Genomic DNA, 57671 nt, shown 5'->3' on the forward strand with positions numbered 1-57671 from the left:
TAACGTGTTGGGAATGGTTAATAATCAAAATATAGAATGCGATTGCTAAAGCATATGAAGAATAAAGAGAACAGTTTAATCCAACCATCTTCTTACGTAAATCACTTTTTTCGATGAATTCCTTCATCCCTTTATCTTCTTTTAGCATCGTATCTAATGAAATATTATATAAATTACTTAATTGAATTAGACTCTTGATGTCTGGATAACTGTTTTCATTTTCCCAGCTTGAAATAGTTTGACGAGAAACATTCAGTTTTTTTGCGACATCGTCTTGAGTTAATTCTTTAATTTTACGTTGTTGTTTTAAACGATCACCAAATTGCATGATTCATCGCTCCTTTTGTTTAATGAATGCTTTAATTATATGAAAAAAGGTTCAAAATTGGTAGATAAGTTTCTTAGCATTGTTGATATATCAACGAAAAAGGCCATCCAAATGGGATAGCCTTTTTTGTTTTATTTGTGAATAGCGTTTGTGGTCATCTTGATCATGGATGCAATTTGCTTTTCACTATTCCAATTTTGAGGATGGAATTTGTATTCTTGAAGCATTGAAACTAATAGTTGACCGCTAATGATTCTAAACAATTCTTCACCTGACACATCGTTTCTGACGTCGTCATCGTTTTGCATTAATGTTTCTGCTTTTTTAATAATGAATGATAACTTAGGAAGCATAATATCTTCAATTTTATCTCTCAAGTCATTATCAATTAGTAACTGATTAAACATGATTTCGATGATTTCATGGTTATCTTCAATAAACTTAAAACGGTCACGAATAATGTATTCAATCATTTGATCCAGTTTAAAAGTTTCTTGATCAACTGCCTTTATAAATTGTTCACTCAATGATGGAGCAAGTTCGTTCACAATGGGGGTAACTAAAGTATCAAGTAATTCTTTTTTGTTTTTAAAGTGTTTAAAGACGGTTGCTTCACTTAATCCACACTCTTTAGCAATGGATGAAGTAGAAGTTGATTGGTAGCCGTTTTCAGCGAATAATTTAATCGCTGATTTTAGTACCTGACGTTTGCCGTTAGGCATTTTGCTATTTTCGACCCAATCATTAAAACTAGTGTAAGTTGTTTCTTCCATTGGTTAAACCTTTCTGTAGCGTTTTAATCCAATAATATTAATGGTTGTTAAAACGACGATGAATAAAATAATTACCATTAAGTCTATACTAATTCCACTGAATGTAAAGCCACGCATCATGACATTACTAATTGCTTCTGAAGCGTATTTGATAGGGAATATAAATGATAGTACTTTAGCCCAAGTATCTAGAGAGTCCAAAGGAATTAGTCCAGAGAAGAAGATTTGAGGAATAACTACGACGGGGATGAATTGCATTAATTGGAATTCTGACTTAACAAAAGTAGAAAGCAATAATCCGGCAGCAATTGCCACAATTGATAGTAGGAAAGTCGTTAATAGAATTAACCAAATTGATCCAACAACTTCGATATTTAAAATGTTAATAGTGAATAATACGATTAATACAGTTTGGATAACTGCCATCGCACCGTAACTTAATGTGTAACCAAAGATGATTTCAGATCTTTTAACCGGGGTAGCTAAAAGACGGTCCAAAGTACCGGTAGTACGTTCTTTCAATAGTGCCATTCCAGAAGTTAGGAAGACAAAGAAGAATACAAAGAATGCCATTAGTGTTGGCATCATCTTGTCAAAGAAGTTAGTGTTGCTACTAACGTATCTGTATTCATTGGCGAATTGAACTTTTGGTTGCTTCATTTGAGCGGGCATAACTTTTTCGGCAACGCTTGATAGATTTTTGATGGTAGTTTGAGTAAGCGCAGTTTGTAGTGCGGCCTTAGTCATACTGGTCTTGGATGCATCAATGTTGGCATGCACCATAGTGTATTTATTGTCTTTGTATACAATGAATGAATCAATTTTATTTTCTTTTAAAGCGTTATTTGCGTCTTTTTCATTATTATATTTTTTGATGTCAATGTTTTTAACGTGCTTTAAATTAGATTCAACTTGTTGAGAAATATTGATAGTACCAATATTAACATCGGTATTACTGTAACTCTTGAAAATGTAAGACATTAGTGACATCACAATAATAGGTACGATAAAAATCATTGCTAATGTTTTCTTGTCTCTGAAAATTTCTTTTAAGATTCTGCTAGCAATTGATAAAGTTTTCATTACATATCACCTTCAGCTTTCATAAATACATTTTCAATACTATCTACTTGGTATTGAGTTTTTAGAATTGCGGGAGTGTCATCCGCAATAATATTTCCATCAATTAATAGAACAACACGATCGGTTAATTCAGCTTCATCCATAACATGAGTAGTTACTAGAATTGAACAACCATTATCGCGTAATTTGCCTAATTCAACCCAAATTTGTTTTCTTAATGCTGGATCAATTCCAACAGTAGGTTCGTCTAGAATTAGTAATTGAGGACTACCTAGAAATGCAATCGCAAGTGATAATCTTCGTTTCATTCCACCTGAGAAGTTTTCAATCTTCTTATCTAAATGTTGAGTTAAATCTACGATTTCAGAGACACGTTCAATTTCTGATGCAATTGAATCTTTGTTAATTTCTCTCATCTTAGCGAAAAAAGTAAGATTTTCTCTAGCTGTTAGTGAGGAATATAATGCGTCAGATTGAGCCATGTAGCCCATTTTATTTAAGACTTTTCGGTTAGGCATGTGAGTGTTAAATACTTCTGAATTACCACTATCAGCTTTTTCCATACCAAGAGTTAATTTAATGATGGTTGATTTACCCGCACCGGATGGTCCAATTAGACCAACGATTTGACCGGTATTAACTTCAAACGATACATCATTTAAAACAACTTGTTTACCATATTTTTTCTTTAAATTATTAATTGAAATGATTTTATTAGTCATGATAAATTCTCCTTTTTAAATGGTGAGTGAGTACTAACTTACCTAACGGAGATTATTATAAAAGATGAATTTCAAAAATGCAAATAAAAAATGAAAAAATTTTTTGATGTTAAAAAAGCCGTTTCCTGAATGGAAAAGGCTAGTCTTAATTCTAATATATTTAAAAAATATGATATGATTATTTTAACAACACAAAGGAGTTCGTCATGAAAATTGATCAATTACTACAATTGTTTATCGCGCACCAAAATGAATGGGTGTCTGGCAATCAATTGGCTGAATCATTGGATATTAGTAGAACCATGATTTGGAAATTAATTAAACAATTAAAAGAACAAGGTCATCAAATTGAAAGTAAAACTAATTCAGGATACAAATATATTGGTAACGATGAATTGAATGAGCAATTAATCCAAGATGGTTTGGATACTGAATATGATGTCATTGTCAAAAAAGAAATCACATCGACCAATTCATTTGCGAAACAATTGAATGATCAAAATCATGATGACAAGCGTCATTTAATTATCGCTGAAAAACAAACTCAAGGATATGGGCGTCGCGGCCGTAGTTTTTACTCGCCTGAAAAGTCAGGATTATACATGAGTATGCTAGTGCCGTTTCATGATGCCAAGAACTTAAATCCTGGTTTGTTAACTACCATGACTGCGGTAGTGGTTGCGAAAGCACTGAAGAAAATGTATCCGGAAATAGATTTTTACGTTAAGTGGATTAACGATATCTATGTAAATAGTAAAAAAGTCGTTGGAATTTTGACTGAATTAGTAATGGATGCCGAATTAATGCAACCATCTGCGATTGTTGTGGGAGTCGGAATTAGTTTAAACATTCAAGATATTCCAGACGAATTGAAAGATAAGGTTGGTTCAATTAGTGATAAAAAAATTAATAAGAACCAATTAGTCGATTTAATTGTGAATGGATTTGAAGCAGAATTTCCGCATTATTTGGAAGCTAACTTCATTGAAGAGTATCAAAAGATATCATTCTTGAATGGTAAGAAGGTTAGCGTCGATGTAATTAATGATACGGTTGAAGGCATTGTCACCGGAATTGATAAACAAGGGCACTTATTACTAGATGTTGATGGAAAAGAAGTAACCATTAATAATGGTGAAGTGGTGAAGGTTAATTTTTAAAGAATCATCTTTTGAGATGATTCTTTTTTATTGCTTGACTTAGAGTTAACTATAACTAGTATGGTAGAAAAGAAGTTAGTAGAAAGGACTTATTATTAAGCAATATAGCATTGGCGAATTTGCCGAAAAGGTTGGTTTAACCACTTATACCCTTAGATATTATGAAAAACAAAATTTGATTGTCGCTAAAAGAGATGAAAATGATCGTCGTTATTATGATGACCAAGATGTGAAATGGATTGGATTCATTTTGCATTTGAAAGGGACAGGGATGCTGATGAGTGAAATTCAAGATTATGTTGCACTACGTACAATTGGTGATTCAACGATTGAAGATCGTAAAGACTTACTACAGCAAGTTAAGAAACGTAGTTTATCCGAAATTGAAGAACGAAAAGCGCACTTACAAATTTTGTCGCATAAAATCAATTGGTATGATGGCAAACTAGACCATCAAGTTGACGAAAGCTTCCAAGAATATTTAAAACGATTCGAGTAGGAGGCAATAAAATGAATGAAGAAGTAAAGAACGGAATTATTTTTGAACGTGGCGATAAGAATGATGCTTACGCCCAATTTTTCACTGGTCAAAGTTATTTAAACGGCTTAATTAGTCCTGAAAAAGAAGTCAATGTTGGTGTTGACAACGTGACTTTTGAACCGGGATGTCGTAATAATTGGCACATCCACCATGATGGCTATCAATTACTATTGGTAACTGGTGGCGTTGGTTTGTACCAAGAAGAAGGTCAACCAGCACGAGAATTACATCCAGGTGATGTAGTTGTTACGCACGATGGTGTCAAACATTGGCACGGTGCCACACAAGATAGTTGGTTCTCACACGTGGCGATTACAGCAGGGACTCCAGAATGGTTAGAAGCGGTTGATGATGATCAATACAGTCAAGCCAATGCTTCAGCAAAGCGTGATTAAGATGAAAAAACAAACCGCGGGAAGAGATAACTTAGGTTCATTTGCGCCTAAGTTCGCAGAAATCAATGACGATGTTTTATTCGGTGAAGTTTGGAGTCGTGAAAAAGAACTTTCACCCAAGAGTCGTAGTATGATTACGATTAGTAGTTTAATTGCGTCTGGTAACTTCACCCAATTAGAAGCGCATTTAAAGATTGGTAAATAAAATGGGATTACCAAAGAAAAAATCGCTGAAATAATTACTCATTTATCCTTTTACGTCGGCTGGCCTAAAGCATGGTCAGCGTTTGATATTGCGAAAAAGGTATATCAATAAAAAAGAGAATTCAGAATACTGAATTCTCTTTTTTATATGATTAATAATAAGCCTTCAAATAAGAACATCAATATTATTAAAACAATCCAGCCGATAACCTCATTTTTGGGATCTACAAACCATCTATATAATATTATGATAGAAATTACCAATATAATCGCAAAGAAGATATTTACGCCACCGATTAGCATGTTGTTCATGTTGATGGCTGAAAAATATGGTTTTAAGATAAATACAAAAAGCGCTGTGATGGCTAAAGCATAGATGATGTCAAAAAAGATGACGATTTTTAAAGATTTAATCAAAATATGATGCCTCCCGCTACTTCATAATATAACTATAGTATACATCAATAAATTAACTAAAAAAGCCACTACATAGTGGCTTTTTTAGTCTTTAAAATACAAATCTCGGTGCAACATGCAACGAGGGTTAAATTGAGCAAAACAATAAGGACATGTCGATTGACGATATTCTTGATAAGTTAATTGATGTTCACATTTTCCACACATTACAGGAAGCGTCTTATGCACGCTGATGGGCATAAATCGATGATCGGTAATTAGATTATGACATTGATAACAAGCATAGTATTGATGGCATTGATCACATTGCATTGCTGCAACATCGTTATGTTTACGGTAATGGACACAACGACCGCTGTTATCAACTTGAATTCCGTATATCATATTTTCCTCCTAGATTAGTTACTCTATTTGACATTTTAGTTAACAATATGTATTATATCAAATTGTTAACCTCATAAAAATAATTAGTTAACAATAAAGGGGATACATATGAAAAGTAGAGACATTACAGAAGTTGCCTTAATGACAGCTTTAATTATTGCGTTAGCATTTATTCCAGCAATTCCAATCGGAATTATTCCAGTACCAATTGTGCTACAAAACTTTGGGATTATGCTAGCTGGTTTATTATTAGGTGCTAAAAAGGGAACCATTTCAGTATTACTATTAATGATTTTAGTTGCTGTCGGATTACCTGTCTTAACTGGTTTCCGTGGTGGACTAGTAATCTTTGCCGGACCTACCGGTGGTTACCTATTATCATGGCTATTAATGCCAAGCTTGATGGCGTTCTTTAGAAAATTATTGAGTCGTTTCTTTTATCCAAACCGTTTCACTAATTTATTCATCACCACTTTGATTGCAAGTGTTGTGATTGCCTATGCAATTGCTATTGTCTTCATTTCATTCCAAAGTCACATTGGTTTAGATAAGTCATTCTTAGCTAATTGCTTATTCATTCCAGGGGATGTTTTAAAAGCAGTCGTGGCCGCTTTAGTAGCAACTCGTTTACTACCAATTTTGAACAAAAAATAAACAGTTTAGTTCTCATTCATAACAGATACGTATATAATGGTGGCAAATACATGAGGAGATGATCAGATGGATACATCTAAGATTATTAATCCAATGCTGGGATGGAAGTTACGTCCAGTTGTTGAAGCCACTAAAGGAGCTAAGGACATTGATGACATTAAGTTTAACTACATGTTAATGCCTAAGCCTGATACACCAGAACATGTTGCTGAATGGAAACGTGTTTTAGCTGAATATGAGAATAGATAAAAGCAGTGAGCCGAAGACTTACTGCTTTTTTATTAATACCCAATCGCCTTTTTTTGAACGAATTTACGATGATATTCAAATTTGGCATTTGTTAATGATGTTCTCTTTTTATTCCAAGGATCGTTAAAGTAAATGTGATTATTATCAAAACCAGTCATGGTAACGGCATGGTTAGGGAAGTTATCGATGTCTCCTACGTATACCACAATCGGGTGACCAGTTTTTTGAAGGTATTTCTTTAGGAATTGAGTGGATTTACCAGTAAATAACTTGCTAGAACCTAGGTGTTTCTTAACTAATTTCATCAATGCAGGTGGGAAGATGTACCAACCTGATTTTTTAAACGGATCGCCGACAAATCCATTATTTGGATTTTTGCTTTTTGGCATTTCTTTCGCCAAATCGGTTTTCTTTAAGTTGCTCTTGTTTTGATAATTAATCATCATTGTTACGGCAGTAATTTCACAACCAGTAGGTAGTTGTGGTAATTGACCGATTAGTGGGACATGATTAATCTTATATGCGGATGAATCTAGGGCGGATGTCTTAATCCAGCCTAAGTCCTTAGTTTTATAAAAAACGTGTGCGTATGTTCCTGCCTTAGTAGTGGCAAATGCATGAACAGATACCCACTTATTTAGATAAGGTTTAGTGTTCGCAAAACTTTTCACGTTATCAGCGGAAGTGTTGTATGGACCATTTTTATATCTGTTGACTGTTTTTTTAATCTTAGTAGAATAACTAACGCTTTGTGTTGAAGTTACTTGATAGTAGTTATTGTTATCAACGTTTGGCTGCGTGTTAGTAGAGTTATTAGAATTATTATCGCCGGTAGTTTGTGAATTAGTTTGGTTTGAAGAACTACTATTATCCCCCGGTATATATGTATTGTTGGTAAAACTATTTGGTATTGTTGGTGTTGCAGATGGGTTAGATGCATCTGCTTTGGCTGCTTTTACATTAGTCATCGCAATTAAAAACGCCATGCTAATGAAAAACAAAATCATTTTGTAAACTGATTTTTTCATTAATGTTTCCCCCAGAGTAATTGATAATATTAATTATAGTCTAATAATTGCATCAAATTTGTTAAGAATTCTTAATGGATATTAAGGAATCTTAAGAGAAATTAGACACATTATAGGAGTAATATAATATTGTGATAACTACTAGGGGGGACTTACTATGCTAAGACTAAATAAAATTTGGTTGGCGGTTTTGGTAGTTGCATCATTTGGAACGGTTTCACTACTACATAATGTTGATGCATCTGCACATGTTTACCAAAATCCCAAACAATATTATCAAATTTCTGATAAACAAATTGAACCGGTTGGTAAGGTCGGTTATACAGTTAAAGTCGGTTACGAAGGAATCAAGACTTTAAAGATTATGCGTCGTTTAGGTATTAACATGGGACCAATTGGTACTGGTCACTATGAATACAACTATGCTACTAAACTAGCGGTGGAAAACTTCCAACGTAAGCACAATCTAAAAGTGACTGGTAACGTAGACGTTAAAACCTGGGTTAAACTAGGTTTCAAGAAGAGTGATTTCTATGACATCGATAAGTATGTTGCTCCATTAGGTGCTAAGATCACTCAAGGTAACAAAGCGCACATTGAAGCAGCCATTAAGGAAGCATACAAATACTTAGGTAACCCATACATTTATGGTGCATCTTCAAGTCCTAAGTATGGTAACGATTGTTCTGGTTTAGTGGTTCAAGCTCTATATGCCGGTGGAATTAATCCTGCACCAGTTAGTGCAATTCAACATGCACATCCTGGCAACGAATGGAACTCACGTCGCCTATGGGCTTCTAAGAAATTTAAGTTTGTTCCATTTAGCCAAAGAAAACGTGGAGATTTAATTTTCTACTACCAACCAGGTACTAAGACTATTTGGCACGTGGCATTATACTTAGGTCATGACAAGATGATTGAAAGTTGGCCACCACGTGTGCAAATCTCAAGCATCTACGCACGTTCAGTCCACACTGGATACGTTGCTAGACCTTGGGTTGCGAAATAAAAAATAAAAAAGCACCGCTTTCATATAGAAGTGATGCTTTTACATTATAAATTATCAAATTTTAAAAGTGGTGTTCATTTTGAGAAAAAATAAAAAAGTAAAGAATAAAACAAGCTTTTTAGCTAAATTGTTTTTCTTATCGGTCTTAATTAAACATATTTAGTTTTGATAAATTGAAACTAAATTATGGCAAATTGCCAATAAAGGAGATATTTATATGAAAACAAAGACTTTATTTAATACTGCCCTAACAACTGCATTAGTTGCGGGTGGATTGACTTTTGCGAATGCACAATACAATGCTCACGCTGAAGCTGCACCAAAGTACAATTCTGAAGTGGGCGTAGCGCACACGAGAGTGCATGTTAAGAGTAAATACCTATACACTTCATTATCTATGAAGCACAGAGTGCGTATCAACAACAAGAAAGTATACATCTACGAAAGCTACATTCACTTTACTAAAGGCAAGCACAGAGGTGTCTGGAAATATGTAAAGAGTGGCAAAGTACACGGTTGGGTAAAAGCTAGCCAAGTGAAGAAAGCCCCTGCTAAAGCAAAGGCAAGTAAGAAGATTTCTGGTTCAATTACGATCAAGATACCTTCTACTTCAAATGGTTCAGTTAAAAAATCAATCGCCAAAAAACCAGTAGTAAAGAAAACCACTGTTAAAAAGACTGTAGCTAAGAAATCTGTTAAGAAAACAACTACGAAAGCCAAGTCTACTACAAAGGACAAATACTACATTCCTAACGAAGCTAATGTAAGAGCTGAATTTAAGAAATTGTTAGACCCATATTTAGCACAATACAACAAGACATATGGAACTCCTAGCGATATGTCTAATTACAATGCTATTGTTGATAAGGGAGATGACGGACAAGATTACGGTGGAGAATACGTTGTAACATCTGGGAACGTTGTTCAATCCGATAAGGCAATGGCTAAAGAACTATTTAATGGACTTTTACACGGTACTCTTATGGATAACTTGAAAGACCCTAGCAGAACTAATGTAATTATCGACCACATTACTTTTGACGGCAAAATCAACCTAACTAATCCCGGTAAAACTCCATTAGGAATTGACGCTCGATTATACCTAACATGGTATTGGAACCCTAATATTGAGTCACCATATGTAGTTTGGACTCACTCCAATTCCAACACTAATGATGATGAATACGACGAATAACAATGACAAATAAAAAAAGGACGCTCACAATTGAGCGTCCTTTTTTTGTATCTTATTTAAATAGTTTTGCGAAGAAGTCTAAGATTGGGTTACTTGAGTATTTACTACCGGAACCTGTTTGAGCTAGTTGTGGTGTTGATGAACCAGAACCACCTGTCTTGTTGGTATTAGTGTTGTTGCTGTTACCACCAGAAGATTTTGATTTTGAGTTTCCGTTAGTTTGACCTTGACCGTTATTATTGTTAATTACGATCTTGTCAGTATCCTTTTTAGCTTTCTTTTCGCTAGGAGTTGGAGTCTTGATAGTAACGGTTTGGTCTTCAGAACTCATATCCTTGTGTTCAGTAATGACTGTACCGTCCGCTGTTTCAGCGGTTTCAAAGGCAGTCCACTTAAATTCACGGTTTGTAGGATCATTGGCACCATTAGCTAACTTGTCCAACCAACTTAGATCGGTACTTGTTTCGCTAGTATCCATGTGATCGTCTACGTTGTCGCTTCCCACAGAGTTATCGGCTTGACTTTCGTATCCGTTATCTCCGTTTCGGTTAGTTTCAACCGTGTTTGTATCGTTTGTATCAGTTTGTCCATTTGATGAAGAACTAGTATCAGAACTATCTGAAATTGAACCATTATTCATGTTTAGTAATTGGTTAGCGGTCTTAGTTGAGTGCGCTTGTTCAGTGGTGCTTGCGTTTTCACTAGGTAATCCGTTAGCTTGTAGTTGTTTTACCATGTACATAGCTTCGGGTTCTTCACGTCTAGTAGACATAAATACCTTAACTGTACCGTAAGCGGATTTAGGAGTAAATTTTATTCGTCAGTTAATATTACTTTTACTTAGGAGAAATAACTTAATCAATGGGTTACCATTGATGATTTGGCGATTTATCGCCAAATTAATAAAAATCTACACGTTGAAAACGTGTAGATTTTTATTTTTGAAATTGCCAAGTTTAATGTTATATCGTATAATCAACTGGCAGGTTAAAAGACCTGTTTGTTTATAATCTCTTTGAAAGACTTTTCTATTCTTTATTACACTTATAGATTATAGGCTTGGAGGACGAATGTCCTCCTTTTTTTATAAATTTAACGAAGAGGTCGAATATGAAACCAGTACTAATTATCATTCGTGGTAACCAATCCAGTGGTAAAACAACATTAGCTGCTAAACTCCAAGAACAACTTGGCATCAATAAAACATTATTAATTCAACCATCTGCAGATGATGACACTAAAACCATGATTAAGTTAGCAGAATATGGTCAAAAGCGTTTTGAATACGTCATCATTGAAGGCCAACTACCTAAAGATATTTATGCAGAATCAATTAAAAACGTTATTAAAATGTTTGGCAAACAAACTTTAGTTTATTATTTAAATCTAACGTTAGACCAAACGATTCAATTGGACCAACAAAGGGATGATTCGTATGGAAGAGAACGTTTAGTAGAACAATTTCAACCATATGATCAAATTGATGAATTAGAAAAACAAATTGATGAATTGGATATTAATGAAAAAATTAACCGAATAATTGAAGATATCAATAAATTACCATTATTTTAAGATGTTGATATGATGGCATTTAGCGAACAAATAATTAATTTCTTATTAAATTTTACATTATTTGGTTATAAACACTTGCTTATTTATACTAAATATTTTATATTATCACTTGTGTTTTTCTGAATCGTCATATATAATAAGAACAGTTGTTCGCATAAGGCGATCAGTTAACTCATATTTATTGATATTAGGGAGACCTCTCATCTCTCTAAAATTATCTCTTATCTCTCTCAAAAAAGACCGCTCTCTCTCAAGATGGTCTTTTTTTATTTTACATAAAATAAGTTTGAATCCTAACTGGTATAATGGTATTACCTGAAGATAAAGTTGGTGGAGGAATGGGCGCTTTCTACACGATTGTGACTTTTGGTCTACCAATTGGTTCGGCGATTGCCGGGGTGTTAGCAGCTGGATTATCAACGCTATCGGGTTGGTTTGCATTAATGTTAATGTCTGCTATCAGTATTGGGTATTTGGTGGTATTATCTATTAAGTATTCATCCAATGTGTAAAAGGAGTCATCAACAATGGAAACAAAAAAATTCGAGAAAAACATTTTGATTTATAGTGCAGCTGCCATTATTATTTTTGCTTTGATTACATGGGCGCTTACTGATAATCAATTTAACCTTGCGATATCAATAAGACCAATTAATTTTTACTATAAACTGGTACCGATTGCGTTTTTAATAATTTATTACACTGTTGCGTCACTTTTTAAAAGTAAAGCATTAAGCGTCATAGTGTACACAATTTACTTGTCAGTTTTTGGTTTTAATTTGTTCGCTCTTATTTTTAGCCTGATGTCAGCTAATTTCTTATTGGCGTTATTATATTTGATTTTGATTATTACGTTTTTTGTGGTCAATTTCTACTATATTATTAGTAATAACCAGATCATTAATGATAATGTTAATAATCATGAAGATTACTTGAAGAGTTGGCTACACAGTATTTACCAAAACGTGATTACGAATAAAGCATTGGTGATTTCAATTGTGGTGTACTACGTAATCAACAGTATCTTAAATAATCCAAAATAAAAAAGCACATCAGTGCTTTTTTATTTTTATCTATTAATAGGGTGACTAGCAACTAGTGCTTTAACTTGTTCGCGGGCGTCATTTAATAGGGGGTCATCACTAGGGTTATTTAATACTTTGACAATGATTTCAGCGACTTCTTCAGCGTCATTTTCATCGAAGTTACGACTGGTAATCGTAGGGGTTCCGATACGGATTCCTTCCATAATATCACCGTCTTCTAGTGGTAATAATTCTTTGTTAGTTGCAATCCCAACGCTGTAAAGTAATTCTGCTGCTTGATGACCAGTTAGACCGGTTTGGTTTAAATCTAAAGTCATTTCATGATTTTCGGTATCTCCAGAAACAACACGGATCTTGTCATCTTGGTTGAAGATGGCAGCCATGGCTTGGGCGTTCTTAATCACGTCAATTGCGTATTGATGGAATGATGGTTGAAGTGCTTCGCCTAGTGCTACCGCTTTAGCCGCAATAACGTGTTCTAAGGCACCACTTTGTGAGATCGGGAAAACGGCGTAATCTAGTTTTTCCGCGTATTTGGCTTTAGCTAGAATTAGTCCACCACGAGGGCCACGTAAAGTTTTGTGAGTGGTTGAAGTTACCACATCAGCAACTTCAACAGGGTTAGGATGGACTCCCGCAGCGACTAGACCAGCGATGTGGGCCATGTCGACCATTAGGATGGCACCAACTTCATCAGCGATTTTTCTAAATTCAGTCCAATCAATCACATGGCTGTATGCGGAAGCACCGGCGATGATTAACTTAGGTTGGACTTCTAAGGCGATTTCACGAATTTTAGCGAAGTCCAGTAATTCAGTTTCTGGATCCACACCGTAAAAATGTGATTCGTATAGTTGACCGGAAAAGTTATGTTTTTGACCGTGGGTAAAGTGACCACCAGCGTGTTCACTCATTGCTAAAATCTTGTCGCCGGGTTCTAGAAAAGCAGCGTAAACTGCTTGGTTAGCTTGGCTTCCTGAGTGGGGATGTACGTTGGCGTATTCAGCATTGAATAGTTTTTCGGCACGACGTTTTGCAATCTTATCAATTTCATCAATTGCTTCGTTTCCGGTATAGACACGCTTGTCTGGATAACCCACCGCATATTTATTGGTTAACACAGATCCTTGTGCAGCACAAACCGCTTGTGATGCGATGTTTTCTGAAGCGATTAATTCAATCACATTGTCTTGGCGTTCATGTTCTTGTTGAATGGCGTTAAAAATCTCTGGATCTTCTTTTGAAAAATCATACATAAATTAGATACTCCTTTAGTAATAAAAAACGCCCCTGTACTTTCGTACAAGGGCGTTTTAACACTGTTCCACCTTATTTTATATCAAGCTCACACTTGATACCTCTGGTTCTTAATGCGCATTAAGATTTCGATTTAATTGATATAGCTTGACTGCCTTCGTTCAAGAACTAGGTATCTCGTTGCACTGAATCAGATACTCGCTTAACTAGTTGATTTGAATTACTACTTTCAAGTTGCAATTAGAATAGCTTAAACTTTTTAGACTGTCAAACTATTTTTTGCATTAATCTGGAATTCTGTTTTGGAAACGGTGGTAAAAACTCCATGCAATGATGATGAAGAAGACGGGTCCGAATAGTGTCCAGAATGCAGTTTGGAAGTCATTTTGCAATATGGGTTGTAGAGTGGTAAAAATAATTGAAAAACTTAGTGCTAAAATTGTTACGATTGAAGTAATCCAAGTAGTCCACTTGTTCTTGTAGAAGACGAAATTATCACTAGTTTGGGTGATGTGCTTCTTAAAGACTGGGAATGCGACTACCAAGAATAGGTAAGGCACGGCCGTGGTCATGTTGTTCATGTCGGTTAAGATGGTGTAGAAAGTTTGGGCGCTTGATCCACCGAATGAAATACCAGCAATGATTAAGACAATGACGAAACATTGTGCCCAAAGAGCATTGGCAGGGACGTTGAAGCGGTTAATCTTAGTTAAACGATTTGGCCATAGTTCCTTTGGTGAACCTTCGATAAATGACTTGATTGGTGCATATGTTAGGAAAATAAATTCCCCAGCGTAACTTAGGAATCCAGTTAAACTAGTGATACGAGTTACCCATTGACCAACTATTAGTGATTGCGCAACGCTTAAGTGTAAGAAGTTGTGACCGAATACGTAACCTAAGTTAGTTAATAATGCAAAACGGACGTTACCTAAGTTAACGTTTGAACCGCTTAAAGTATGTAGCCAATTAGTACTAATTCCACATAGTAAAATACCAACTAAGTATCCAACAGTCATGATAACAGTTGCGATAACCACGGCACGTGGGAAAGTCTTCTTAGGGTTCTTAGTGTTGTCGGTAATACTACCTAATGTTTCCATACCAGCGTATGCGAAAATGGCATAAACTAGGAATGAAAAAACAGCGATTGGTGATTGGAATGCAGGGTTTGGTGAGTGAATTAATGCATGGGCAGTAACTGGTTCAGCAAAGTGACCATGGTTAGCTGCTAAAACAAAAATTGATAGTAAAATGAAAATTGCCATATCGAAAATTCCGATAAGTCCACTGAAGTAAGATAGGCTCGCGATTGACTTCATACCGTGGTTTGCTAACCAAGTTACGATTACAATCACGATAATACCTAAAATCCCAACAGTTGCGGTTGAATCCAGTGAACCGATGTGCCAGCTACCAGTAGTATCATGTCCTGAAATAGTAACGGCTAGTGGAATCCACATTGTAGTTAACATGAAAACTAAAGTGATGATCCATCCGGCTAACCAAGTAAAACTACCGATGAATGCCCACTTTTTACCGATACAATTTTCAAGCCAGGAATAAATTCCACCGTGAGCATCCTTGTATGATGAACCAAATTCAGCGAACATCATACTAGTAGGAATGAAGAATAGCACTGCTCCTAATACATACCAGAGAATACTTGAGTATCCCATTTGATAAAATGCTGTTTGCGAATTTGAAATTCCAAAAATGGTTGAAAAGATAATTAAAACCAATCCCATCGTTGAAATCTTCTTGTTGACTGAAACCTTATCCATAAAAATCATTCTCCTCTCAAAAGAAGAGTGCTAAGGTAAAGAAAAAGGCCACCAATTGATTTTTGTTATCAAAAGGGGGCCTACTCAATAAGAAAGGACTATTCAGCAGAATAGTCCTTTTAAAATTATTATCGTGTTAAATTTCTTTACGTATAATCTTAAAAGCACCCCGTGAATATCTCTATTCACGACAGTCCCTAGCTTATTCAACTAGGACCCAACAAGTTAGTTTTTTAGGAAACTAATTGTTTCGGCAAATGTCCCTTTAACTTAGTATCAACACCACCTAAATGGCTCTCCTAAGCTACTCTTAACATCTGCGCCTCTTCCTTAGATAAATTATTAAGTTATTTACACTTTAACGCTAAATAAAAAAATTGCAAACAAAAAATTATAGATTCATTAATTATTGTTGTGATTTTCCTGTTCACGACGGGAAATTTGTTCTCTCATTTGTTGGTTTTGAGCTTTTAGACGATTAACCATTTGTTCTGTTTGTTGCGTTTGTAAATCCATTTCACGACTTGCGCGTTTTCTTTCGTCGCGATCAAAATATAAACTAAATAGCCAAGCGACGAAAAGGCAGGTGAAGACAATTGCAAAGCCAATTCCGACAAGGACAAACATTAAAACAATTGCAAAAATGATTAAACCCATAACTAAAACCCCTTATATATGTATTATTAAAAAGTAATTATACACCTAATATAATTACTTTTTAATTAAATTATTTATGACGAGGATATTGGTGTTCAATTTCATAAACTACTTCGGGGTCGTCACCAGTACGCATATCTTGATTTAAGTCATCAATTGATTGCATTTCGTGATCTGATAATTCGAAGTCGAATAAGTCGCCATTTTCCAAGATTCGTTCAGGAGTGCTGGACTTTGGAATAATCGCGACACCGTTTTGTAGATGCCATTTTAATATGACTTGAGCGACTGACTTACCATGTGCTTTAGCGATCGCTTGAATTGTTTCATCGTGCAAAGTGGCTCCACGGCCCATAGGACTCCATGCTTGGGTCACGATTTGTTCTTCGTTATTGGCAGCCAACATTGATTTTTGACTTAGGTATGGATGAACTTCGATTTGGTTAACGGCTGGCATTTCAGTTGCTTGGGTCTTTAATAAATCCAAATGAGTTTGGTGATAATTACTTACCCCAATTGACTTCACTTTTCCTGCTTTTTTGGCATCTTCAAAGGCACGCCAAGTTTCAAAGAAGTGGCTACGGACAGGCCAGTGCACCAACAATAAATCAATGTAATCAGTTTGGAGATTAGCTAATGATTCATCAATCGCATCTAAAGTGGATTGATAACCTTGTTTTGGTTCTGGGATTTTAGTGGTGATAAATATTTCATTTCTGTTAATTTGTAGCTTTTTAATTGAATTTCCTAGTAGATGTTCATTATTATAGAATTGGGCAGTATCAAATAATCGATAACCAGCCTTAAACGCTGCATCAATGGCAGCGTCCATACTATCTTGATCAGCTAATTTGTAGGTTCCAAATCCTAAAATAGGTATTTGGTGACCGTCATTTAGTTTGATGGTATCTGAAATTGAGTTAGGCATATAAAAGGCCTCCTTTTTAGTTTAACCATCCTTATGATAGTTCATTAAAAGTCGATAAATCAAATTTTTTACATCTAAAAGGGGTGTTAATATTGCAATCTAAGATCGATAGCCAAAAGGGCTTAACCGAAGAACAAGCAAAACGTTTGTATAACCAAGGTTTGCATAATATTAAGCGTACTGGTTTTACTAAAACGATTCCGCAAATTTTGAAAACAAATACGTTCACTTTATTCAATTTAATTAACATCGTCTTAGCAGCGATGGTCTTTTATACTGGCGATTACAAGAACCTTTTGTTTTTAGTGATTGCGATTTCCAACACCGTCATTGGTAGTATTCAAGAAATCCGTTCGAAACTACAACTAGATAAGATGGCAATTTTATCTGAAGGTTTAATTCGCGTGGTTAGAGACGGTCATACTAAAGAGATAAAACCAGACCAAATTGTCCTAGGCGATGTCTTATTAATCGGTCACGGTGATCAAATTCCCATCGATGGAAAAGTTTTAACATCCGAATCACTTCAAGTTGATGAATCTCAAATTACGGGTGAAACTAATTCGATTGAAAAACAACACGGTGATTCAATTACATCCGGTAGCTTTGTTATTAGCGGAAGTGCCCGCATCGTGGCGACTGAAGTCGGTGATGAAACGTTTGTTAACCGAATGGAATCTGAAGTGACACGCACTTATAAAGATTCTGACAGTAAGATGTTAAAAACAATTAACAAGATTATTAAATGGCTTACCTTTGTGATCGTTCCATTGGGGGCATTACTACTAGTTACCAAATTAGCTCGTGGTGACGACATCAATAAAGCTTTGCTAGGAACGGTTGCGGCGATGATTGGAATGATTCCAGAAGGATTGGTTCTATTATCATCAGTCACTCTAGCTGTGTCGGCTGCTAAACTAGCTCGTCATAAGGTCTTAGTCAGAGCTCTACCAGCGATTGAAACTCTAGCCCGTGTTGATACGATTTGTTTGGATAAGACCGGAACTATTACTACTGGTAAGCTTCAATTTGAAAAAATCTTACCACTTCAAAATCATTCAGAAGCCGCATTAAAACAAACTCTGGGTCGCATCGTATACGCGTTTGAAGACGATAACGAAACTTCGACTTCGATTAAAAAGGCGATTGATGACCCTGAATTAACCTTAAGTAGTAAATTCCCATTCTCATCAGAAACAAAGTGGAGTGGAGTCGAAACTGACGATGGTAATTTTGTTATGGGAGCACCTCAATTTATTGTTCCTGAAATGGATGAATCAACCCAAAAGACAATCGATGAATATGCGAACCAAGGTTACCGTGTCTTAGCGTTAGTCCAAAGTCATCGTTCGTTGAAAGAACCATTGGATGATGTTGAATTATTAGGTTTAATTTTAATCAGTGATGAAATTCGCCCGGATGCAGCAACTACCCTTGATTACTTTAAGCAACAAGGTGTTGCTTTACGTGTAATTTCAGGGGATGATCCTAAAACGGTTAGTGCGATTGCGCAACGAGTGGGCTTAGATCACAGTGACCGCTTTGTTGACATGACAACTGTTGAATTTGATGCTGACTATCAAGAATTGGTGCAACGATACGTGGTCTTTGGTCGAGTAACGCCACAACAAAAGAAACGTTTGATTCGTGCTTACCAATTAAATGGTAATACCGTTGCCATGACAGGTGACGGGGTTAACGATATGTTAGCAATGAAACAAGCGAACTGTGGAATTGCGATGGCATCCGGTAGTGAAAGCACAAAGGGAATTGCGGATTTTGTAATGATTAATTCTAACTTTGCTGCGATGATTGATGTTTTAGCAGAAGGGCGTCGAGTTATCAATAACATCGGAAGTGTCGCTTCATTGTATTTAATTAAGACAATGTTCTCATTATCACTTTCGATTCTATTTATGTTTAGTATTCATAGTTATCCGTTCCAACCTATTCAATTGACACCAATCAATACCTTTATGGTGGGATTACCATCATTCCTATTAGCGTTAGCGCCTAACTATCAACGAGTAACTAACCAGTTTAGTTCCAAGATTTATAAAGTCGCATTACCAGCTGCGATTACTATCGTGGGATATGTGGTCTTGATTATTTACATTGGAAAAGCGTTCGACTTTAATTATATTCAACGAGCTACAATTAGTGTGTTGGTAACCGGATGCGTTTACTGGATTGCTTTGTTTAAAGCATCTCGTCCATTAAATAATGTTAAGATTTCAATTATCGCACCATCGATTGTTATCTTTGCGGCGATATTCTTATTCTTCCCTAAGGCGTTTTCATTAGTTGACGTCTTTACGATGCCAATTATTATTCCAGCATCAATTGTGGTGGTAACTGCTGTTCCAGTCTTTATCTTGATTTCTTCAATTGTTCACCGTGTGTTAGTTAAAATGAACCCAGAAAAATTTAGCGATGCTATTTAAGCTAGTTTTTTATACTAGTTGATGTGATATAATTACGTTAACGGGGTGATCGAATGAACAGCAAGTACACTAAATGGCAAAATCAAATGAAAGAAGTAACCCTCCCTAAGTGGGAAGAACTTCCTAAGTTTGATTTATACATGGATCAACTAGTGGCTGTCGTAAATGAAGCTATCGGACCATTAGGGATGGATACAGTCACTAAGTCAATGGTAAATAATTACGTAAAAAATAAGGCGACATTTGCGCCAGTAAAGAAAAAATATCAAACTGTCCATGTGGCAGATATTATTATTATCAGTTTATTAAAACCAGTTTTCTCAATTAAGGATATTCGACAAGGAATTGATGAAGTTACCAAACAACAATTTCCCAAGCAAGCCTACGATGAATTTATCGAAATGCTAGTGCAAAGATTGCACCATATTGCTGATGGCGAACAAGTCCAGCATGATGGGACTGATATCGAAAACTTATTGAGTGCTATTGCGGACACGATTGTGAACCGTTTGATTGCTAATGAAATTTTCGCTGATATGACACATGAATAATAAAAAAACGTCCTACAAGTTGTAGGGCGTTTTTTGTATCGAATTAAATCTAAATCAGCTAAAATAGAAATAAATCACAGGGGGATGTTTTGATGGAAACTTTAGAAGAATTACGTACATATGTGAAATCACAACTACAAGATGATACCACCGGACATGATTTTGCCCACATTGAACGAGTTGTGTCATTAGCTGAAACAATTGCGGAACAAACAGATGGTGTGAATGAAAAGATTGTCATTACCGCTGCATACTTACATGATGTGATTGATGATAAACTTGTTGACGATGTCGATAAGCAAAAAGCATCAGTCCAAACAAAACTAAAGAGTCTTGCTTACACTGATACTGAAATTGATGCGGTGATGGATATCATCACCCACATGTCATATAGTGCTAATTTGGTTCATCAATATGCTCTATCAATTGATGGTCAAATCGTCCAAGATGCGGATCGACTAGACGCAATTGGCGCCATCGGCGTCGCTCGCGCTATGTATTTTGGGGGTCACTTTGGCGATACCATTTATGACCCCGCTCAAACACCTCGCCAGAATATGGACAAAAGCGAATACCGTAAACATACAACGGTAATTAATCACTTTTATGAGAAGTTATTTAAATTGCCAAACTTAATGAATACAAATGCTGCGAAAAAAATCGCAACTAATCGTCAGAAGTTCATGCAGGAATTTGTTAATGAGTTTATAGACGAATGGCGAGGCATTCATTAATAGTTACGGATTATTTAACGATATCCACGAATTTTCCGTTAACTAATTTAACTAAATCGTTAGCGTCTAATTCAACGGAACGACCAACTTGGCCTGATGAGACTAAAATTTGACCCTGTCTTTGAGCTTCGTTGTCGATATAAATAGGGTAGTGGAATTTTTCATAAATTCCGATTGGTGTGTTTGCACCATGTACATAACCGGTGGTCTTTAAAAGATCCTTTAAAGGCACCATATTCACTTTTTTATTGCCAGATTCCTTGGCTAATTTCTTTTCATCTAAATGTTGATCCAATGGCACCACGCCGACGACAGGACCAGTCGTTTTACCTTCTAAAACTAAAGTCTTGTAGATGGTATGTTGATCTGTATCTGCTTCGACTTCTAATTGCGCCACGTTATTTTCGTCATGAGTGGCGAACTGGTGTTGGATATAAGAAATGTTATTTTTATCAAGAATTTGTTCCACTAATGTCTTGTGGACCTTTGCTTTCTTTTTGCCCATTTCAAAATCACCTCGGTATTCATTTTAGCATAGATTTTACAATGTTCTCATGGTAAGATATAATATATCAAAAATGGTATATATAAAAACAGATATATTATGAGGTGAACAAATGAATTGGTTATTAATATTAGTTACGTTTTTAGGAGTTAATTTAGATTTTTTCTTTATCTTACTTCTACTATTGAAGAAATATAATTTAAAGTCAGTAATGATGGGATATTTATTAGGACTATGGACTTTATTGATTTTAAGCTTTAGTGTCGGTCAAATCTTAGATCAATTCTTACCAGAATGGTTGTTAGGATTGTTAGGATTGCTTCCAATTTACATGGCATTAAAAGATGAGGATGAAGAAGCAAAAGAAGTTAATCATAAATCACCAGTCGTGATTACGTTAATTACTTACTTATCAGTCTGTGCTGGTTGTAACTTGTCGTTATTCTTACCAGTTTTATCAACTATTAGTGCTGTACAAATTATCGAAGTGATAGTTGTTTTGACTGTATTATCACTACTTATTATTTTATTCATTAAGGCGATTGGTAATATTCAATTAATTAACGACTTAATGGAAAAATACGGTGAAATTTTAACCAAGGTCGTGTATATTGGTGTCGGAATTTATGTATTATTCGATAGTGGATTGATTACACATGTGATTAGTTGGTTTTAGGAGATGATAAGATGGCAATGGCAAAACAAGAAGTAATAGCTGAAGTCGCAAAGATTTATAAAGTCTTAAGCAACGAAAGACGAATTCGGATTGTGACTTGTTTAATGGAAGCTTCAGAACCCATCAGTGTTAATTCAATTTGCGAACTAACCGATTTAGAACAACCGGTAGTTTCTAAGCAATTAAATTTATTGCATCAATATCAAATTGTTTGCAAAGAAAAACAAGGCAACAAGGTGTTGTATACCGTTGATGATCCACACATCGTGGAGATGATTGCGGACATGATTAATCACGTCAAACACGAGTTGGTGGGCAAGCCCCATCCAAAGAATCTTTTCTAGGGATGTATAACTACTTTTATAAATCTGTTATACTGATTTTTAGAAAAAATACACAAGGAGAATGCAATGGCTGATTTAGTTTACCGAAGAGTGCTGGCCGATTTAAAGCAAAAGATAATCGACAACCAGTTTGAAAATAAGCGCTTACCAGATGAGCGAACTTTAAGTGAATCATATAATGTAAGCCGTAGTTCGGTAAAACGAGCACTGAAAGAATTGGCTGATGATGGCATTATCTTTAAAAAACGTGGTTCCGGTACATTTATTAATCCTTTATATATGAAGAATAAAACCATTTTTCATTATGAAGGTTCTAACTTAGGGATTACTGACAGTATGAAAAGTCAGGGGAAAGTGCCTAAGATTAAGCTACTTAGTTTTAATGTCATTCCTGCTAGCAAAGAAATTCAACAAGATTTATTCTTAGCTGAAGGCGACTTCGTATATGAAATTCAACGTCTACGTTTGTTTGATGACAAACCATTTATGATTGAAACGGGTTATATTCCAATTAAGATTGCGCCGGAATTAACCAAAGAGATTGTAGAACAATCCATTTTCAATTACGTTGAAGATACAATTCACAAAAGTGTCACGCGATCATTTTTATCAATTTTGGCGAGTCCATCGAATGAACAAGACCAAAAATTATTAAATCTAAAACCAACTGAACCAGTTGGGGTAATGGAAGGGATTTTCTTCCTAGATGACGGGACTCCATTTGAGGTTTCCAACATGCGTTTACACTATCAATATTTACGTTACAACACGTTTGTGATGGTTTAAAAAATAATATCAAAAAAGTTATGAAAATCATTGGACTATTATGGAAAAATCGTTCATAATAATGTCGTTATGATAATGGTGAAATTACGATAATATAATTGGACCGTATCAATTTGTAAAAAGGTTGACTTTTTATGAAAAATCTTTATTATATTCATTGTAATTAAAATTATCGGGTGTAGTCTGATAATTTTTCCATTATTAATTTCAATAGTTTTTATTTTAAAAGGAGTGTTAATTAATGGCTCAAGATTTCGATTCCAAGCAATACTTGGAAGAATTAGATAAATACTGGCGTACTGCTAACTACTTATCAGTAGGTCAACTATATCTAAAAGATAACCCATTATTAAAGAGAGAATTAACATCAGAAGATGTTAAAGTTAAGCCTATCGGTCACTGGGGTACTATCGTATCTCAAAACTTTATTTACGCACATTTAAACCGTGCTATCAACAAGTATGACCTAAACATGTTCTACATTGAAGGTTCAGGTCACGGTGGCCAAGTTATGGTATCTAACTCATACATTGATGGTAGTTACTCAGACATTTACCCAAACATCTCACAAGATGAAAAGGGTATGGCTAAATTATTCAAACAATTCTCATTCCCTGGTGGAGTTGCATCACATGCTGCCCCTGAAACTCCAGGTTCAATTCATGAAGGTGGAGAATTAGGTTACTCACTAGCCCACGGTGTTGGTGCTATCTTCGATAACCCTGATGTAATTGCCGCTGTTGAAATTGGTGATGGTGAATTAGAAACTGGTCCTCTAGCTGCAAGTTGGTTCTCAGACAAGTTTATCAACCCAGTTACTGATGGTGCCGTTCTACCTATCATTAACTTAAACGGTTTCAAGATCTCAAACCCAACTATCATGTCACGTATGTCAGACCAAGAAATTACTGACTACTTCAAGGGTATGGGCTGGAAGGCTTACTTCGTTGAAAACGAAGCTGACTTCGATGATCACATGGCTTACCACGAAAAGATGGCTAAAGTTATGGACGAAGCTGTTGAAGAAATTCAAGAAATTCAAAAGAATGCACGTAACAACGAAACTGCTGAAACTGCTACAGAACCAGTTTGGCCAGTACTTGTTGTTAGAACTCCAAAGGGTTGGACTGGTCCTAAGTTTGACTTAGACGGTAACCCAATTGAAAACTCATTCCGTGCTCACCAAATCCCAGTTGATGTTTCATCAGACAAGATGGAACACGCTGACTTAATCGTTGACTGGTTGAAGTCATACAAACCAGAAGAACTATTCAACGATGATGGTACTATCAAGGAAGACATTAAAGCTCTAGCACCTAAGGGTGACAGAAGAATGTCAGTTAACCCTATTACTAACGGTGGTATCGATCCTAAGCCACTTATCTTACCAGACGTTAAAGAATTTGCTGTTGACGTTAAGGTTCCAGGTCAAACTGTAGCCCAAGATATGGCTGTATGGAGTAACTGGTTAGGTGCCGTTATGAAGGCTAACCCAACTAACTTCCGTGCCTTTGGTCCTGACGAATCAATGTCAAACCGTCTATTCGGTGTGTTTGCTGAAACTGACCGTCAATGGATGGAAGACATCATGGAACCAAACGATGAATACGTTGGCCACTCAGGTCGTTTAATCGATTCACAACTTTCAGAACACCAAGCTGAAGGTTGGTTAGAAGGTTACGTATTAACTGGTCGTCATGGTTTCTTCGCAACTTACGAATCATTCGGTCGTGTTGTTGACTCAATGTTAACTCAACACTTCAAGTGGTTACGCAAAGCTGCTGACCAACCATGGAGAAGAAAGTACCCATCATTGAACTTTGTTGATACTTCAACTGTATTCCAACAAGATCACAATGGTTACACTCACCAAGACCCAGGTATGCTAACTCACTTAGCTGAAAAGAAACCTGAATTCATTCGTGAATACCTACCAGCTGATGCTAACTCATTATTAGCTGTTGGTAACGTTGCTTTTGCTAGTGAAGAAAAGATCAACTTGATCATCACTTCAAAACACCCACGTCCACAATGGTTCTCAATTGAAGAAGCTACTAACCTTGTAAACAATGGTTTAGGCTACATCGACTGGGCATCAACTGACCAAGGTCAAGAACCTGACGTAGTTATTGCTGCTGCTGGTACTGAACCTACTTGGGAATCACTAGCTGCAATTTCATTACTACATGAAGAATTCCCAGAAATGAAGATCAGATTCATCAACGTTGTTGACTTCTTGAAACTACGTTCACCTAAGGTTGACCCTCGTGGTTTAACTGATGAAGAATTTGACCGTCTATTCACTACTGACAAACCAGTTGTATTTGCATTCCACGGTTTCGAAGGCCTAGTTAAGGATGTATTCTTCGATCGTCACAACCACAACGTTCACGTTCACGGTTACCGTGAAAACGGTGATATCACTACACCATTCGACATGCGTGTATTGAACCAACTAGATCGTTTCGACCTAGCTAAGGAAGTTGTTAATGACATTCCAGAATACTCTGTTAAGGGTGCTTCATTCGTACAACGTATGAACGACATGGTTGACAAGCACAATGCTTACATCCGTGAAGTTGGTACTGACTTACCAGAAGTAAATGCATGGGAATGGAAACCATTAAAGTAATTCGTTAAATCGACATTAACTTTAAAAACCATATGAAAAGAGTCGCATCTTATGATGCGGCTCTTTTTTTACATATATTGATTAAATTGATTAGGCAGTGGGGCGTTAATATCAATTGTGTCGAAATAAAATGGACGGACTAAATGTAATTGGGTGGAGTGTAGTAACATTTGTTGATTATTTAAATTTTGTCCATATAAAGGGTCGCCCACAATTGGGTGGTTAATTGATGCCAAATGGACCCTAAGTTGATGTGTTCGCCCAGTAAATAACTTTAATTGGACAATTGAGTGTTGCTCAGTGGTAGATAGGACCTGATAAGCAGTTTTAGCGGATAATGGATTAGCTCCATCAATTTTACGTTTGCGTTTGTCATCAGGGTCTAAACCAATTGAACTTTCGATAACGCCGTTTAATTGTTTGAACTGACCGTCAACTACGGCGGTATAAATGCGATTAATTACTTTGTCTTTAATCAGTCTAACCAAGATTGGAACTACTACCGGATTCTTACCGACGATTAAGGCGCCGGAAGTTTGTTGATCAAGACGATGAATCATATAAGCGTGTTGATTCTTTTGGTTTAAGTATTCCTCGCAGAAATTTAAGACGGTATTCACTTCTCCTGGTTGATTGGGGTGGGTCTTATATCCAGCTGGTTTATTGACCACTAAGATATCGTCATCTTCGTATAAAACGTCAATTGAATGGCTATCATCTGCGATGAGGTTTTGAACTGGTAGGGTGAAATCATCTTCAATAAAGGTTAAGTCAATTGCATCACTGTTATTTACTAATGAATTCATTGTGATGTATTTTTGGTTCACTAATACTCGTTTCTTACGACGCAGTGGGTAGATGAAGTGCTTAGGAATTAATAAGTATTTTTTTAAATATTCTTTAATGCTGATGGGTTCAGATAAGTCCTTAATTGGGACAAGATAGTGCCATTTTTGCATTTTTTAGCCTCTTTTGGTTAATTCTATTACTCAAATGGTTTAAGTTGTGATAAGGTGTAAATAGTAATTTTTATTCGGAGGTCACTATGGACAAGAAAATCATTACAAGCTGGAGTTTATTGTCACTTGCGATGTTTATTATTTGTGACGTATTAATGGGTGGTAATTCTTCTGATATCACCAAAACAGCCGTATTTGCGATTGTTTTATATTTAGTATTAATCATCGGGGGACTTAGAAATTTGCGTTTAGCGTACCATTTCTTGCTATTTATTGTGGGTATTTACACATTAACCATGATTAGAATCGTATTTATTTTTGCGACTGAACATAACAGTGGCGTTTCGATATTAACCTTTATTCTTGCAGTGTTAGGAATTATTGTCAACTTGTTGTGGTATCGAATTGCCGCTAAACAAATCAAAACTGACTATGTCCGAATCGTGAAAAAGAACGTAAAAAAATAAGATAGGTGTTAAATTAAATGGAAATAGATGCACAAAAATTTATTGAAGATGTTGAAAATGAAAAATTCGAAACATTCTCAACTGAAGTCACTTTAGCGAGTGTCAAAAAAGATCCGCAAAAAGCCTTTGCTGAAGCAATTGACTTTATGGATGAACAAATTAATAGTGGTCGACTAGCTTCTGCTTTAGTACAAGTAAAAGGTGAAGAAATTAGTTTTTACTTACAAAACGGCATCGTGAACTTACCATACCGTTACATCAAAAACATCTCAAAGATGATGAGCGATCAAGGTAATTGTCCACTAAATGTCTACATGTTAGTAGAATCACCAGATGTTAATCGTTCTAAATTAAGAATTGATGAATTATCAAGCCAAGATGATTTTGCGGTTAATGACGATATTAACGCCAAACTAGTTGAATGGGTGAACCAACAATTAGCTGCTGTTGACGAAAACCGTGCCATTGCTGATGAAGCCGAAAAGCAAACTGATAAAAAGAAACCGGCGAAGAAGACTGCAGCTAAGAAAACCACTAAAAAGACTACTAAGAAAAAATAGGCATCAGTAGGTAATTTGTGTTATACTACTGTTTGCGATGAGTCGAGGAGATCACGCAGCGAAAGCTGTCTTCACAAGATGTGATTAAGTGATATTTTCGGAGGGGACACATTATGCGAACGTAATTCGCGTGTCTGGTATTTCGGTGATGTGAACACCACTTACCCGTCTACTTAGTAGACGCCAAAAAGGACGTAACTTCATTGAAGTTACGTCCTTTTTTCTTTGGATTTATTTTACGAAGTATAATTGATCATCAATTAAATCGAAACGTTGGTGGTGTTGGTTTAGTTTTGTGACATCATCATTTTCGATAAACTCTGCATTGTCCCAGAATTGTTTTGAGTCGGTTGCGCCATATTTTTCACCAATTGTAATTAGGGTAATATCTTTACCAGATTCACGAATTGCTGATAATAAACGCCAATCAATATCGACGCCGTCTGGTGACCAGCACATGATGATATAGTCGATGTCGTCTTGATATTTTTCAAATGCTTCAATCGCATCTAGTGCTTCCACATCTGTTAAAAGATGTTTACCGGTTTCATTTTCCTTCGTCCAAGCTAAACTGTCGGTACAAATTACATCGGCACCGTTATCACGCAGTCCTTTTGAAATGTAACCATTCCCGGCCATTACTTCAAGCACTTTATGGCCATTTAAAAACTTAGCTAAGTCATTAACGAATGGTGCTGAAATGTATGCCCACATTCCGTATTCATCCTCTAAGTAGTCACGGAATTCACGGATATCCTTATCTAACTTAGGTAAATTATCTACGTATTCATTCCAAACTTGATCCCCCTTAGGATCGCCCATTGGATACTTGTTATTCACGAATGCGAAGATGGTATCTTGGATATCATCAGGTAGTAGTAATTCCGGTAAGTCTTGGGGTAATTGCTTTTGTTGCAATAATCTGTCAGCTTCTAAAATATTGTTTAGTAGGTACTTGATATCTGAAAAATCACTAAACACTTCATAGTAATGCTTGATGCGTTCTATGTATGAAGGCTGATGGGTGATTTTTTTATTTTTCTTCATTTTCTTGAGTAATTTCTTTTTATCCATAGGAATCTCCTTGTAACAATTAGTTCTTATTCTATTGGAAAAAGGGGATGAATGCAAAAGACATTGTTTTATGTAATAAGATATAACATAATATGGCGAAAATGAGTCTAAAATGAAATCGATCTAGAATTTATTCTGTACTTATTTCTTTTTAATGATATAATATGTAACATAATATAACATTAATGAAATGGGGTAGAGTAAATGGATTTAGCAAGTACCGGATTTGTATTTATTTCTAGCATTTTGGTTTTATTCATGACACCAGGTTTGGCGTTCTTCTATGGAGGATTAGTTTCTAAGAAAAACGTTGTTAACACTACCATGTCAGTGTTCATTATGACTGGATTAGCAGTTATTTTATGGGTTGCAGTTGGTTATAGTTTATCGTTTTCAGGTAACATCGGTGGGTTTATTGGGGATTTGGCAAATCCATTCATGCATGGAATTGATTTAAACTCATTAACTTCAACTAAGATTCCAGTAAGTATTTATTCAATTTTTGAAATGATGTTCGCTGTTATTACACCAGCACTTTTCGTCGGTGCAATTGTCGGAAGAATTCGTTTTAAATTCCTATTATGGTTCGTAATTCTATGGTCCATTATTATCTACTACCCAATGGTACATATGGTGTGGTCACCAAGTGGTATTTTGGCTTCATTAGGAACACTAGACTTTGCTGGTGGAACCGTTGTTCATATTAATGCCGGGGTGACTGCCTTAGTATTATCAATTTATTTAGGCAAACGTTTAGACTTTGGTAAAGAAACTAAACACTACAATCTTTCTTGGGTGCTTTTAGGAACTACAATTCTATGGATCGGTTGGTATGGTTTTAACGCTGGATCAGCACTAGGCGTTAACAATATCGCAATGCAAGCCACTATGACTTCAACTGTCGCTGCAGCTACTTCGATGATGGTTTGGATGTTATTAGACATGCACTTTGTTGGTAAACCACAATTAGGTGGTATCTGTACTGGTACTCTTTGTGGATTAGTTGGAATTACTCCTGCTGCTGGTTTCGTTACTATTACTGGTGCGTTTGCAATTGGAATTGTTGCGACGCTAGTAAGCTACTACTACTGCAATGTTTTAAAGAACAAGATTGGTGCTGACGATACCCTAGATGCATTCGGTTGTCACGGTGTTTCTGGAATGGTTGGTAGTATCATGACTGGTCTATTGGCTACTAAGTCAGTTAACAGTTCCGTTGTTGATAACGGTCTATTCTACGGTGGTGGTATGAAATTATTCACTACTCAAATCATTGCGACTCTAGTTACAATCATCTTTGTTTCAGTGGCATGTGCCGTAATTATTGTCTTATTAAAACTAGTAATGCCAATGCGTGTTACTAAGGATGAAGAAATCAAGGGTCTAGATATCGCTGAACATGGTGAAGCAGCCGATTACATGGTCTTCTATGGCGATACTGGTGTTGATCACTCTAAAGAAATCGAAGTTAATGCTGATGAATTCAAAGGGCAAATCAATCACTTGGACAATCCTAATTTACCTAAAGATTAAAAATTTTTAAGCAACGAAAAAAGTCCGATTTATCGGGCTTTTTTTATTACTGATTAAAAATAAATTAGAATTAAATTAAAAAATGTGTTGACTTTTATAATTTGTGGATTTAATATTTATATCAATCAAACAAATCATTTAAACAAAAAGATCGGGAGAGTAACTCCAGTTGATAGTTCAGAAAGTCTGCGGTTGATGTGAGCAGATCGAATTGACTGATGTGAAGATGGCCCGTTAATTGGCAGCGTCGATATTTATTAAACGCTGATGGGTTGGCAACCATTATTAATTGCACACGTTGATAGACGTTAGTGAGGGGTGTAGTGTAAACTGCATCTAAATTAGAATGGTACCGCGGAATCCGCTTCTAGCTTATAAGCTAGAAGCGGATTTTTTTGTTGATTTGATTAGAAGAAAGATAATTTTAAGGAGTGATTAATATGACACAAGTAGCAACCAAGACAATACATTTTGATATCGTAGGAAGTTTCCTACGCCCCAAAGAATTAAAAGAAGCACGCAGTGCATTTAATAAAAAAGAAATTGATCAAGCACAATTAACAGCAATTGAAAACAAGTTAATTCAAGATTTAGTTAAAAAAGAAATTCAACACGGTTTAAAAACCGTTACTGACGGAGAATTCCGTCGTAGTTACTGGCACCTAGATACATTCTGGGGATTCGATGGAATTAAACATACTCATCAAGAACATGGCTACATATTCCATGACATTGAAACTAGAAATGATTCAGCCCAAGTTGAAGGCAAAATTAAATTTAACCCTAACCACCCAGACTTATTAGCGTTCAAGTTCTTACAAGCACAAGTTGCTGATAATGAAGATGTAATTGCTAGACAAAGTATTCCATCACCAGCCCAATGTTACGCTGAACTAGTTCGTGGCCCTGAAAACATCGCTGCCTTAAAATCCGTTTACGGTGATGACTTAGATGCAGTTATCCATGACTTAGGATTAGCCTACCATGATTTAATCCTAGCTTTATACGAAGCCGGTTGTCGCGACGTCAAAATCGATGACTGTACTTGGGGGATGCTTTCAGATAAGGACTTCTGGAAACTAATGACTGATGATGTTGATGACTTACAAAGACTACAAGAAATTTACTTAGCCTTTAACAACGAAGCCATCAGAGATATCCCAGAAGACTTACGAATTAGCACTCACGTTTGCCGTGGTAACTATGCATCAAGTTGGGCCGCTCAAGGTGGTTACGACACAGTTGCTAAAGAATTATTTGGTAAGGAAAATGTGAATGCTTACTACCTAGAATTCGATGATGATCGTTCAGGAGACTTTGCTCCATTAGCTGAAGTGACTGAAGGAAAAGACGTCGTTTTAGGATTAGTTACTTCTAAGAAACCAGAACTAGAAGATCCAGCAGTATTAATCAAACGTGTGAATGAAGCAGCTCAATATGTTGATTTGAAACACTTATCATTAAGTACTCAATGTGGTTTTGCTTCAACCGAAGAAGGTAACCATTTAACTGAGGAACAACAATGGCAAAAGATTGAATTAGTCGTCAATACTGCTAAACAAATTTGGCATGACTAAAAATATTAATATCGATGAATAGAAGAGTAAATTAAGGTCATTTCAGAGAGCTATCGATGGTGAGAAGATAGTATGTAAATTAATTTATAAATGGTCTATGAGATATCAGCTATGTGAATGGCTGCGGAGTGATTAACGTTAACTAATTAATCGTAATTTATGCGATAAGCGGATAACTAATATAGTTATCAAACAAGGTGGTACCGCGCTCAGGCGTCCTGTTGAATCTATTCAATAGGACGTCTTTTTTATTAGGAGGTGACGAGATGGTCCAAACAAATATTATTACGTTAAAAGCAGTCAACAAAATCTTTTCTGAAGATGAAAATGCCAATCAAGTATTATCCGGGGTCAATTTAAAGATTCCAACCGGCAGTGTCTTTGGGATTATCGGTTATTCAGGAGCAGGGAAATCAACATTAATTCGTTGTATCAACGGATTAGAAACCCCAACTTCAGGGACCATTCATTATCAAGATACGGTGGTTAATCAATTGAATGAAAAGGAACTGATTAATCTACGTGGTCAAATCAGTATGATTTTCCAACAATTTAATTTAATGCCACAAAGAACTATCGCCCAAAACGTGGCATTACCAATTAAATACAAACATTTAGACAAGCAAGTCGTTAACGATAAGGTCGATAAATTGTTAGACCTAGTTGGTTTAAAGGATAAAAAGGATGATTATCCATCATCATTATCCGGTGGGCAAAAACAAAGAGTCGCAATCGCAAGAGCGCTAATCAATGATCCAAAAGTGTTACTTTGTGATGAAGCAACCAGTGCGCTAGACCCAGAAACCACTGATTCAATTTTATCTATTTTAAAAGAACTAAATACTAAGCTAAAAATCACAGTTGTGATTGTGACTCATGAAATGAAGGTTATCGAACAGGTTTGTGATCAAATTGCGGTTCTAGATAACGGAAAAATCGTTGAACAAGGGGATGTCTATGACGTCTTCGCGCATCCGAGTCAACCAATTACTAAGCGTTTCGTCGACACTACCACTAATCTAAAAATTGATAAGGCAATGTATGACGCATGGCGTCTACCAACTAACAGTTTATTGGTAAGAGTTACATACAATAATGAAAATACCATTGACCCGGTGATTTCAAATGTCGCTCGCAAGTTTAACGTTGATATCAGTATCTTATTAGCCGATATCAAACTAATTCAAAATAAATTAATTGGTGGTCTGATTATCTCAATTGAAGGATATGAAGATGACATCAAAAATGCATATGAAGATTTCATTCATAACGATGGAGTCTTAGTGGAGGTGATTGACGATGTTGAATAACTATTTTCCAAACGTAGCGCAAAATTGGCAAGCATTTACCCAATCAATTCAAGAAACGGTTGAGATGGTCATTCTTTCAGGATTAATCGCATTTATTGTCAGCATTTTTCTAGCTATTATTCTGATCATTACTAAACGTGGCGGCATTAAGGAAAACTTCATCTTCTTTAATATCTGCGATAAATTAATTAACCTTTTCAGAAGTATTCCATTCATCATTCTAATCGTTGCTTTGATTCCACTTACTACATTGATTTCAGGAACTGCGATTGGGGTGGCTGGAACCATTTTCCCACTAGTAGTTGGAATTACACCATTTTTCGCTCGCCAAATTGAATCGGCGTTAAATGATATTGATCCGGGTTTGATTGAAACCGGAAAAGCAATTGGTCTTACCAATTGGCAAATCGTTCGAGAGATTTACCTTCATGAAGGGATCGTCAGCATTACCCGCATGACCACCACTACAATCGTTAGTTTGATTGGCTTAACGGCAATCGTCGGCGTTGTCGGTGGAGGCGGTTTAGGAAACTTCGCCATCCAATATGGCTACCAACAAAACCAATTTGACGTCACATTAGCATGTATCATCGTTTTATTAATTCTAGTCACTATTGTGCAAATCATCGGCACATTGATTGCCGACATCTTAACCCGTTAAGGAGGGTCTTATTATGAGTAAACCAGTAAATAGTAAAAATAAAAAAGTGCGTATTCTGTCATTGGCAGTGGTCGCAGTATTAGTCATTATCGTCGGATTTTTCATCGCTTCAGGGAACAGTAAGAAAGAAAACACCGCAGATAAAAAAGTTGTTACCGTCGGGCTACTAGGTAGTACCGATGTTCCAATTTGGAAAGAAGTTAATAAAGAACTAGCAAGCAAACACATTTACGTTGACTTAAAAGTCTTCAGTGATGGTGAAGCACTAAATCAATCTACCAACAGTGGTCAAATTGATATTAACTCATTCCAACACTACGCATTCTTAAACCAAGAAATTGCTCAAAAGAAGTACAAACTAAAGGCAATTGGAAACACTTATATCCAACCTTTAAACATCTACTCTAAGAAAATTAAGAGTGTTAAAGATTTAAAGGAAGGCGACAAGATTGCGATTCCAAATAACCCAACTAATGCCGGTCGTGCTTTGAAGGTATTGGAAAAGGCAGGATTAATTAAGACTAATCCTGCCAAAGGCTACTCACCAACTTTAACTGACATTACTTCTAATCCTAAGAAGTTAAACATTATCGAAGTAGACCCAGCTGCCATCATCAAATTATTACCTGATTTCGCTGCTGGAATTACTAACTCAAACTACGTTCAAGCTAACCACTTAAACCCAGCTAAGGATGCAATTTATGCGATTGCTCCAGATGTAAATGATTCTTACAACCAACCATGGATTAACATCTTGGTAACTAAGAGTTCAGAAGCTGATAACGCCACTTACAAGGAGGTGGTAAAAGCGTACCATTCTAAAGCGGTTTACAACTTGATCAAGGACAAATATAAAGGTGTCGATGTCCCTGCATTTAAATAAAAAATAACAATCACGTTTTTGAAAGGAAGAATTTATTATGACAAAAGTAAAAACAAAAGTAGAAAGTTTCACACTAGACCACACTGCAGTTAAGGCTCCATATGTACGTTTAATCACCGAAGAAAAAGGTCCTAACGGCGATACTATCGCTAACTTCGATCTTCGTCTAGTTCAACCTAATGAAGAAGCAATCCCAACAGCCGGATTACATACCATTGAACATTTATTAGCTGGATTATTACGAGACCGTCTAGATGGTGTCATTGACTGTTCTCCATTTGGTTGCCGTACTGGTTTTCATTTAATTACTTGGGGTAATCCAGGAAATGAAAACGTAGCCCGTGCGCTAAAGGATTCACTTCGTGCTATCAGAGATGACATTGAATGGGAAGATGTTCAAGGAACTACTGCTGAAAGTTGTGGTAACTACCGTGACCATTCATTATTCTCAGCAAAAGAATGGTGCAAGACCATCTTGGACGAACAAATCAGTACTGAACCATACGAACGTAAAACAATTTAATTATTAATTGGAGGTGGAAATATGAGTGTTTTAAATGATATCTGGCTAAAAATCATTTTATTGCTTCTTTTCTGGATTGGTTATCTCGCATTAATTAGATGGGCCTATATTGGTAAACACCATATTTTCCATTACGTTAAAGATAAGAAGAAACCAACCCTCTAAGTGCTATGTACGAAAAAACGTCGAGAAAGTTTTCTCGGCGTTTTTTATATTTTAAAATCATCAAAATTTAAATTTAATTCTTCTTGGTGGGCGGTATCTTCTTGGCCATCTTCTAAATAATTTTGGTCTTTTCCATGAAGGTAACCATTAATTAGTTGATAGACTTCGTAACGATCACGTTGGTCCAAAGTGTGGTTGCCAAAAGTGAGTTCGTTTTCCGCCATTAAAGTTTCACCCAAGTTAACATGTTCGATTGAAGTGCGGCCAGTTAAATAGTCCATACTTACATTAAAGTATAGCGCTAGTTTTTTAATTTCGACATACGAAGGCGAACGAATTCCACGTTCCCAATTTCCAATTTGAGAAGGTGTATTCTTATGATCATCTTCTGGAAATTTTTCGTTTAAATTATGCGCAAGTTGATTCATGCTGATATTTTGCCCTTTACGAAGGGCTCTTAATCTAATTGGAAACATTTCTAACACCTCTGTGATTATTATAACCGAAAATCAAGTAAATGTTTCTCTTGTTGCTTTTTAACCCCCAACATTCTATACTCAAATTATCAAGTGAGGATAAGGAGAATCGCCTTGAAGAAAAAGATTAAAGGTTTAATTATTACTTTAGTAGTTTTAATTTCACTAACTGTGATTGGTTTAATTGGGGCAGGGATGTATTTCTATAACGTCGCTGTGGTACCATCACATAAATCATTTTTAAGTAATGAACAAGTCAAACCAGATTCACCACTTTACGAGGGAACTAAGTGGTATCAACAAGTTAAAAAGATTAAGTGGACCCAAGAATCAGTTGGCGATCATTTAAAACTAGTCGCTAACTATATTCCGGCGGACCATAAAACTAACAAGACCGTTGTAATTGCTCATGGATATATGGGTAATAAGGAAAAAATGGCGCCATATGCTTACATTTTCCATCAATTAGGCTACAATGTTTTAACGCCTGATGACCGTGGACAAGGCCAAAGCCAGGGGGATTATGTTGGCTATGGTTGGCCAGATCGTCTCGATTATATTAAATGGATGAATAGAGTCATCAAGTATAATGGAAAAGATTCGAAAATTGTCATGTTCGGAGTCAGCATGGGTGGTGCCACGACCATGATGGTTTCAGGTGAAAAATCTGTGCCTCATCAAGTCAAAGCCTTCATCGAAGACTGTGGTTACACCAGTGTTGCTGACGAAATCAATTATGAAGCTGGTCAACTTTACCATATGCCATCCTTTCCAAAGTGGCCATTGGTGCCAATCCTAAGTGGAATTACTCACCTGCGCGCAGGTTACAGTATGTATGAAGCGTCTTCACTAAACCAAGTAAATAAGAACCACCGTCCGATGTTATTCATTCATGGTGGTAAAGATACATTTGTACCAACAAAAATGGTGTATCCACTATATAATGCCACAAAGGGTCCTAAAGAATTGTTAGTAGTTAAGAACGCTACTCACGCGGCTTCTTATCAAACGGATCCGAAGTTATACGTTAAAACTATCAAACAATTTTTAAATCAATATTTCAAATAAAAACTAAGACGACTAAGCTAATTTAGTCGGCTTTTTTATATTTTTGATGACTTTCAGTGTATCAATTGGGCCTGAAAATGTTATTATAGATATATGTATAAACAATCCTAAACCATACATTATAACAATTATAAAAATAGACATTTACAAATCAGAAAGGAGGACGCTTTTTGATTGAAATTATGACCGTCTTATTCCTAATTATCGGAGTAGTTATTGGTATTTGGTTCAGCAATATGCGTTTTAAAATGCAAATTCAAGATGCCAAAAGAAAAGCTCAAGCTCATTTAGAATCAATCAAACAAGATGCTGAAATGAAGTCACGCCAAATCATTTCTGACGATAAAGAAGACATCATTCAATATCAAGGTATTGCCAATGATGAAATCCAATCACAAAAAGAAGAAAATGAAACGCGTGAACAACGTTTAGATCAACATGAAAAATACTTAGAACAAATGAAGAATCGTTTAACCAAGTACACTGATGATTTAAATGAACAAGCTAACGAACAAAAGAAAATTCAAGATGAAATTGACGACATTTTACATCAAGCTGAAGATATTCATGAACAACGTGAATTAACGTTACAATCTATCAGCCGCATTGATAAAAATTCAGCTCGCCAAACTGTTTTGAATGATACCGAAAACCAACTTCGTCGCGAAAAAGACATAGAAGTTAAATATAACTTATCAGAAAGCAAAGTCGCTGCGAACAAGATTGCCAACGACTTAGTTATTGAAGCAATTCAAAGTGGCCCACGCGATGAACCACGTAGTCACATTGAAAGAAACATCAATTTACCTAGCAATGAAATTAAAGCGAAGTTAATTGGTAAAGACGAACAACATATTCGTCTAATTCAAACCTTAACTGGGACTGACTTAATCTTTGATGAAGACTTCCCGTTACTATTACACATTGTTACTCACGATCCAGTGAGAAGAGAAATCGTGCGTACCACTATCGAAAGTCTAATTATTTCCCGTCACTTTACTAACAGTAATATTGAATACTTGGTTAATACCACCACTCAAAAGGTTAACGCCGCTTTGCGTGAAACGGGTGAAACCGTGGTTCATTCATTACATGTTGGTAGAATGCATCCGGACTTAATGAAGATTATTGGGAAGTTGAAGTTTAGAACTAGTTATGGTCAAAACGTTCTTTATCATTCGATTGAAAGTGCACAATTAGCAGGAGCATTGGCTGCTGAATTAGGTTTAAACACCCAATTAGCTAAACGCGCTGGTCTACTGCATGATATTGGAAAAGCGATTGACCATGAAGTTGGTGGAACCCACGTTGAATTAGGTGGTAAACTAACTCGTGCCTTCAATGAAAATGAAGTTGTGGTTAACGCAATTGAATCTCATCATGGTGATGTTGAACCAACTGATCCAATTTCAATTCTAGTTTCGACTGCCGATGCGATTTCTGGAGCACGTCCAGGAGCTCGTAGCGAATCGATTGAAGAATATGTAACTCGTTTACGTAATCTTGAAAATATCGCCAACCAACATGATGGAGTCCGCGATAGTTACGCTATCCAAGCTGGTCGTGAAATTCGTATTATCGTTAACCCAGAAATGTTAGATGACGATAAGAGTAAGTCCTTAACCAAGCATGTGAAAGACCAAATTCAAGACGAATTAACTTATCCTGGTAAGATTAAGGTCACTACCATCCGTGAACTAAAAGCGGTTCAATACGTTGGTAAGACTAAAAAACGCAATCATAACGCTATTAAAGAAGCTTAGTAATTATAAATTAAAAGAGCATCCAAAATTGGATGCTCTTTTTTTATGGTCGATAGATGACTTCAAAGTTGTGATTGTTTTCAGCTTTGATAGTTTCATGATGGTGAAGGTAATCGGCGATTAACTGACTCATCATACGGTCATCTGACTTGATAATTTTATCTTGGTCAAACATTTGATAGTTACCACCACCAACGGCTCTATAAATATTTAAAGCGATGTGTAATTCTGCATCATCTGCGAGTGGTTGATCATGATATGTGAGGTTCTCAATGCGATGGCCAACAGGTTTGGCGACATTGATAGTGTAGTTGACACCTTCATACATGTCATAATTATAATGTTTTAATTTTGGGAAAATATAATCATGGTTCACACAAATTTTACCGTCTTGATAGTCGAAATATTTGGCACTAGTTTCCATTGCTGCCTTTAATTCGGCACCAGTGATTTTTAAAACGGCTAAACTATTTGGGTAAACATAATTGGTAATAATATTTCTCATGGTAATAGGGTTTTCAAAACCATGTGCTTCATCGTTGAATAATGCAGTTGCAGATAAATCCACGCCCATGGTTTGCATTTGAATCTTTTGAATGAATTGAATAAAACTGGTCTTGTGTAAACGAGCAGCAAATGCATCATCGAAGTCCATTTGACCGTCGATGTGCGCCATTGGTTCATCTAACCAGACATCAATTGCGGCTTGTAGATCATCTAATTGGTGAGCTAGTTCTTGATCAATTTCATAACCATAAGTAGCAATTAGTTCTGATTCACTATTATTGACGTAGTATTTACCGTTTTCGTCTTGTTGAACGTCTAATTCAATGTGACCAATGTATTCACCACGGTGACCTGGTTGAATAATTGGAACACCTAGAAGATGACCGGCAATTTTTCTGTGTTGATGACCGGTAATAATCGCATCGATGTTTTCTACGTGCGCCAAAATATCATAGGTTTCGTTTTCACCGTTTAGGACTTCGGTTGGCACACCGTCTTCATCGCGTTCGATTCCACCGTGATAAATAATCACGTTTAAGTCGGTTTGTTCGCTCATTTCAGGGATATACTTAGCAGCAGTATCCTTAGCAGAAAGGAAAGTTAGTCCGGATAGATTTCCGTTTTTCTCCCATTTAGTAGTTCCTTGGGTAGTTAATCCTAGAAAACCAATTTTAACTCCATTCACTTCTTTGATTTCATAAGGGGCACCAAAAGGATGGTTACCGTCTTGATCAATGATGTTGGCACAAAGGAAGTGACGAGATGATTCTTTAATTGTATTTTTTAGATAATCTAATCCATAGTTAAATTCATGGTTACCTAAAACCCCAAAGTCATAGTCCATGGCATTAAAGACAGTACTAATCTGGGCAGGGGATGATTGATGTTTAATTTCTGCAATATAATATGCTAGTGCAGAGCCTTCTAGAAAGTCACCATTATCAATTGCAATCACGTTATCTAAACGTTGACGTAAACTTTTGAACGCACTCGCACAGCGAAGTACTCCGAATGGTTTATCATCAAATGACCTAACGTAATTAGTAGGGAAAATAAAGCCATGTGAATCACTAGTTTCTAAAAGATTAATTTTCATCGAAATCACCTCCAAATTTTTTAATCAATCTCTGTTGAGTTGTGTATATTCTATCACTTTTTCACCCATTAAAAATTAAGAATTGATTAAGGTTTTCTCATCTTAAGAAAAATTTAAATTGATTTATCTTCTATATGTGTTAGTATAATTACAGTTGTTTAGTTTACAAATAGTAAGCGTAAACACAAACCATAATTGTTTTTTACTAATACTTAAGCGATTAAGGGGTGATAAAATGTTGAACCTTTACGTTGCACCAAGTAGTGCATCAAGTCGTAAGGCTAGAGCATGGTTAAAAGCTCATGATATCTCATTTAGAGAAAGAAACATTAACTCGAACCCATTGAATGCGGATGAAGTAAAACAAATTTTACGTCTAACTGAAAATGGTAGTGAAGATATTATTTCAACTCGATCCAAGATTTTCAAGAAATTAGACATTGATTTTGATAGTTTATCATTATCAAAGCTAGTTAGTTTAGTGGTCAAATATCCCGACCTTATCAAACGCCCAATTGTGTTTGATGATAAGCGCTTGGAAGTTGGTTACAATGAGGAAGAAATTCGTCGTTTCTTACCACGTTCCATTCGTGAAACTGAACTAAAAGAATTAGAATCACAACTGGAAGCTTAATATTGTAAAGTGACGGCATTACTTTGTAATGTCGTTTTTTTGTCCAATTAGATAGGAGTACACCATGATTAAAATGATTGCGTTGGATTTAGATAATACTTTACTAAACTCCGACAAAAAAATAAGTATCGCTAACCAAGAAACATTAAAGGTGCTACATGAACAAGGTATTTCAGTTGTTTTATGTACGGGAAGACCCATTAATGCGGTCTGGCCATATGTTGAACAACTAGCTTTATTAGGCCCTAATGACTACACGATTACCTTTAATGGTGGGATGGTTGTTAAAAACGATGACCAATCAGTGTTAAACCAAAAGAGTCTATCTAAAGCAGATTTTGATTTAATCCATCAGTTTGCATTTGATTACCAACTTCCATTAGACATTTTAGATTTCAAACAAGTCTATGAACTAACCGACTTAGTTAAATCAACATACAAGGAAGTTTTAAATTCACCATTGGAATTCGTGCCAATGGACTATGCTGATTTACCAGACAAAGAATACAGTAAGGCAATTATGTCAGAACAAGTAGCGACATTAGACCAAGCTCGTACTGATTTACCAGCAGAAATTACAGATAGCTATCAGATTGTCCGTTCACAGCCTAAAATCATGGAATTTTTGCCTAAAAACATGAGTAAGGCTTATGGATTGGAAATATTATTACATCACTTAGAACTAGATTTTGAGAACCTGATGGCATTCGGTGATGCTGAAAATGACCAAGAGATGTTAAAGGCTGCTCACATTGGAGTGGCAATGGATAATGCGTCTGATGAAATTAAAGCTATTGCAGATGATGTGACTTTAAATCATGATGAAGATGGCGTTGCAGTTTACCTTCACCATTACTTTAATATGTAAAATAAAAAAAGCTTACCGTTGCGGTAAGCTTTTTTGTGTTATTTGTTGTTTGCAAATAAGTAGTTTAAGTATTCCATGAATGTCTTTAAGTAGCGTTTTTCATCTACTTGGATGGCAACACTAGCACTTGGGTTTGGATCATCTAGTTTAGCAGTGTCTCCAGTAGTACGACCGTAGTTTAATTCACCGGTGTGAACTAATAAGTCGATGTCTAGAGTTTGAACAAAACTAGGGTCACAAGCAACACCTACAGCAAGCGGGTCATGTAGTGAACAACCACCTAATTCAGGATACATTTCGTCGTAAATATCGATGTAGTAATCAACAATATCAGCGAATTTTTCACCAGCGACAGTGCCTAAATCACGCCATTGTTGAGTTTCTTTTTTAGTTAGTAGCGTTCTTAAAGTAACATCTAGACCAACCATAGTGTCATGTAATGGACTTCTGAAAACTTCGTTTGCAGCGGTCGCATCTTGGTTGATGTTAGCTTCAGCAGCATCAGTAACGTTACCAGGAACGGTTAGGGCACCACCCATTAAAGTTACATTACCGATTAGGTTCGCAATTTCAGGATCCTTACGTAGTGCTAGAGCTAAGTTGGTTAGTGGACCAGTAGGGATAATAGTTAAATCCTTACCGTACTTGTGAGCAGCTTCAATCATGAAGTCGACACCAGACATTTCTTCCACTTGGCGACTTGATTCAGGTAGCTCAACTTCACCGACACCGTTTACCCCGTGAATGTGGGCAGAAACATCCATTACTTCGAAACTATCAGTTTCTAGTGAATGTGATACCCCTTCAAAAACAGGAACGTCTGTAGCACCTAATAAGTCTAAAATTTGTAGAGAATTTTTCGCAGCTTGTTCAACCACGACGTTTCCGTATGAGTTAACAATCCCTACTAAATCTGCGTTTGGAGCAGCGACAGCATATGCGATGGCCATTGCGTCATCGATACCAGTGTCTAAGTCCAGAATAATTTTTTGCTTTGCCATAATGAAAAACCCTCCCAATAATATTCCCCTCACGGATCTTCGTTGCGCCCGTGAACATTTTTCATCATCTTTAATTATATGGACTTTTACCGTAAATTGAAAGGGTAATTCTGGAATTTGTTCATTATTGAGGGTAAAAAGACGAACGAATTACTTTAAAATGAGAAAAATATTAATAAAAAAGCACCCATTTCATCAGAAATAAGTGCTTTATTTTAATCTCTAAATAAGAATTCAGCGATAGTCTTATCTAAAGTAGGGTTTTCATGCAACATTGAATGTTCAGCAGAAATTGGATCTGATTGGTATAAGTAGAACTTGTAGCTCTTAACATATGGTTTTACCAATTTACCCATTGGTTTAACGATATCAACAGCTTCTTCACCATCAGTACCGAAGTTGTAAATTTCACCGGCAATATTGAAAATCTTCAAATTACGAGGTAAGTTCTTTACACGTTTATCTTTTGGATCGTAGTCGTTGGCAATACTTACAAACTTGTTAATCTTTGGTGCATTCTTTTGATTAGGGTTTCTAACCATGTATTCGTAAGCAATTTGACCACCAGATGAGTGACCTAATAAGTTAACTGACTTAATGTGGTAAGTCTTGTATAGGTATGTCATCACGTTTTTCATTTGTTTAGCTTCTTTGATTGGATGAGTGTTATCTTCGAAAATCAATTGAACTAATGGATTGTCAGCGGTAATCTTCTTTACATATTTCTTCATGGTAGTAACTTTACCTTTACTTGAAATATGGATACGAAGCGCACGCTTAGCAATCCCATGGTCGTTAAATTGATTGATGAAGTCATCGGTAGAAACGGCGTTACCACCGTATCCAGGGATGAAGATAGTTGCCGTTCTGGTCTTTTCCACTTGAAGGCCATTTAGAACGCGCCCTCTAAAAATCCAGGCGGTAGTAGTAAACAGGGCGATTGCTTCAATTAGCAAGATAATCCCAATGATAATTTTTCTGCGTTTGCTGTGCATAATTGTTCTTCCTTTGCTAAAGTATAATTATAAGATATATGATATATTAAATAACACCGAAATAAAAGGAGTTAAATAAAATGACAGACGAAATTTACGATATTACGATTATTGGAGGCGGCCCCGTAGGGATGTTTGCTGGTTTTTATGCCGGCATGCATACCGCTAAGTTCCAAATTATCGAAAGTCTATCTGAATTAGGTGGTCAGGTGAATGCGCTATATCCAGAAAAGACATTGCTAGATATTCCCGCATACCCGGCCATAAAAGGGCGTGAACTAGTTGCCAACTTAAAACAACAACTATCCACCATGGACGGCGACATTAAGTTAAATCAAACCGTCATCAACGTCGAAAAAGACGACAACGCCTTTAAGATTACCACAAATCAGGAAATAACTAAAACAAAATCCATCATTATCGCAGTCGGTAATGGTGCCTTTAACCCACGTCAATTAAGCGCTGACGGTGTTGAAACCATTAACGATGACCAACTAGTTTACACTGCTAATGACATTGAAAGCTTCCGTGATAAGTTTGTCTTAGTTGCCGGTGGTGGTGATTCTGCGATTGATCAAGCTTTAATGCTAAATGATATTGCCCAAAAAGTGTACCTATTACACCGTCGAAATGAATTCCGTGGCCTTGAACACATGGTAGAAGTGTTAAAACAATCCAGCGTTGAATTAGTGACACCATACTTGATTAAGTCATTAGATAATACTGATGACGGCCAAGTCCGTGTCCATGCCAAAAAAATGAAAACTGATGACGAATTTATTGATTTAGATGTCGACAAGATTCTGGTGAACTACGGTTTCATTTCCAATAATAAGGATATGCAAAACTGGGCAGTTGAGATTGAAGAAGAAAAGCATGCCACAAAGGTTAATAGTATTTTAGAAACTAATATTCATAATGTTTATGCGGTTGGAGATCAAGCAAAATACGATGGTAAACAAACCATCATCGCAACAGGTTTTGGCGAAGTTCCCATCACCGTCAATGCGATTATGAAGGATTTATATCCAGGTAACCATGCACCGGTGCATAGTACTCAATTATCTGACTAAAAAATAATAACACCCTATTTAGGGGTGTTATTTTTTTTAACAGATTTTTGTAATGAATGGACTTCAGCGGTTAAAGATTCAATTTGTTTGCTTAATTTATCAATCTTATCATCGGTCACATCCTTGTCACCATGAGTGAAGAAGTCTGTAATCGTTGAGGTCAACAAACCAATAAAACCAATTCCACCAAACATTAGGAAGGCGGCAATTAGTTTTCCACCAGCGGTTTGTGGTGAAATATCACCGTATCCGACGGTAGTCGCAGTGGTGATCGCCCACCAAAGAGAAGTTGATAGATTATGTTGTTCAAAGTGCGAGTAAATTAAAGCACTAAAGATTAAAATCACGATACTGATGGAAAATAAGTAAATGAATCCAGTATCATAAATGAAACGGTGAATCCCACCGGTAACTTTACCGTCCCAACCAAACTTCCAAAATAAGTTATAGTGACGGACAATCCGAATTACGCGATATAAACGGAAAATCACGAAGATGGGGTGGGCTGGAATTAAGGAAATTAAGTCCAGCGATGTTTCTAATAGAAATTGTTTATGATTTTTAGCTAAACAAAATCCAGTTATGTAATCTAGAATGTAGAAAATCCAAATTGCATAGTACACAGTTCCGATGAAACTATGGTAAATATTAATCACGCCTAAGTAATCTAAGCCGACTAGAGCGACTGAGAAGACGGCGATGAAGATAATAAATATGCTGTAAATTAATTCAATTGTTTTATTTTTAAATTGTTTCATGCTTTCAACTCACTTTATCTCATTATCCAATTATGATTATTTTACCTTTAAAAAACCTTAAAGCAAATAAAAAAACGGACAAAAATTTGTCCGTTTTGAATTTTAATCGTCAGAAGTTTTATTATTAATACGTGATGAGCCACCCGTATGGTTGACTTCAGGTGCATCAGTTTTGTACATGTTTTCTGTTGATTTTTTCTTTAATTTATCATACAAACTAGTCGATTTCTTGCCTAATTCCGTTTCGGCGCCCAGTTCCTTTTGGAATTCATTTTGATAGTTGTAATCTTTTGGATTAACCGGGTTGAACCCTTTGGGAGTGTAAAAACGAAGTAAGTTTTGTTCATTTAGTTCGTCAGAATAAGATAGTTCAGTATTGACGCGCGCTTGCATCTTGTTAAAGATTTTTCTTTGATGTGGGGTTGCGTTAATTACTTTACCAGTCTTATTACTGTAGATGGTGCCAGAAACTGAAGTGTATTTGGTGCTGACCCAATCACGATTTCTAAATGCAACAACCGTGTCATGCTTTTTAGAAAATAGGTCGGTTCCAAATTGAATGTATTTTTTGGTGTTAACCCCTAGTAAATGAAGAAGAGTAGGTAAAACATCAATTTCACCACCATAGGTGTTATCGATGTAACCAGACTTCATGCCCGGGATATTAAACATTAACGGCACTCTTTGTAACTGGGCGTTATCAAAGTTATTCCAATCATTTGGATTTTTGTCCAATGCCTTGGCTAAGTTGATGTTTTCAGAATTAGAAATTCCGTAGTGATCACCATACAACATGATAATTGAATTCTTCAATAGGCCGGCCTTTTGAAGGTAAGCATAGAATTCTTTGACCGCTTCATCTAGGTAATGCGCAGTTTTGAAGTAGTTATCAACACTGCTATCACCGGTATTAGTAGTCTTGAAGTTTGAATCTTCGCTATCAATTGTGTATGGGAAATGGTTAGTAACTGTGATGTATTTAATATAGAAAGGTTGTTGTAACCTTTGTAAGTATTTCACAGAATCTTTAAATAGTAATTTATCTTTTAGACCATAACCACTGGCTCTATCACCAGAAGTATCATAGTAACTAGCGTCAAAGAAGTATTGGTAACCCATGTTCTTATAAACATTGTTACGGTTCCAGAAACTGGCCACGTTACCATGGAAAACCGCTGAAGTATATCCCTTTTCTTGTTTTAAAATCGAAGGAGCAGCTTGGAAGACATTATCACTACCAAATTGAGTGAACAGTGATCCCTGTGGCAAACCATAAGTACTAGTTTCTAACATGTTTTCAGCATCGGAAGTCTTTCCTTGTCCGACTTCATGGAAGAAGTTGCTAAATGCATAGGTTGACTTACTATGGTAGAGACTATTTAGAAACGGTGTGACTTCTTGACCGTTAACTTTCTTATCAATCAAGAATTGTTGGAAACTTTCCAAGTGAATAACAATGACGTTTTTTCCTTTTTGTGATCCAAATAATTTGGCGTTTGGAGCCGCATAATGTTTATTAATAAATTTATGGACGTCATTCATTTCAGACTTAGTTGCCATCGCTCTTAAGTCGTTATTGTGTTGTTGCTTAATGCCGTCATAGACGGTAAAAGCATTCAATCCTAAATACTTAACAATGTAAGTACGGTCAAAAGTTCTAGTTAGTAGTTGTGGACGCGCCATTTCACCGAATGATAAGTTGGCAGTAAAAATTAAGATGGCGGTTGAAGTAATCGCAAAGGCACCTTTAAAACCAATTTTGCCTTTATCAATTCGAATCACGCGGAATAATAATAGGACTAGGATTAAAACGATATCTAACCAATAGAAGACATCGTGGGGCATTGTTAACGCCAATGATGAACCACTTAATCCTTGGTTCACTTTGGAATAACCGGTCATCGTACTTACGGTCATGAAATCGGTAAATTCACGGTAATAAATAACGTTTAAATATAGTAGTAAAGTGTTTAATCCATCAATTAGTAAAATTATTGGATAGAATAACCGGCTTGATTTAATATACATTGCTAGTCCCAATAGGAATAAGGTTGTCGCAATCGGATTGAATAAGGCGACGAAGTATTCGAATGGATTAGCTAATCCTAACTGAAAGTCGGTGAAATATGCATAGATTGTTTTAGCCCAAAATAGTCCAACCAGTAGGCAAAAAAAGCCAAATCTAGTGGATAATTTGGTGCGAATATAGTTGATCGCTTTCAAAATGAAGAGCTCCTTTGATGTAATTCATATCTAATATTACCAGACAGTGAACAAAAAGGCATGTTTTTTATTAGAGTCAAAAAGGAAAAACACAATATATGCTTAACAAAAACTAGTCCCTCACTATATATTGTTGCAAAAAATACAAAAAGTTGTAAAATAATATTAAATGGTAGGAGGTTGATGGCATTAATGGAAAATAAAGCTTATAAATTAAATATTCAATTAAGCGATGGTAAAATAATTGAATTTATGCCTGAAATGGTTCACAGTGATTTATCTGCGTTAACCAACAATCAAGAGATTATTCAACGTACAGAACGATTGATTCTTGTGCAATTGAGCTCATACACTATCATTAAGTTACGTGAACTTCAAATGATTATTTACAAAACATTAAATCAATTAAGATATCATCAAATTGCGTCACAATATTACAATGCAGAATTAAGTTAGGCAGATGACTGTCTAACTTTTTTTATTAGTGCTATGTTATTATTATAAGTATAAAAAGGGGGATGAAATTTATTACATTTAATCTATACGTTGTCCGTCATGGGCAAACATATTTTAACGTTTATAACCGCTTGCAAGGATGGAGCGATGCACCATTAACAGAAAAAGGTATATCAGGTGCGGAGAAAACTGCAGAAAAATTAACTAATATGCGTTTTACTGCTGCTTACTGTAGTGATACAACTAGAGCGATGAAAACAGCAAAGATTATTTTAGATAGAAACACCGCTGATTCAGTAAAGGAACCAACTGTCTCCAGTTATCTTAGAGGAGAATTTTATGGTTATTATGAAGGAAGCGATTTAGAACAATCATGGTACGCTGCAGGTGCTCCCCACGGATTGCCAACATTTAAGGATATAGTATCTAAGTATTCTTTAGGTAAAGCTATGGATTTTTTAAAAGAAGCAGATCCATTTCATCAAGCTGAAAGCAACCAAGAATACTGGAAACGTTGGGACCAAGGGTTAGACCTAATTAGAAACGATAAGAACATTCACGATGGAGATAATGTTCTACTAATTAGTCATGCTAATGCAGTCTTAAGTTTGGTCGAACGTTTTGGTGAAGGCAAGTATGATATAACCGAACCACCTGCCAATGGTAGTTTAACTAAATTAGAAGTTTCAAACAATCATGTGAAGGTTATAGATTACAACGTTCAATAAAGAAAAGTAAAAAAGACGATTACAATTTGTAATCGTCTTTTTGGTTTTTAGAGAGAATATTAAGCGACGCGGCCGTAACCTACGACATGCCACCATGGTGTATGAATTTTTTCGCGGATAACTCCACGGTTTTGAGCGTCAATCATCTTGCCGCCACCTATGTACATACCAACGTGGAAGATAGAACTCTTAGTAGCACCGAAGAATACTAAATCACCTTTTTGTAAGTTAGCACGACTAACTTTAGTAGATGCATTGTATTGTTCTTGAGCAGTTCTAGGTAAAGTAACACCTAATGAGTTTTTGTATATGTAACTTGTAAAACCTGAACAATCAAAACCACCGTTACCAGTAGCACCATAAACATATGGAGTACCTAGTTGAGCTTTCGCTACATTATAAACAGTATTGAATTGATCGATTGTATCAGCATGTGCTGAGTTGTTGTTACTACTTACTGCTGCCCCGGCAAAAAGTAGTGATGTGAAAGCCATAAAAGTTACGGCTGCTTTTGTGATAAATTTCTTCATTCTCTAAAAACCTCTCTTATATCTCTCTTTTTATCTCTATCTCAATTTATATTACTTATAATAAAGGACAAATATTTCAAGAATGTAACAAAGCAGTTTCAATCTAATTAAAAAGGTGAAATCTTAATGTAATTTTAACTATTTTGTTGTTTAATATTTAATTGTGATAATCAAAGTAATGAAAGACACGGGAATATGTGGTAAATTATTCCTATCAGAACGGTATGAAAGGAATTCCGAAATGTCTGGATTAAAAAATGTATTTCCACACAAGATGGACTTAAATCAATTGATTTTTAAAATTGGTGAAGTTAGTAAGATGGTCAATGTTTCCACTCGTCAACTACGATACTGGGAACAAAAAGGTTATATTGAATCAATTCGTGATGATAACTCCAGTTCACGAGTTTTTAATATGGAAAATTTAAATCGCGTTAATCTAATTAAATATTATTTAGATGAAGGTATGACTTTAAATGGGGCGCATGTTGCTACTGAAGAAAAAATCGCCAAGATGCGTCAAATTCGATTGTTTATGATGCATGCCTTTCAAGATGTTGAAACAATTGATGGGAAACCTGCCGTTAATTTGGGTTACTTTGATAAGAACAAAGAATCAATTTTATATGGAATTATAGATGAACAAGATATTGAATATCGAGTGGTTGAAAAGAAAGAAGAAAAGTAAATTATGAAAACACCAAAGGGAACAATTGCTAAACGCGTTATTTTAGGATTATTTGCATTAGTGATTTTAGTAGGAGGATACAACGTCGCTAAGCAAGTTAGAAATAATATTCGTGAAAACGCAATTGAAAAAGCTGATAAACAACGTATTATTGACGCTCAAAAGGCTGACGCTAAACGTCGCCATGAATTTGCCGAAACAATTGCGAAACCAGCAATGCAAGTTTGGAAGAAAGAACACGTTGTGTTGCCAAGCATTGTGATTGCTCAAGCGATTCAAGAATCTAATTGGGGCCAATCTAAGTTGTACCAAAAAGCTTACAATATTTTTGGGGTTAAAGGAACTTATAAAGGTCAATCTATCAGTTACTTCACTGATGAATACGTTAGCAAGGACACTAAGGTAGCTAAAGGTGTCAAAGTGGTAATGGAAGGTGACAAGAAAAAGATTTCAGTTCCTGCCACATTTAGAAAATATCCAAGTGTCTACGCTGCAGTGGAAAACCACAGCACAGTTGTAGCGCTAAACTTCATTAAAAAGAAGAATGTTACTAGCTACGAAGATCAAGCAACCATGTTGCAAAAAAATGGTTACGCAACAGATCCAAACTACGCTAAATCATTGATTGCATTGATTAAACAATACGATTTAGCCAAGTACGATAAATAAATATTAAAATAGATAATAATGCTACATTTTTCAAAAATATTCATATATAATATGGTTAAAATATAGTAGAGGAGACTTTAGGTGATACCATTATTAAGCAAGTTATATGGTCCGTTTTTCGATTTAAACAACTGGCATAACGTTATATTTTCAGAGGATGCATGGGTAATTATTTTATCCTTAGTATTAATTGAATGTATTTTGTCAGTCGATAATGCAGTGGTGCTTGCAACCCAAGCACAAGCATTGCCAACTAAAAAGGAACAAGAAGAATCATTATTCTATGGCTTATGGGGTTCTTATATTTTCCGTTTCTTAATTATCGGATTAGGTGTATTTCTAATTCATATTTGGGAGATTAAAGTAGTTGGTGGATTATATTTATTCTACTTAGTTTTTGATCACTTCGCCCACTCGAACAAACCTAAGAGATCAATGTTCAAGCAAAGTAGTCAACAATCTAGTCGTAAACGTTTCTGGATGACAGTGGCTCAAATTGAATTCATGGACATTGTTTTCTCCGTCGATTCCGTCTTAGCTGCTCTAGCGATTTCTGAAAACCCGGTTATCGTTTTAATTGGTGGTTTAATCGGAATTCTATGTATGAGAGGAATTGCCGAAGTAATCATGCTAGTAATGAAGAGGGTTCCAGAATTAAAGACAATGGCTTACGTTTTAATTGGGGTAATTGCATTGAAATTAATTCTATCAATTCCAATGATTGATATTGAAATTGAACCAATCCATTTCGGGTTGATTGTCTTAATGGCATTCGTCATTACATTTATCATTCACTTTATTCGTAAAGCAAAGAGGTAATTTAAATGGCTGTAACAATCACCAGAGAAAATCTGGCAGAAGAAACAGATAACAAAATCACTGTGATTGATTTCTGGGCTCCTTGGTGTGGCCCATGTAAAATTATGGATCCAGTTCTAGAGGAAATGGAAAATCAATTTGGTGATCAAATTCACTTTGGTAAATTAAATGTTGATAACAACGAAGACATCGCCAAGCAATATAAGGTGATGGGCCTACCAAGTATCGTTTTATTCAAGAACGGTAAGGCGGTTGAAAAGGTCACAGGAATTTATCCAAAGGAAAAAATGGCACATTACTTAAACAGAAAATTAGCTGAAATGTAAATTTTAGTTGACGAAATTTTAAGGTAGTGCTAATCTAAGTTTAATCAAATAAAAGAAAACAATTATTCCAAATCAAGTAACGAGTTAACTGGGTGTCAGGAAGTCGGTGGTTGCTGCGAACCGATCAGGTTAATTTCGATGAAATACATTGGATAGTGTCTACCCAAGAACGGTTTCTAGAGTCGTTATTTCTAGCAGAGTGAGTAACCACTACGAGTGGTTACTAATTTGGGTGGTACCACGGTCAAAAATACAAATAATCGTCCCTGTTGTTTTTACAACAGGGATTTTTTTATGGAAAGAAGTCGATAATATGCAACTAGCCAACTGCGGAGGGTTAATCCGATATTAATATTTAACAATTAACTACATATTAAAAATTAGCGTATTAAAACTTAGGGGGAAAATATTATGCAAGAAGAACAAAAAAGACCGACCGTTTCACTTACGGAAGGAATTATGGTTTTAGTTATTATGATGGCAATTATGTCATTTGGAGTTATTGGTTTAGGCATCTCACCAGAGGTACCAATTTTAGTGGGGATCATGCTATTGGTATTCTGGGGTCGCTTTAAAGGCTTTACTTGGGACGATATCGATGATGGTTTTGTTTCAGGAGTTAAAAATGGAATCGTGCCATTATTCATTTTCTTATTAATTGGTTCATTAATTGGGGTTTGGATTGCTTCTGGAGTTATTCCTACATTAATGGTGTTCGGTTTTCATTTGATTAACATTAACTGGTTCCTACCATCAATTTTCTTGGTGTGTGCCTTAGTTGGTACATTCATCGGTAGTGCCTTTACTGTTATCTCAACTCTAGGAATTGCCTTTATGGGAATTGGTATCACTATGGGAATGAACCCAGCAATGATTGCTGGGGCTGTTATCTCAGGTGCCGTTTTCGGAGACAAGTCATCACCACTATCAGCAACTGTTAACTTAGCTTCAGCAGTTTCTGGAGCTGAATTAATTGCTCATATTAAAAACTTAATGTGGTCAACCATTCCAGCAATGATTACTTCATTTATTTTATTCGTCTTTTTAAACCACAGTGATGGTCGCGCTAGTTTAGCTAACGTTAACAACACTGTTCACGCTTTAAATGATCATTTCCATATTTCATTCTTAGCAATTATTCCAATTGTCTTATTACTAGTTTGTGCTTGGAGCCACATTCCAACGATTCCAACACTATTCATTAACATTGTGGTATCAATTGGTTTATTATTCATTCAAGATCGTCACATTGCACTAATCAAAATTAATGATTTAATCACTAACGGTTTCGTATCACGTTCAGGGAACCGTTCTGTTGACATGTTACTATCCCGTGGTGGAATTAGTTCGATGATGGGAACTATCGCATTAATCATGATTGCCTTGGCCTTTGGTGGACTACTAATGCACTTAGGTATCATCGATGCAGTGATTCAACCACTTACTAAACATCTAAACACTGATGCAAAACTAATCATTGCGGTTATCTTTACAGCGATTGGTGTTAACGTCTTCGTTGGTGAACAATTCCTATCAGAAATTCTACCAGCGAACGCCTTTAAGAAGGTCTTCCATGAAGCTGGACTAGCACCAGTTGCCTTGAGTAGAGCCATCGAAGATGGTGGAACTGTAATTAACTACCTAGTTCCATGGGGTGTTGCCGGAGCATTTATTTCAGCAACATTAGGTGTGCCAGCAGCGCACTTTGCACCATTCTTATTCCTAAGTATCTTCTCCCCAATCTTCTCAATCATCAGTGCAGTGACTGGAATTGCAATTAAACATACAAATGATTAGCTAATAATTAGCATAATTTAATTTTATTAATAAAAGGTGATAAAGCCTATTATAATAGCATTTATGATAGGCTTTTTACATCTTTTTTTATGTTGCATAAGGGTCTAAATGAAACATGAAATCAGTTCACCTACTAAAAAATGCAAAAAATTTTCACTTTTTTGATCAAAAATGACCTATATATTGTACCCGATTATTAAATTTGGAATGCTGAGTTAATAGTCATTGTGTTCAATTGTGTTGCAGAAGATTACCTAAATGTTACATTATTACATGAATACATCTATTTGTTACTCTCTTGTAATATCTATGTAACATAAAGTCTATAGAATGACTCTTCGTTGTTAAAGTACAACATATAGCATTAATCATTTTTTTAATTTTTATGGGAGTGTTTAAGTATTAGATATAAATTTAATGTTTTATTTCTCGTAGCCGTAATCTCCTTTGTGGGATTAATTTCTATTTTCCGAGACGCTACTGTTCCTACAACTGCTAGTACAGTAGTGACCGTGAAGTCTGGCGATACATTTGCTAATTTGTCAGATAGATATAATGTTTTTATTTCTGTGTTAGAACGTGCCAATAACAAATATGGTGATGACGATTTATTAGTTGGGGATCATTTAATTATTCCTGACAATAATAATGATGCAAACGATGATAACTCATCTAAGCAACATTCATCCTCTAAGAAGCAAAGTCAATCACTATTAGATTCACAAGAAGCTTGGAACGAAGCAAACGCAGAAGCTAAGGCTTGGATTTCATTCCATGAATCTACCGATTCATACACCGCACAAAACGGTCGTTACTATGGTAGATATCAATTGGATACAGCATATTTAAATGGTGATTACTCACCAGCCAATCAAGAACGTGTAGCTGAACAATACGTTGCCGGCCGTTATGGTTCATGGGTTAACGCTAAAGCTCACTGGGAAATGTACAATTGGTATTAAGCAAAAAGACGTTGAGAGAATTTTCTTTCAACGTTTTTTTTATTGTCTAAAACAGCATTTTAAAGTTATTTTAAGCCCCACGTAACGTAAAAAATCCTTTTCTGTCAATGCTTTAGACGGTTTTGATTGCAATTGATTACACCAATACGACATTGTTACGAATCGACTCAAACTTTTAACGTGGGTGAGAAGTCGGTGTAATGATGGGCATGTAGTATAGATGACAGTTAATCAATTGGATTAACCCATTCAAGTTATAGATTTATATATAGGAGTGAAGATTTATCGTTAAATTTAATTTGAAATCAATGTTATTTGCTACTACTGCAGTAGCTGGTTTATTTATCGCAAGTGGTGCGACTGCCAACGCGGATCAAACTGCTAACAGTCAAACAAGTACTAACACTACTAACAACACTGCGGTACAAAAGGTGACCGTCCAAAATGGAGACACCCTATGGGGATTATCACAAAAATACAACGTGTCTCTAGATTCATTAAGAAAGGCTAACGATCGTGTTGATACCGACTTAATCTATGTTGGTGAAAAACTAACATTACCTAGTGATGCCACAGTTGCTTCTCAAACTGAAGTACAAAGTAGTACGGCAACCACTGCTAGTCAACCTGCGGCCCAAACTTCAACTACAACCACGACTTCTACTGACACTGGAAGTAACAGTGATGCGAAGTCTTGGATTGCTAATCGAGAATCAAGTGGTTCATACACTGCCCAAAACGGTCAATACTATGGTAAATACCAACTTAGCGCTTCAATGCTAAATGGTGATTATTCCGCTGCAAACCAAGAAAGAGTCGCTGATCAATACGTCGCATCTCGTTATGGTTCATGGGATAACGCAAAAGCCTTCTGGCTACAACACGGTTGGTACTAAGAAGCAGTACGCTTCATCCAATCAATATTTATATCTACCAAAAGACGCCTATCATGGCGTCTTTTTTGCTGTTCTCAAATTATTTTTTATTTTTATCCTTGTATAATATTTTCAGTGTGATATATTATAAGCAACATAAAAAGAGATTCGCCTTTAAGAATTGACCAGAGAGTCAGTCAAGGCCTTGCGTAGATTCCATACGCCATCAGTGTAATTATCAGACATTGAAGGACTTTTCTGACACGGTCAGGGAAGTCCTTTTTTATATCTAGATTCAATTAAGCAACTCCAGAGAGGGTGCATTGAAGAACCACGCAATCGGTCCATTTTCTAGCACCCACTCCATCGAGTTGGGTGCTTTTTAGGAGGATGGATACATGCAAACACATTTTTTAGATTTAAATCATCAAAGCGATGAAGCGATTATGGATTTAATCTATAACGCGATGCAATTTCGTAATGGAAAACAAGTTAGGTTGGAACGATCAATCTATTTCGCCAACATGTTTTTTGAAAATAGTACTAGAACGCATACTTCCTTTGAGATGGCAGAACGCAAAATGGGGATTAAGCCATTCAATATCGACCCTAATAATAGTTCAACTAAAAAAGGGGAATCACTAGCAGATACGGTTAAAACACTTCAGTCTATCGGTATCGACGGCGTGGTGATTAGACATAAGACAACCGGGTGGTATGAACCGCTAATTGATGATGATAATATCAGCGCGGTATTGATTAACGCCGGAGACGGCAGTGGTCAACATCCATCACAAAGTCTTTTAGACTTATTAACCATCTACGATGAATTTAAAACTTTTAAGTGCATTAAGGTCGCCATCGTCGGTGATTTACTCCACTCCAGAGTGGCACGTTCGAATGCCGAAATTCTACATCGTTTAGGCGCAACCTTATACTTCGCAGGACCTGATGAATGGTACCCACAAGATTTTGAGGCTTTTGGTACCTTTACCACCATTGACAACATGATCGAAGACGTCGACGTCGTAATGATGTTACGTGTCCAACTAGAACGTCTAAACGACGACGCGCGTGAAAACTTCACTGCGATTGATTATGCCAATGTGTATGGGTTAACCACACAGCGTGCGCAAAAAATGAAATCAACGGCAATCATCATGCACCCAGCACCGGTCAACCGCAACATCGAAATTGCCGATGAATTGGTGGAAGCACCACAATCCAGAATTTTCCGTCAAATGCAAAACGGGGTTTACGCCCGCATGGCAATTTTGGAATCAATCTTGAAGCAACGAAACCTAATCGCGGAGGATAACTATGAAAACCTTAATTAAAAATGTGTATGTAAATGAAGAACTAGTCAACATCCTAATCGAAGATGGCAAAATTGCCGCCATTAATAATGAAGAAAACGAGTCAGTAGATCAAGTAATCGACGGTCAAAAAACCACTGCATTACCCGGTTTAGTCGATGTTCATGTTCACTTCAGAGACCCGGGATTAACTTATAAAGAAGATACTGAATCGGGTAGTAAAGCTTCAGCACACGGTGGTTTCACCAGTGTGTGTGTAATGCCAAACGTTAA

The 57671-nt window shown here is 36.1% G+C and carries 63 protein-coding genes, 1 pseudogene, 1 riboswitch and 1 other annotated feature (1 of these 66 only partly in view); of the genes and pseudogenes, 43 read left to right on the forward strand and 21 right to left on the reverse strand.

What is annotated here, in order from left to right:
• From RZ74_RS00655 to RZ74_RS00670, 4 genes are all read right to left on the reverse strand, one after another.
• Positions 1-328, reverse strand: a 328-nt coding sequence (locus tag RZ74_RS00655; RefSeq protein WP_148562066.1) for a helix-turn-helix domain-containing protein, incomplete at its 3' end; no start/stop codon positions are given.
• 131 nt (positions 329-459) lie between these two features.
• Positions 460-1101, reverse strand: a complete 642-nt coding sequence (locus RZ74_RS00660) for a TetR/AcrR family transcriptional regulator (RefSeq protein WP_053949537.1) — start codon at positions 1099-1101, stop codon at positions 460-462.
• A 3-nt stretch (positions 1102-1104) separates the two neighbouring features.
• Positions 1105-2184, reverse strand: a complete 1080-nt coding sequence (locus tag RZ74_RS00665) for an ABC transporter permease (RefSeq protein ID WP_053949538.1) — start codon at positions 2182-2184, stop codon at positions 1105-1107.
• Entirely contained in the window at positions 2184-2906 is a 723-nt protein-coding gene (locus RZ74_RS00670) for an ABC transporter ATP-binding protein (protein ID WP_053949539.1), read from the reverse strand. The genes RZ74_RS00665 and RZ74_RS00670 overlap by 1 nt, the downstream gene beginning before the upstream one ends.
• A 206-nt stretch (positions 2907-3112) precedes the next feature.
• Between RZ74_RS00670 and RZ74_RS00675 the strand changes: the two genes are divergently transcribed.
• The 4 genes and pseudogenes from RZ74_RS00675 (at position 3113) to RZ74_RS00690 (ending at position 5318) form a co-directional block, all read left to right on the forward strand.
• Complete coding sequence (locus tag RZ74_RS00675) at positions 3113-4066, forward strand: biotin--[acetyl-CoA-carboxylase] ligase (RefSeq protein ID WP_053949540.1); 954 nt, start codon at positions 3113-3115, stop codon at positions 4064-4066.
• A 91-nt stretch (positions 4067-4157) separates the two neighbouring features.
• Entirely contained in the window at positions 4158-4565 is a 408-nt protein-coding gene (locus tag RZ74_RS00680) for a MerR family transcriptional regulator (RefSeq protein ID WP_053949541.1), read from the forward strand.
• Positions 4566-4576: 11 nt separating this feature from the next.
• Complete coding sequence (locus RZ74_RS00685; protein ID WP_053949542.1) at positions 4577-5002, forward strand: cupin domain-containing protein; 426 nt, start codon at positions 4577-4579, stop codon at positions 5000-5002.
• Positions 4980-5318, forward strand: a pseudogene (locus RZ74_RS00690) (carboxymuconolactone decarboxylase family protein). The gene RZ74_RS00685 and the pseudogene RZ74_RS00690 overlap by 23 nt, the downstream one beginning before the upstream one ends.
• Before the next feature lie 32 nt (positions 5319-5350).
• On the opposite strand, the gene RZ74_RS00695 reads toward RZ74_RS00690, so the two are convergent.
• A complete protein-coding gene (locus tag RZ74_RS00695) occupies positions 5351-5623 on the reverse strand; it encodes a hypothetical protein (RefSeq protein ID WP_053949543.1) in 273 nt (90 codons plus the stop codon).
• A gap of 492 nt (positions 5624-6115) precedes the next feature.
• On the opposite strand from RZ74_RS00695, the gene RZ74_RS00705 reads away from it, so the two are divergent.
• Together RZ74_RS00705 and RZ74_RS00710 are read left to right on the forward strand one after the other, a co-directional pair.
• The gene (locus RZ74_RS00705; protein ID WP_053949545.1) at positions 6116-6661 is read left to right on the forward strand and encodes a biotin transporter BioY; all 546 of its coding nucleotides are present in this window, start codon (positions 6116-6118) and stop codon (positions 6659-6661) included.
• Positions 6662-6727: 66 nt separating this feature from the next.
• Positions 6728-6910 carry a hypothetical protein gene (locus RZ74_RS00710; RefSeq protein WP_053949546.1) on the forward strand — a complete coding sequence of 61 codons (183 nt, stop codon included), beginning with the start codon at positions 6728-6730 and terminating at the stop codon, positions 6908-6910.
• Positions 6911-6942: 32 nt separating this feature from the next.
• Here RZ74_RS00710 and RZ74_RS06850 read toward each other — a convergent pair whose 3' ends face one another.
• The gene (locus RZ74_RS06850; RefSeq protein ID WP_083437119.1) at positions 6943-7938 is read right to left on the reverse strand and encodes a C39 family peptidase; all 996 of its coding nucleotides are present in this window, start codon (positions 7936-7938) and stop codon (positions 6943-6945) included.
• 157 nt (positions 7939-8095) lie between these two features.
• Between RZ74_RS06850 and RZ74_RS00720 the strand changes: the two genes are divergently transcribed.
• A complete protein-coding gene (locus RZ74_RS00720; RefSeq protein ID WP_053949547.1) occupies positions 8096-8947 on the forward strand; it encodes a C40 family peptidase in 852 nt (283 codons plus the stop codon).
• A 217-nt stretch (positions 8948-9164) separates the two neighbouring features.
• Positions 9165-10142, forward strand: a complete 978-nt coding sequence (locus RZ74_RS00725) for a hypothetical protein (protein ID WP_053949548.1) — start codon at positions 9165-9167, stop codon at positions 10140-10142.
• 52 nt (positions 10143-10194) lie between these two features.
• On the opposite strand, the gene RZ74_RS00730 is transcribed toward RZ74_RS00725, so the two are convergent.
• Positions 10195-10914, reverse strand: coding sequence for a hypothetical protein (locus RZ74_RS00730; RefSeq protein WP_053949549.1), 720 nt, complete (start codon positions 10912-10914; stop codon positions 10195-10197).
• Positions 10915-11252: 338 nt separating this feature from the next.
• On the opposite strand from RZ74_RS00730, the gene RZ74_RS00735 reads away from it, so the two are divergent.
• From RZ74_RS00735 to RZ74_RS00745, 3 genes are all read left to right on the forward strand, one after another.
• Positions 11253-11714, forward strand: a complete 462-nt coding sequence (locus tag RZ74_RS00735) for a P-loop NTPase family protein (protein WP_053949550.1) — start codon at positions 11253-11255, stop codon at positions 11712-11714.
• Positions 11715-12019: 305 nt separating this feature from the next.
• Entirely contained in the window at positions 12020-12226 is a 207-nt protein-coding gene (locus RZ74_RS00740; RefSeq protein WP_053949551.1) for a hypothetical protein, read from the forward strand.
• A gap of 15 nt (positions 12227-12241) precedes the next feature.
• Positions 12242-12757 carry a hypothetical protein gene (locus RZ74_RS00745; protein ID WP_053949552.1) on the forward strand — a complete coding sequence of 172 codons (516 nt, stop codon included), beginning with the start codon at positions 12242-12244 and terminating at the stop codon, positions 12755-12757.
• Between the two features lie 26 nt (positions 12758-12783).
• On the opposite strand, the gene RZ74_RS00750 is transcribed toward RZ74_RS00745, so the two are convergent.
• The 4 genes from RZ74_RS00750 to RZ74_RS00765 all read right to left on the reverse strand — a co-directional run bounded on the left by RZ74_RS00750 (position 12784) and on the right by RZ74_RS00765 (position 17386).
• Positions 12784-14016, reverse strand: a complete 1233-nt coding sequence (locus tag RZ74_RS00750; RefSeq protein WP_053949553.1) for a serine hydroxymethyltransferase — start codon at positions 14014-14016, stop codon at positions 12784-12786.
• Positions 14017-14301: 285 nt separating this feature from the next.
• A complete protein-coding gene (yjeM, locus tag RZ74_RS00755; RefSeq protein ID WP_083437120.1) occupies positions 14302-15801 on the reverse strand; it encodes a glutamate/gamma-aminobutyrate family transporter YjeM in 1500 nt (499 codons plus the stop codon).
• 154 nt (positions 15802-15955) lie between these two features.
• Positions 15956-16137, reverse strand: a riboswitch (Lysine riboswitch).
• Between the two features lie 66 nt (positions 16138-16203).
• Positions 16204-16458, reverse strand: coding sequence for a hypothetical protein (locus tag RZ74_RS00760; RefSeq protein ID WP_053949554.1), 255 nt, complete (start codon positions 16456-16458; stop codon positions 16204-16206).
• 70 nt (positions 16459-16528) lie between these two features.
• A complete protein-coding gene (locus RZ74_RS00765) occupies positions 16529-17386 on the reverse strand; it encodes an aldo/keto reductase (RefSeq protein WP_053949555.1) in 858 nt (285 codons plus the stop codon).
• Positions 17387-17469: 83 nt separating this feature from the next.
• Here RZ74_RS00765 and RZ74_RS00770 point away from each other — a divergent pair, with 83 nt between their 5' ends.
• The 3 genes from RZ74_RS00770 to RZ74_RS00780 all read left to right on the forward strand — a co-directional run bounded on the left by RZ74_RS00770 (position 17470) and on the right by RZ74_RS00780 (position 21115).
• Positions 17470-19830 (forward strand): HAD-IC family P-type ATPase, encoded by a 2361-nt coding sequence (locus RZ74_RS00770; protein WP_053949556.1) that lies wholly within the window; start codon positions 17470-17472, stop codon positions 19828-19830.
• A gap of 53 nt (positions 19831-19883) precedes the next feature.
• Positions 19884-20381, forward strand: a complete 498-nt coding sequence (locus RZ74_RS00775) for a DUF1836 domain-containing protein (RefSeq protein ID WP_053949557.1) — start codon at positions 19884-19886, stop codon at positions 20379-20381.
• 92 nt (positions 20382-20473) lie between these two features.
• Entirely contained in the window at positions 20474-21115 is a 642-nt protein-coding gene (locus RZ74_RS00780; RefSeq protein ID WP_053949558.1) for an HD domain-containing protein, read from the forward strand.
• 10 nt (positions 21116-21125) lie between these two features.
• Here the strand turns inward: RZ74_RS00780 and ybaK are convergent, their stop codons facing one another.
• On the reverse strand, positions 21126-21620 hold the full coding sequence (gene ybaK, locus RZ74_RS00785) for a Cys-tRNA(Pro) deacylase (protein ID WP_053949559.1): 495 nt from the start codon (positions 21618-21620) through the stop codon (positions 21126-21128).
• 112 nt (positions 21621-21732) lie between these two features.
• Here ybaK and RZ74_RS00790 point away from each other — a divergent pair, with 112 nt between their 5' ends.
• From RZ74_RS00790 to RZ74_RS00805, 4 genes are all read left to right on the forward strand, one after another.
• On the forward strand, positions 21733-22296 hold the full coding sequence (locus RZ74_RS00790; RefSeq protein WP_053949560.1) for a cadmium resistance transporter: 564 nt from the start codon (positions 21733-21735) through the stop codon (positions 22294-22296).
• Between the two features lie 11 nt (positions 22297-22307).
• Positions 22308-22640, forward strand: a complete 333-nt coding sequence (locus RZ74_RS00795) for an ArsR/SmtB family transcription factor (RefSeq protein ID WP_237756906.1) — start codon at positions 22308-22310, stop codon at positions 22638-22640.
• Positions 22641-22706: 66 nt separating this feature from the next.
• On the forward strand, positions 22707-23426 hold the full coding sequence (locus RZ74_RS00800) for a GntR family transcriptional regulator (RefSeq protein ID WP_053949561.1): 720 nt from the start codon (positions 22707-22709) through the stop codon (positions 23424-23426).
• A 241-nt stretch (positions 23427-23667) separates the two neighbouring features.
• Positions 23668-26058: a phosphoketolase family protein gene (locus tag RZ74_RS00805; protein WP_053949562.1), complete on the forward strand. Its 2391-nt coding sequence runs from the start codon at positions 23668-23670 to the stop codon at positions 26056-26058.
• Positions 26059-26126: 68 nt separating this feature from the next.
• Here RZ74_RS00805 and RZ74_RS00810 read toward each other — a convergent pair whose 3' ends face one another.
• A complete protein-coding gene (locus tag RZ74_RS00810; RefSeq protein WP_053949563.1) occupies positions 26127-27017 on the reverse strand; it encodes an RluA family pseudouridine synthase in 891 nt (296 codons plus the stop codon).
• An 86-nt stretch (positions 27018-27103) separates the two neighbouring features.
• On the opposite strand from RZ74_RS00810, the gene RZ74_RS00815 reads away from it, so the two are divergent.
• A complete protein-coding gene (locus RZ74_RS00815) occupies positions 27104-27484 on the forward strand; it encodes a hypothetical protein (protein WP_053949564.1) in 381 nt (126 codons plus the stop codon).
• Between the two features lie 17 nt (positions 27485-27501).
• Positions 27502-28044, forward strand: coding sequence for a hypothetical protein (locus RZ74_RS00820; RefSeq protein WP_053949565.1), 543 nt, complete (start codon positions 27502-27504; stop codon positions 28042-28044).
• A 231-nt stretch (positions 28045-28275) separates the two neighbouring features.
• Here the strand turns inward: RZ74_RS00820 and RZ74_RS00825 are convergent, their stop codons facing one another.
• Positions 28276-29118: a class I SAM-dependent methyltransferase gene (locus RZ74_RS00825; protein ID WP_053949566.1), complete on the reverse strand. Its 843-nt coding sequence runs from the start codon at positions 29116-29118 to the stop codon at positions 28276-28278.
• 204 nt (positions 29119-29322) lie between these two features.
• Here RZ74_RS00825 and RZ74_RS00830 point away from each other — a divergent pair, with 204 nt between their 5' ends.
• The 7 genes from RZ74_RS00830 to RZ74_RS06945 all read left to right on the forward strand — a co-directional run bounded on the left by RZ74_RS00830 (position 29323) and on the right by RZ74_RS06945 (position 35770).
• Positions 29323-30651 carry an ammonium transporter gene (locus RZ74_RS00830; RefSeq protein ID WP_053949567.1) on the forward strand — a complete coding sequence of 443 codons (1329 nt, stop codon included), beginning with the start codon at positions 29323-29325 and terminating at the stop codon, positions 30649-30651.
• Between the two features lie 440 nt (positions 30652-31091).
• Positions 31092-32228, forward strand: a complete 1137-nt coding sequence (locus RZ74_RS00835; RefSeq protein ID WP_053949568.1) for a 5-methyltetrahydropteroyltriglutamate--homocysteine S-methyltransferase — start codon at positions 31092-31094, stop codon at positions 32226-32228.
• A 5-nt stretch (positions 32229-32233) separates the two neighbouring features.
• Positions 32234-32452, forward strand: a binding site (T-box leader).
• 42 nt (positions 32453-32494) lie between these two features.
• The gene (locus RZ74_RS00840; RefSeq protein WP_148562061.1) at positions 32495-33538 is read left to right on the forward strand and encodes a methionine ABC transporter ATP-binding protein; all 1044 of its coding nucleotides are present in this window, start codon (positions 32495-32497) and stop codon (positions 33536-33538) included.
• Complete coding sequence (locus RZ74_RS00845; RefSeq protein ID WP_053949569.1) at positions 33528-34199, forward strand: methionine ABC transporter permease; 672 nt, start codon at positions 33528-33530, stop codon at positions 34197-34199. The genes RZ74_RS00840 and RZ74_RS00845 overlap by 11 nt, the downstream gene beginning before the upstream one ends.
• Before the next feature lie 13 nt (positions 34200-34212).
• Positions 34213-35082, forward strand: a complete 870-nt coding sequence (locus RZ74_RS00850) for a MetQ/NlpA family ABC transporter substrate-binding protein (protein WP_053949570.1) — start codon at positions 34213-34215, stop codon at positions 35080-35082.
• 37 nt (positions 35083-35119) lie between these two features.
• Positions 35120-35605: an S-ribosylhomocysteine lyase gene (locus RZ74_RS00855; RefSeq protein ID WP_053949571.1), complete on the forward strand. Its 486-nt coding sequence runs from the start codon at positions 35120-35122 to the stop codon at positions 35603-35605.
• Positions 35606-35626: 21 nt separating this feature from the next.
• Positions 35627-35770 carry a hypothetical protein gene (locus RZ74_RS06945; protein WP_187291385.1) on the forward strand — a complete coding sequence of 48 codons (144 nt, stop codon included), beginning with the start codon at positions 35627-35629 and terminating at the stop codon, positions 35768-35770.
• Positions 35771-35814: 44 nt separating this feature from the next.
• On the opposite strand, the gene RZ74_RS00860 is transcribed toward RZ74_RS06945, so the two are convergent.
• Positions 35815-36246, reverse strand: a complete 432-nt coding sequence (locus tag RZ74_RS00860) for a helix-turn-helix domain-containing protein (protein ID WP_053949572.1) — start codon at positions 36244-36246, stop codon at positions 35815-35817.
• Between the two features lie 114 nt (positions 36247-36360).
• Between RZ74_RS00860 and RZ74_RS00865 the strand changes: the two genes are divergently transcribed.
• Entirely contained in the window at positions 36361-37314 is a 954-nt protein-coding gene (locus RZ74_RS00865; RefSeq protein ID WP_053949573.1) for an alpha/beta hydrolase, read from the forward strand.
• Between the two features lie 170 nt (positions 37315-37484).
• Positions 37485-39077 (forward strand): ribonuclease Y, encoded by a 1593-nt coding sequence (gene rny / locus RZ74_RS00870; protein ID WP_237756907.1) that lies wholly within the window; start codon positions 37485-37487, stop codon positions 39075-39077.
• A 43-nt stretch (positions 39078-39120) separates the two neighbouring features.
• Here the strand turns inward: rny and RZ74_RS00875 are convergent, their stop codons facing one another.
• Positions 39121-40680 carry a bifunctional metallophosphatase/5'-nucleotidase gene (locus tag RZ74_RS00875; protein ID WP_053949574.1) on the reverse strand — a complete coding sequence of 520 codons (1560 nt, stop codon included), beginning with the start codon at positions 40678-40680 and terminating at the stop codon, positions 39121-39123.
• A gap of 235 nt (positions 40681-40915) precedes the next feature.
• On the opposite strand from RZ74_RS00875, the gene spx reads away from it, so the two are divergent.
• Together spx and RZ74_RS00885 are read left to right on the forward strand one after the other, a co-directional pair.
• Complete coding sequence (spx, locus tag RZ74_RS00880; RefSeq protein WP_053949575.1) at positions 40916-41314, forward strand: transcriptional regulator Spx; 399 nt, start codon at positions 40916-40918, stop codon at positions 41312-41314.
• Between the two features lie 64 nt (positions 41315-41378).
• Positions 41379-42182, forward strand: a complete 804-nt coding sequence (locus tag RZ74_RS00885) for a Cof-type HAD-IIB family hydrolase (protein ID WP_187291386.1) — start codon at positions 41379-41381, stop codon at positions 42180-42182.
• A 38-nt stretch (positions 42183-42220) separates the two neighbouring features.
• Here the strand turns inward: RZ74_RS00885 and RZ74_RS00890 are convergent, their stop codons facing one another.
• On the reverse strand, positions 42221-43183 hold the full coding sequence (locus tag RZ74_RS00890) for a nucleoside hydrolase (RefSeq protein ID WP_053949576.1): 963 nt from the start codon (positions 43181-43183) through the stop codon (positions 42221-42223).
• Positions 43184-43398: 215 nt separating this feature from the next.
• Entirely contained in the window at positions 43399-44178 is a 780-nt protein-coding gene (locus RZ74_RS00895; protein WP_053949577.1) for an alpha/beta hydrolase, read from the reverse strand.
• A gap of 80 nt (positions 44179-44258) precedes the next feature.
• Between RZ74_RS00895 and RZ74_RS00900 the strand changes: the two genes are divergently transcribed.
• Positions 44259-45251 (forward strand): NAD(P)/FAD-dependent oxidoreductase, encoded by a 993-nt coding sequence (locus tag RZ74_RS00900; RefSeq protein ID WP_053949578.1) that lies wholly within the window; start codon positions 44259-44261, stop codon positions 45249-45251.
• A gap of 14 nt (positions 45252-45265) precedes the next feature.
• Here the strand turns inward: RZ74_RS00900 and RZ74_RS00905 are convergent, their stop codons facing one another.
• Positions 45266-46009 carry a potassium channel family protein gene (locus tag RZ74_RS00905; protein WP_053949579.1) on the reverse strand — a complete coding sequence of 248 codons (744 nt, stop codon included), beginning with the start codon at positions 46007-46009 and terminating at the stop codon, positions 45266-45268.
• A 102-nt stretch (positions 46010-46111) separates the two neighbouring features.
• Complete coding sequence (locus tag RZ74_RS00910; RefSeq protein WP_053949580.1) at positions 46112-48232, reverse strand: LTA synthase family protein; 2121 nt, start codon at positions 48230-48232, stop codon at positions 46112-46114.
• A gap of 192 nt (positions 48233-48424) precedes the next feature.
• Between RZ74_RS00910 and RZ74_RS00915 the strand changes: the two genes are divergently transcribed.
• Both RZ74_RS00915 and RZ74_RS00920 read left to right on the forward strand, forming a co-directional pair.
• The gene (locus RZ74_RS00915) at positions 48425-48688 is read left to right on the forward strand and encodes a hypothetical protein (protein WP_148562062.1); all 264 of its coding nucleotides are present in this window, start codon (positions 48425-48427) and stop codon (positions 48686-48688) included.
• A 62-nt stretch (positions 48689-48750) separates the two neighbouring features.
• Positions 48751-49416 carry a histidine phosphatase family protein gene (locus RZ74_RS00920; protein ID WP_053949582.1) on the forward strand — a complete coding sequence of 222 codons (666 nt, stop codon included), beginning with the start codon at positions 48751-48753 and terminating at the stop codon, positions 49414-49416.
• A 59-nt stretch (positions 49417-49475) separates the two neighbouring features.
• On the opposite strand, the gene RZ74_RS00925 is transcribed toward RZ74_RS00920, so the two are convergent.
• Positions 49476-49946 (reverse strand): C40 family peptidase, encoded by a 471-nt coding sequence (locus RZ74_RS00925; protein WP_053949583.1) that lies wholly within the window; start codon positions 49944-49946, stop codon positions 49476-49478.
• 241 nt (positions 49947-50187) lie between these two features.
• On the opposite strand from RZ74_RS00925, the gene RZ74_RS00930 reads away from it, so the two are divergent.
• The 9 genes from RZ74_RS00930 to RZ74_RS00970 all read left to right on the forward strand — a co-directional run.
• Positions 50188-50634, forward strand: coding sequence for a MerR family transcriptional regulator (locus tag RZ74_RS00930; RefSeq protein WP_053949584.1), 447 nt, complete (start codon positions 50188-50190; stop codon positions 50632-50634).
• A gap of 3 nt (positions 50635-50637) precedes the next feature.
• Positions 50638-51303: a glycoside hydrolase family 73 protein gene (locus RZ74_RS00935; protein ID WP_053949585.1), complete on the forward strand. Its 666-nt coding sequence runs from the start codon at positions 50638-50640 to the stop codon at positions 51301-51303.
• Between the two features lie 84 nt (positions 51304-51387).
• Positions 51388-52122 carry a TerC family protein gene (locus tag RZ74_RS00940; protein WP_053949915.1) on the forward strand — a complete coding sequence of 245 codons (735 nt, stop codon included), beginning with the start codon at positions 51388-51390 and terminating at the stop codon, positions 52120-52122.
• A 5-nt stretch (positions 52123-52127) separates the two neighbouring features.
• Positions 52128-52448: a thioredoxin gene (trxA, locus tag RZ74_RS00945; RefSeq protein ID WP_053949586.1), complete on the forward strand. Its 321-nt coding sequence runs from the start codon at positions 52128-52130 to the stop codon at positions 52446-52448.
• Positions 52449-52859: 411 nt separating this feature from the next.
• Positions 52860-54245 (forward strand): Na+/H+ antiporter NhaC, encoded by a 1386-nt coding sequence (nhaC, locus tag RZ74_RS00950; RefSeq protein WP_053949587.1) that lies wholly within the window; start codon positions 52860-52862, stop codon positions 54243-54245.
• A gap of 449 nt (positions 54246-54694) precedes the next feature.
• Positions 54695-55207, forward strand: coding sequence for a LysM peptidoglycan-binding domain-containing protein (locus RZ74_RS00955; RefSeq protein ID WP_053949588.1), 513 nt, complete (start codon positions 54695-54697; stop codon positions 55205-55207).
• Positions 55208-55515: 308 nt separating this feature from the next.
• Entirely contained in the window at positions 55516-56103 is a 588-nt protein-coding gene (apf, locus tag RZ74_RS00960; protein WP_053949589.1) for an aggregation-promoting factor, read from the forward strand.
• Positions 56104-56480: 377 nt separating this feature from the next.
• Entirely contained in the window at positions 56481-57419 is a 939-nt protein-coding gene (locus tag RZ74_RS00965; RefSeq protein WP_053949590.1) for an aspartate carbamoyltransferase catalytic subunit, read from the forward strand.
• Positions 57403-57671 carry the start of a dihydroorotase gene (locus RZ74_RS00970; RefSeq protein ID WP_053949591.1) on the forward strand. Its footprint extends 1000 nt past the window's final position, so 269 of the gene's 1269 nt are visible here — the first part of the coding sequence; it begins with the start codon at positions 57403-57405; its stop codon lies beyond the right edge, outside the window. The genes RZ74_RS00965 and RZ74_RS00970 overlap by 17 nt, the downstream gene beginning before the upstream one ends.

The organism is Apilactobacillus apinorum (assembly GCF_001281175.1).
Taxonomy (GTDB): domain Bacteria; phylum Bacillota; class Bacilli; order Lactobacillales; family Lactobacillaceae; genus Apilactobacillus; species Apilactobacillus apinorum.

Bases quoted from the DNA above. Each gene is read 5' to 3' on its own strand.
- RZ74_RS00675 (WP_053949540.1), top strand. From the start codon at position 3,113: ATGAAAATTGATCAATTACTACAATTGTTTATCGCGCACCAAAATGAA.
- trxA (WP_053949586.1), top strand. From the start codon at position 52,128: ATGGCTGTAACAATCACCAGAGAAAATCTGGCAGAAGAAACAGATAAC.
- RZ74_RS00730 (WP_053949549.1), bottom strand. From the start codon at position 10,914: ATGTCTACTAGACGTGAAGAACCCGAAGCTATGTACATGGTAAAACAA.
- RZ74_RS00850 (WP_053949570.1), top strand. From the start codon at position 34,213: ATGAGTAAACCAGTAAATAGTAAAAATAAAAAAGTGCGTATTCTGTCA.
- RZ74_RS00815 (WP_053949564.1), top strand. From the start codon at position 27,104: ATGGACAAGAAAATCATTACAAGCTGGAGTTTATTGTCACTTGCGATG.
- RZ74_RS00925 (WP_053949583.1), bottom strand. From the start codon at position 49,946: ATGAAGAAATTTATCACAAAAGCAGCCGTAACTTTTATGGCTTTCACA.
- RZ74_RS00900 (WP_053949578.1), top strand. From the start codon at position 44,259: ATGACAGACGAAATTTACGATATTACGATTATTGGAGGCGGCCCCGTA.
- RZ74_RS00740 (WP_053949551.1), top strand. From the start codon at position 12,020: ATGGTATTACCTGAAGATAAAGTTGGTGGAGGAATGGGCGCTTTCTAC.
- RZ74_RS00725 (WP_053949548.1), top strand. From the start codon at position 9,165: ATGAAAACAAAGACTTTATTTAATACTGCCCTAACAACTGCATTAGTT.
- spx (WP_053949575.1), top strand. From the start codon at position 40,916: ATGTTGAACCTTTACGTTGCACCAAGTAGTGCATCAAGTCGTAAGGCT.
- yjeM (WP_083437120.1), bottom strand. From the start codon at position 15,801: ATGGATAAGGTTTCAGTCAACAAGAAGATTTCAACGATGGGATTGGTT.
- RZ74_RS00855 (WP_053949571.1), top strand. From the start codon at position 35,120: ATGACAAAAGTAAAAACAAAAGTAGAAAGTTTCACACTAGACCACACT.
- RZ74_RS00845 (WP_053949569.1), top strand. From the start codon at position 33,528: ATGTTGAATAACTATTTTCCAAACGTAGCGCAAAATTGGCAAGCATTT.
- RZ74_RS00915 (WP_148562062.1), top strand. From the start codon at position 48,425: ATGGAAAATAAAGCTTATAAATTAAATATTCAATTAAGCGATGGTAAA.
- RZ74_RS00660 (WP_053949537.1), bottom strand. From the start codon at position 1,101: ATGGAAGAAACAACTTACACTAGTTTTAATGATTGGGTCGAAAATAGC.
- RZ74_RS00765 (WP_053949555.1), bottom strand. From the start codon at position 17,386: ATGCCTAACTCAATTTCAGATACCATCAAACTAAATGACGGTCACCAA.
- RZ74_RS00965 (WP_053949590.1), top strand. From the start codon at position 56,481: ATGCAAACACATTTTTTAGATTTAAATCATCAAAGCGATGAAGCGATT.
- RZ74_RS00835 (WP_053949568.1), top strand. From the start codon at position 31,092: ATGACACAAGTAGCAACCAAGACAATACATTTTGATATCGTAGGAAGT.
- RZ74_RS00720 (WP_053949547.1), top strand. From the start codon at position 8,096: ATGCTAAGACTAAATAAAATTTGGTTGGCGGTTTTGGTAGTTGCATCA.
- RZ74_RS00710 (WP_053949546.1), top strand. From the start codon at position 6,728: ATGGATACATCTAAGATTATTAATCCAATGCTGGGATGGAAGTTACGT.
- RZ74_RS00795 (WP_237756906.1), top strand. From the start codon at position 22,308: ATGGCAATGGCAAAACAAGAAGTAATAGCTGAAGTCGCAAAGATTTAT.
- ybaK (WP_053949559.1), bottom strand. From the start codon at position 21,620: ATGGGCAAAAAGAAAGCAAAGGTCCACAAGACATTAGTGGAACAAATT.
- RZ74_RS00935 (WP_053949585.1), top strand. From the start codon at position 50,638: ATGAAAACACCAAAGGGAACAATTGCTAAACGCGTTATTTTAGGATTA.
- apf (WP_053949589.1), top strand. From the start codon at position 55,516: ATGTTATTTGCTACTACTGCAGTAGCTGGTTTATTTATCGCAAGTGGT.
- RZ74_RS00685 (WP_053949542.1), top strand. From the start codon at position 4,577: ATGAATGAAGAAGTAAAGAACGGAATTATTTTTGAACGTGGCGATAAG.
- RZ74_RS00820 (WP_053949565.1), top strand. From the start codon at position 27,502: ATGGAAATAGATGCACAAAAATTTATTGAAGATGTTGAAAATGAAAAA.
- RZ74_RS00670 (WP_053949539.1), bottom strand. From the start codon at position 2,906: ATGACTAATAAAATCATTTCAATTAATAATTTAAAGAAAAAATATGGT.
- RZ74_RS00895 (WP_053949577.1), bottom strand. From the start codon at position 44,178: ATGCACAGCAAACGCAGAAAAATTATCATTGGGATTATCTTGCTAATT.
- RZ74_RS00735 (WP_053949550.1), top strand. From the start codon at position 11,253: ATGAAACCAGTACTAATTATCATTCGTGGTAACCAATCCAGTGGTAAA.
- RZ74_RS00905 (WP_053949579.1), bottom strand. From the start codon at position 46,009: ATGAAACAATTTAAAAATAAAACAATTGAATTAATTTACAGCATATTT.
- RZ74_RS00840 (WP_148562061.1), top strand. From the start codon at position 32,495: ATGGTCCAAACAAATATTATTACGTTAAAAGCAGTCAACAAAATCTTT.
- RZ74_RS06945 (WP_187291385.1), top strand. From the start codon at position 35,627: ATGAGTGTTTTAAATGATATCTGGCTAAAAATCATTTTATTGCTTCTT.
- RZ74_RS00810 (WP_053949563.1), bottom strand. From the start codon at position 27,017: ATGCAAAAATGGCACTATCTTGTCCCAATTAAGGACTTATCTGAACCC.
- RZ74_RS00930 (WP_053949584.1), top strand. From the start codon at position 50,188: ATGTCTGGATTAAAAAATGTATTTCCACACAAGATGGACTTAAATCAA.
- RZ74_RS00890 (WP_053949576.1), bottom strand. From the start codon at position 43,183: ATGGCAAAGCAAAAAATTATTCTGGACTTAGACACTGGTATCGATGAC.
- RZ74_RS00920 (WP_053949582.1), top strand. From the start codon at position 48,751: ATGAAATTTATTACATTTAATCTATACGTTGTCCGTCATGGGCAAACA.
- RZ74_RS00745 (WP_053949552.1), top strand. From the start codon at position 12,242: ATGGAAACAAAAAAATTCGAGAAAAACATTTTGATTTATAGTGCAGCT.
- RZ74_RS00885 (WP_187291386.1), top strand. From the start codon at position 41,379: ATGATTAAAATGATTGCGTTGGATTTAGATAATACTTTACTAAACTCC.
- RZ74_RS00705 (WP_053949545.1), top strand. From the start codon at position 6,116: ATGAAAAGTAGAGACATTACAGAAGTTGCCTTAATGACAGCTTTAATT.
- RZ74_RS00750 (WP_053949553.1), bottom strand. From the start codon at position 14,016: ATGTATGATTTTTCAAAAGAAGATCCAGAGATTTTTAACGCCATTCAA.
- RZ74_RS00830 (WP_053949567.1), top strand. From the start codon at position 29,323: ATGGATTTAGCAAGTACCGGATTTGTATTTATTTCTAGCATTTTGGTT.
- RZ74_RS00825 (WP_053949566.1), bottom strand. From the start codon at position 29,118: ATGGATAAAAAGAAATTACTCAAGAAAATGAAGAAAAATAAAAAAATC.
- RZ74_RS00760 (WP_053949554.1), bottom strand. From the start codon at position 16,458: ATGGGTTTAATCATTTTTGCAATTGTTTTAATGTTTGTCCTTGTCGGA.
- RZ74_RS00775 (WP_053949557.1), top strand. From the start codon at position 19,884: ATGAACAGCAAGTACACTAAATGGCAAAATCAAATGAAAGAAGTAACC.
- RZ74_RS00800 (WP_053949561.1), top strand. From the start codon at position 22,707: ATGGCTGATTTAGTTTACCGAAGAGTGCTGGCCGATTTAAAGCAAAAG.
- RZ74_RS00665 (WP_053949538.1), bottom strand. From the start codon at position 2,184: ATGAAAACTTTATCAATTGCTAGCAGAATCTTAAAAGAAATTTTCAGA.
- RZ74_RS00860 (WP_053949572.1), bottom strand. From the start codon at position 36,246: ATGTTTCCAATTAGATTAAGAGCCCTTCGTAAAGGGCAAAATATCAGC.
- RZ74_RS00780 (WP_053949558.1), top strand. From the start codon at position 20,474: ATGGAAACTTTAGAAGAATTACGTACATATGTGAAATCACAACTACAA.
- RZ74_RS00875 (WP_053949574.1), bottom strand. From the start codon at position 40,680: ATGAAAATTAATCTTTTAGAAACTAGTGATTCACATGGCTTTATTTTC.
- RZ74_RS06850 (WP_083437119.1), bottom strand. From the start codon at position 7,938: ATGAAAAAATCAGTTTACAAAATGATTTTGTTTTTCATTAGCATGGCG.
- RZ74_RS00790 (WP_053949560.1), top strand. From the start codon at position 21,733: ATGAATTGGTTATTAATATTAGTTACGTTTTTAGGAGTTAATTTAGAT.
- nhaC (WP_053949587.1), top strand. From the start codon at position 52,860: ATGCAAGAAGAACAAAAAAGACCGACCGTTTCACTTACGGAAGGAATT.
- RZ74_RS00805 (WP_053949562.1), top strand. From the start codon at position 23,668: ATGGCTCAAGATTTCGATTCCAAGCAATACTTGGAAGAATTAGATAAA.